The 52140-nt window shown below is 71.9% G+C and carries 46 protein-coding genes and 2 tRNA genes; 21 read left to right on the top strand and 27 right to left on the bottom strand.

Annotated elements, in window-relative coordinates:
- Nucleotides 1-379: 379 nt before the first annotated feature.
- Both ACWDS7_RS09615 and ACWDS7_RS09610 read right to left on the bottom strand, forming a co-directional pair.
- Complete coding sequence (locus ACWDS7_RS09615; RefSeq protein WP_451928886.1) at nt 380-1525, bottom strand: hypothetical protein; 1146 nt, start codon at nt 1523-1525, stop codon at nt 380-382.
- Nucleotides 1525-2013 carry a SigE family RNA polymerase sigma factor gene (locus tag ACWDS7_RS09610; RefSeq protein WP_451928885.1) on the bottom strand — a complete coding sequence of 163 codons (489 nt, stop codon included), beginning with the start codon at nt 2011-2013 and terminating at the stop codon, nt 1525-1527. The genes ACWDS7_RS09615 and ACWDS7_RS09610 overlap by 1 nt, the downstream gene beginning before the upstream one ends.
- Nucleotides 2014-2222: 209 nt before the next feature.
- Here ACWDS7_RS09610 and ACWDS7_RS09605 point away from each other — a divergent pair, with 209 nt between their 5' ends.
- Both ACWDS7_RS09605 and ACWDS7_RS09600 read left to right on the top strand, forming a co-directional pair.
- Nucleotides 2223-3053 (top strand): undecaprenyl-diphosphate phosphatase, encoded by an 831-nt coding sequence (locus ACWDS7_RS09605; protein WP_306860084.1) that lies wholly within the window; start codon nt 2223-2225, stop codon nt 3051-3053.
- Between the two features lie 115 nt (nt 3054-3168).
- Entirely contained in the window at nt 3169-5778 is a 2610-nt protein-coding gene (locus tag ACWDS7_RS09600; protein ID WP_451928884.1) for an ATP-dependent RNA helicase, read from the top strand.
- Between the two features lie 67 nt (nt 5779-5845).
- Here ACWDS7_RS09600 and ACWDS7_RS09595 read toward each other — a convergent pair whose 3' ends face one another.
- A complete protein-coding gene (locus tag ACWDS7_RS09595; RefSeq protein ID WP_451928883.1) occupies nt 5846-6550 on the bottom strand; it encodes a hypothetical protein in 705 nt (234 codons plus the stop codon).
- A gap of 535 nt (nt 6551-7085) precedes the next feature.
- Here ACWDS7_RS09595 and ACWDS7_RS09590 point away from each other — a divergent pair.
- The 5 genes from ACWDS7_RS09590 (at nt 7086) to ACWDS7_RS09570 (ending at nt 10756) form a co-directional block, all read left to right on the top strand.
- Nucleotides 7086-7463 carry an RNHCP domain-containing protein gene (locus ACWDS7_RS09590; RefSeq protein ID WP_306860090.1) on the top strand — a complete coding sequence of 126 codons (378 nt, stop codon included), beginning with the start codon at nt 7086-7088 and terminating at the stop codon, nt 7461-7463.
- Nucleotides 7464-7493: 30 nt separating this feature from the next.
- Nucleotides 7494-7904, top strand: a complete 411-nt coding sequence (locus tag ACWDS7_RS09585) for an RNHCP domain-containing protein (protein ID WP_306860092.1) — start codon at nt 7494-7496, stop codon at nt 7902-7904.
- A 316-nt stretch (nt 7905-8220) separates the two neighbouring features.
- Nucleotides 8221-9072 (top strand): SPFH domain-containing protein, encoded by an 852-nt coding sequence (locus tag ACWDS7_RS09580; protein ID WP_451928882.1) that lies wholly within the window; start codon nt 8221-8223, stop codon nt 9070-9072.
- Nucleotides 9073-9074: 2 nt separating this feature from the next.
- Nucleotides 9075-9302 carry a hypothetical protein gene (locus tag ACWDS7_RS09575; RefSeq protein ID WP_451928881.1) on the top strand — a complete coding sequence of 76 codons (228 nt, stop codon included), beginning with the start codon at nt 9075-9077 and terminating at the stop codon, nt 9300-9302.
- Nucleotides 9303-9349: 47 nt separating this feature from the next.
- Nucleotides 9350-10756, top strand: coding sequence for an amidase (locus ACWDS7_RS09570; RefSeq protein ID WP_451928880.1), 1407 nt, complete (start codon nt 9350-9352; stop codon nt 10754-10756).
- Nucleotides 10757-10792: 36 nt separating this feature from the next.
- On the opposite strand, the gene ACWDS7_RS09565 is transcribed toward ACWDS7_RS09570, so the two are convergent.
- The 3 genes from ACWDS7_RS09565 to deoC all read right to left on the bottom strand — a co-directional run bounded on the left by ACWDS7_RS09565 (nt 10793) and on the right by deoC (nt 14223).
- The gene (locus ACWDS7_RS09565) at nt 10793-11674 is read right to left on the bottom strand and encodes an aldehyde dehydrogenase family protein (RefSeq protein WP_451928879.1); all 882 of its coding nucleotides are present in this window, start codon (nt 11672-11674) and stop codon (nt 10793-10795) included.
- 182 nt (nt 11675-11856) lie between these two features.
- Complete coding sequence (locus tag ACWDS7_RS09560; RefSeq protein ID WP_306860104.1) at nt 11857-13281, bottom strand: aldehyde dehydrogenase family protein; 1425 nt, start codon at nt 13279-13281, stop codon at nt 11857-11859.
- A 3-nt stretch (nt 13282-13284) separates the two neighbouring features.
- Entirely contained in the window at nt 13285-14223 is a 939-nt protein-coding gene (gene deoC, locus ACWDS7_RS09555) for a deoxyribose-phosphate aldolase (protein WP_306860106.1), read from the bottom strand.
- 541 nt (nt 14224-14764) lie between these two features.
- On the opposite strand from deoC, the gene ACWDS7_RS09550 reads away from it, so the two are divergent.
- The 4 genes from ACWDS7_RS09550 to ACWDS7_RS09535 all read left to right on the top strand — a co-directional run bounded on the left by ACWDS7_RS09550 (nt 14765) and on the right by ACWDS7_RS09535 (nt 19323).
- Nucleotides 14765-14926: a hypothetical protein gene (locus ACWDS7_RS09550; protein WP_451928878.1), complete on the top strand. Its 162-nt coding sequence runs from the start codon at nt 14765-14767 to the stop codon at nt 14924-14926.
- 108 nt (nt 14927-15034) lie between these two features.
- Nucleotides 15035-17908: an AAA family ATPase gene (locus tag ACWDS7_RS09545; protein WP_451928877.1), complete on the top strand. Its 2874-nt coding sequence runs from the start codon at nt 15035-15037 to the stop codon at nt 17906-17908.
- A gap of 46 nt (nt 17909-17954) precedes the next feature.
- Nucleotides 17955-18554, top strand: a complete 600-nt coding sequence (locus ACWDS7_RS09540; RefSeq protein ID WP_451928876.1) for a helix-turn-helix domain-containing protein — start codon at nt 17955-17957, stop codon at nt 18552-18554.
- A 196-nt stretch (nt 18555-18750) separates the two neighbouring features.
- Nucleotides 18751-19323, top strand: coding sequence for a hypothetical protein (locus tag ACWDS7_RS09535; RefSeq protein WP_451928875.1), 573 nt, complete (start codon nt 18751-18753; stop codon nt 19321-19323).
- 26 nt (nt 19324-19349) lie between these two features.
- Here ACWDS7_RS09535 and ACWDS7_RS09530 read toward each other — a convergent pair whose 3' ends face one another.
- From ACWDS7_RS09530 to ACWDS7_RS09510, 5 genes are all read right to left on the bottom strand, one after another.
- Entirely contained in the window at nt 19350-21209 is a 1860-nt protein-coding gene (locus ACWDS7_RS09530; protein ID WP_451928874.1) for an ABC transporter ATP-binding protein, read from the bottom strand.
- Nucleotides 21210-21393: 184 nt separating this feature from the next.
- Nucleotides 21394-22206: an ABC transporter permease gene (locus ACWDS7_RS09525; RefSeq protein ID WP_451928873.1), complete on the bottom strand. Its 813-nt coding sequence runs from the start codon at nt 22204-22206 to the stop codon at nt 21394-21396.
- Nucleotides 22203-23165 carry an ABC transporter permease gene (locus ACWDS7_RS09520; protein ID WP_451928872.1) on the bottom strand — a complete coding sequence of 321 codons (963 nt, stop codon included), beginning with the start codon at nt 23163-23165 and terminating at the stop codon, nt 22203-22205. The genes ACWDS7_RS09525 and ACWDS7_RS09520 overlap by 4 nt, the downstream gene beginning before the upstream one ends.
- Entirely contained in the window at nt 23165-25306 is a 2142-nt protein-coding gene (locus tag ACWDS7_RS09515) for a prolyl oligopeptidase family serine peptidase (RefSeq protein WP_451928871.1), read from the bottom strand. The genes ACWDS7_RS09520 and ACWDS7_RS09515 overlap by 1 nt, the downstream gene beginning before the upstream one ends.
- Before the next feature lie 104 nt (nt 25307-25410).
- Entirely contained in the window at nt 25411-27057 is a 1647-nt protein-coding gene (locus ACWDS7_RS09510; protein WP_451928870.1) for an ABC transporter substrate-binding protein, read from the bottom strand.
- Nucleotides 27058-27185: 128 nt separating this feature from the next.
- Here ACWDS7_RS09510 and ACWDS7_RS09505 point away from each other — a divergent pair, with 128 nt between their 5' ends.
- Nucleotides 27186-27422, top strand: coding sequence for a glutaredoxin domain-containing protein (locus ACWDS7_RS09505; RefSeq protein WP_451928869.1), 237 nt, complete (start codon nt 27186-27188; stop codon nt 27420-27422).
- Nucleotides 27423-27513: 91 nt separating this feature from the next.
- Here ACWDS7_RS09505 and ACWDS7_RS09500 read toward each other — a convergent pair whose 3' ends face one another.
- Complete coding sequence (locus ACWDS7_RS09500; protein WP_451928868.1) at nt 27514-28884, bottom strand: MFS transporter; 1371 nt, start codon at nt 28882-28884, stop codon at nt 27514-27516.
- Between the two features lie 38 nt (nt 28885-28922).
- On the bottom strand, nt 28923-29432 hold the full coding sequence (locus ACWDS7_RS09495; protein WP_451928867.1) for a cupin domain-containing protein: 510 nt from the start codon (nt 29430-29432) through the stop codon (nt 28923-28925).
- Nucleotides 29433-29539: 107 nt separating this feature from the next.
- Here ACWDS7_RS09495 and ACWDS7_RS09490 point away from each other — a divergent pair, with 107 nt between their 5' ends.
- The gene (locus ACWDS7_RS09490; RefSeq protein WP_451928866.1) at nt 29540-30436 is read left to right on the top strand and encodes a LysR family transcriptional regulator; all 897 of its coding nucleotides are present in this window, start codon (nt 29540-29542) and stop codon (nt 30434-30436) included.
- 400 nt (nt 30437-30836) lie between these two features.
- Here the strand turns inward: ACWDS7_RS09490 and ACWDS7_RS09485 are convergent, their stop codons facing one another.
- From ACWDS7_RS09485 to ACWDS7_RS09445, 9 genes are all read right to left on the bottom strand, one after another.
- Complete coding sequence (locus ACWDS7_RS09485) at nt 30837-31406, bottom strand: TMEM165/GDT1 family protein (protein ID WP_306860133.1); 570 nt, start codon at nt 31404-31406, stop codon at nt 30837-30839.
- Between the two features lie 274 nt (nt 31407-31680).
- Complete coding sequence (locus ACWDS7_RS09480) at nt 31681-32718, bottom strand: UDP-N-acetylmuramate dehydrogenase (RefSeq protein ID WP_451928865.1); 1038 nt, start codon at nt 32716-32718, stop codon at nt 31681-31683.
- 55 nt (nt 32719-32773) lie between these two features.
- Complete coding sequence (locus ACWDS7_RS09475; protein ID WP_451928864.1) at nt 32774-34024, bottom strand: hypothetical protein; 1251 nt, start codon at nt 34022-34024, stop codon at nt 32774-32776.
- A gap of 179 nt (nt 34025-34203) precedes the next feature.
- Nucleotides 34204-34632 (bottom strand): MaoC family dehydratase, encoded by a 429-nt coding sequence (locus tag ACWDS7_RS09470; RefSeq protein WP_306860139.1) that lies wholly within the window; start codon nt 34630-34632, stop codon nt 34204-34206.
- A 1-nt stretch (nt 34633) separates the two neighbouring features.
- Nucleotides 34634-35080, bottom strand: coding sequence for a MaoC family dehydratase N-terminal domain-containing protein (locus tag ACWDS7_RS09465; protein WP_306860142.1), 447 nt, complete (start codon nt 35078-35080; stop codon nt 34634-34636).
- Between the two features lie 262 nt (nt 35081-35342).
- The gene (gene rpmG / locus ACWDS7_RS09460) at nt 35343-35507 is read right to left on the bottom strand and encodes a 50S ribosomal protein L33 (RefSeq protein ID WP_036325591.1); all 165 of its coding nucleotides are present in this window, start codon (nt 35505-35507) and stop codon (nt 35343-35345) included.
- Nucleotides 35508-35582: 75 nt separating this feature from the next.
- Nucleotides 35583-35656: transfer RNA gene (locus ACWDS7_RS09455), tRNA-Met, on the bottom strand.
- A gap of 202 nt (nt 35657-35858) precedes the next feature.
- A tRNA-Thr gene (locus ACWDS7_RS09450) sits at nt 35859-35931 on the bottom strand.
- 100 nt (nt 35932-36031) lie between these two features.
- The gene (locus ACWDS7_RS09445) at nt 36032-36697 is read right to left on the bottom strand and encodes a hypothetical protein (protein ID WP_451928863.1); all 666 of its coding nucleotides are present in this window, start codon (nt 36695-36697) and stop codon (nt 36032-36034) included.
- Between the two features lie 296 nt (nt 36698-36993).
- Between ACWDS7_RS09445 and ACWDS7_RS09440 the strand changes: the two genes are divergently transcribed.
- Complete coding sequence (locus tag ACWDS7_RS09440; RefSeq protein WP_451928862.1) at nt 36994-37686, top strand: hemerythrin domain-containing protein; 693 nt, start codon at nt 36994-36996, stop codon at nt 37684-37686.
- A 231-nt stretch (nt 37687-37917) separates the two neighbouring features.
- On the opposite strand, the gene ACWDS7_RS09435 is transcribed toward ACWDS7_RS09440, so the two are convergent.
- Entirely contained in the window at nt 37918-41382 is a 3465-nt protein-coding gene (locus ACWDS7_RS09435; RefSeq protein WP_451928861.1) for a BTAD domain-containing putative transcriptional regulator, read from the bottom strand.
- 55 nt (nt 41383-41437) lie between these two features.
- On the opposite strand from ACWDS7_RS09435, the gene ACWDS7_RS09430 reads away from it, so the two are divergent.
- Nucleotides 41438-41749, top strand: coding sequence for a hypothetical protein (locus ACWDS7_RS09430; protein ID WP_451928860.1), 312 nt, complete (start codon nt 41438-41440; stop codon nt 41747-41749).
- A gap of 196 nt (nt 41750-41945) precedes the next feature.
- On the opposite strand, the gene ACWDS7_RS09425 is transcribed toward ACWDS7_RS09430, so the two are convergent.
- Nucleotides 41946-42515: a neutral zinc metallopeptidase gene (locus ACWDS7_RS09425; protein ID WP_451928859.1), complete on the bottom strand. Its 570-nt coding sequence runs from the start codon at nt 42513-42515 to the stop codon at nt 41946-41948.
- A 339-nt stretch (nt 42516-42854) separates the two neighbouring features.
- Nucleotides 42855-43598, bottom strand: coding sequence for a hypothetical protein (locus ACWDS7_RS09420; RefSeq protein WP_451928858.1), 744 nt, complete (start codon nt 43596-43598; stop codon nt 42855-42857).
- 391 nt (nt 43599-43989) lie between these two features.
- Between ACWDS7_RS09420 and ACWDS7_RS09415 the strand changes: the two genes are divergently transcribed.
- On the top strand, nt 43990-44457 hold the full coding sequence (locus ACWDS7_RS09415; protein ID WP_451928857.1) for a hypothetical protein: 468 nt from the start codon (nt 43990-43992) through the stop codon (nt 44455-44457).
- 225 nt (nt 44458-44682) lie between these two features.
- Here ACWDS7_RS09415 and ACWDS7_RS09410 read toward each other — a convergent pair whose 3' ends face one another.
- Nucleotides 44683-45585 carry a hypothetical protein gene (locus ACWDS7_RS09410; protein ID WP_451928856.1) on the bottom strand — a complete coding sequence of 301 codons (903 nt, stop codon included), beginning with the start codon at nt 45583-45585 and terminating at the stop codon, nt 44683-44685.
- A 502-nt stretch (nt 45586-46087) separates the two neighbouring features.
- On the opposite strand from ACWDS7_RS09410, the gene ACWDS7_RS09405 reads away from it, so the two are divergent.
- The 5 genes from ACWDS7_RS09405 (at nt 46088) to ACWDS7_RS09385 (ending at nt 51245) form a co-directional block, all read left to right on the top strand.
- A complete protein-coding gene (locus ACWDS7_RS09405; protein ID WP_451928855.1) occupies nt 46088-46621 on the top strand; it encodes an RICIN domain-containing protein in 534 nt (177 codons plus the stop codon).
- Between the two features lie 831 nt (nt 46622-47452).
- Nucleotides 47453-47839 (top strand): DUF6463 family protein, encoded by a 387-nt coding sequence (locus ACWDS7_RS09400; RefSeq protein WP_451928887.1) that lies wholly within the window; start codon nt 47453-47455, stop codon nt 47837-47839.
- A gap of 621 nt (nt 47840-48460) precedes the next feature.
- Nucleotides 48461-49069 (top strand): hypothetical protein, encoded by a 609-nt coding sequence (locus tag ACWDS7_RS09395; RefSeq protein ID WP_451928854.1) that lies wholly within the window; start codon nt 48461-48463, stop codon nt 49067-49069.
- Nucleotides 49070-49419: 350 nt separating this feature from the next.
- Nucleotides 49420-49998 (top strand): hypothetical protein, encoded by a 579-nt coding sequence (locus ACWDS7_RS09390; protein WP_451928853.1) that lies wholly within the window; start codon nt 49420-49422, stop codon nt 49996-49998.
- A gap of 632 nt (nt 49999-50630) precedes the next feature.
- Nucleotides 50631-51245, top strand: coding sequence for a hypothetical protein (locus tag ACWDS7_RS09385; protein ID WP_451928852.1), 615 nt, complete (start codon nt 50631-50633; stop codon nt 51243-51245).
- A 472-nt stretch (nt 51246-51717) separates the two neighbouring features.
- On the opposite strand, the gene sepF is transcribed toward ACWDS7_RS09385, so the two are convergent.
- Nucleotides 51718-52140: cell division protein SepF (gene sepF, locus ACWDS7_RS09380; RefSeq protein ID WP_451928851.1), on the bottom strand; the 423-nt coding region annotated here is incomplete at its 5' end.

The following is a 52140-nucleotide window of genomic DNA, read 5'->3' as shown; positions in this document are numbered from 1 at the left end:
AACGGCGCCTGGGCCACCGCCGAGGCCGACATCTCCGCCTTCGCCGGACAGAGCGTCCGCATCCTCATCGAAGCCGCCGACGCCTCCACCGCCTCGCTCGTCGAGGCCGGAATCGACGACGTCAAGATCACCCGATAGCGGGAACACGGCCCCGCCTCAGTAAGGCGGGGCCGTACCCCACCCCGGCCGGGGACCCGGTGGGGCGCCTCCGCACCGGGAGCACCGCATGGCCGGCTCACCCCCGGCCGATCGGGGCGGGAGCTCGCATGATCACGGTCCTGCGCCCGCGGGGAGTCAGTCGGTCCTGGGGTCAGACTCCAGCGGGAGACGCTCATCTACGTCATCGCTGTCAGTCCTCGTAGGAGCTCGTAGGAGACTGTCAGTCCTCGTAGGAGAAGGTGACCGTCCCGTCGGAGGACCAGGACCTCCTCACCTTCGACGGAGGGTCGTCCCACTGCTGGACGGCGACCTCCCAGTTCCCCGGCGCGGGCGTGAGCCCACCGAGGATCTCGCGGGCCTTGTCCGCGCCCTTCTCCAGATCCGACAGGAAGTCCGTCCCGGCCGGCACCTGGTCGCGTGGCGCCACCGCGACCGTGACACCGTCAGTGGCCTGGAAGTCCCACCTCGCCGGCTTCGGCCCGCAGGGCTGGGCCACGGCCATCACCTTGTCGCCGACGACGCCCGGCCAGATGAACGCGTACAGGTCCTCGCCCTCGCACCGGACATACACCGAGCCCTGGCCGCTCACCGCCGCCTTCACCCTGAACCTCTTGCCGGTCTCCTTGAAGGAGCGGCTCTCAACCGTGTGGCTGTTGGGCAGGCCGGCCAGGTTCCGCTCTCCCCTCGTCGCCGGCAGCGTGCCGTTGTGCAGGCAGATGTCCGGCGAGCACGACCGGCTGGAGACGCCGCCGTCGTGGATCGCGATCTCCCAGATGCCCGGTCCCGGCTCGGCCAGCGCGAGCACCCGTTCGAAGTCCGCGCCGGAGAGCTCCGACTCCGCCGTGACGTCCGCCGGGACCCGCGAGCTCGGGATGGTGAACACCTCGACCTCGGCGGTGACCCCCTCCCGGGCTCCGTCGAGCCTGCCGAGCACCGACCACTCACGCCCCTGCTCGCTCCCGCACATGCCGTGGTCGACCTGGTCGCCGAGGCGCACGAAGGTCTGGACCGGGCCTGCGCAGTTCACGCGGTAGGAGCTCGTCCCGCTCCTCGGGGTGAAGGAGATCTTCTCCGTCTTCCCCACGTTCGCGAAGCGGACGCCCGCCAGCCGTACTCCCTCCCCCCGCCGCTCGTCCTCCCGGACCGAGGTCGCGATGTCGGGCCCCTGCCCGCCGGGGACCAGCACCGGGGTCAGGACCGCCACGACCGCCAGCGCCGCGGCCAGTGCCCCGGCGGCCGCCCACCTGCGCCGCCGCCGGATCCCCCGGCCCTTCGTGACGATCTCCTCAAGCCGGGCGGCGCCCCCGCGACCGCCCTCGCTGTGCGCCGCGAGCAGTTCCCTCAGGTCGTCCTCGGTGTGGGTCATCACTTGGCTCCCGTCATCGTCTGAATCCCCTGATCGACCCGGAGCCGGGTGAGAGCCCTGCCGAGCTGGCTCTTCACCGCCCCGATGGAGCACCCCAGCACGCCGGCCACCTGGGCGAGGGTCATCTCCTCGAAGTAGTGCAGGACGACCACCGCCCGCTGGCGGCCCGACAGCGCGCCGATCGCCGTCCACAAGGCGTCGCGGTCGCCGACGTCGCTCGTGAAGTCGCCGGCCACCGCCCGGTCCGGCAGGGCCTCGGTGGGGATCTCCCCCCGCCAGCGCCGGCGCCACCAGGAGGCGTGCGTGTTGGCGATGATCCGGTAGACGTACGGATCGGGATCGCCGTCGATCCGCCGCCAGGCGACCCATGCCTTGGCCAGCGCCGTCTGCACCAGGTCCTCGGCGATCGCCCAATCCCTGGTGAGGAGGTACGCCGTTCTTCGCAGCCGTTCGTGACGCTGCGCGACGTACTCCGCGAACTCAGTCATCCCTGCCTCCGCCTCGGTGTTCCGAGGATGACTACCGCCGGGACGGGGGGTTCGGTTGACAAGGAATCAGGAAACTCCGTCGATCTCCATCTCCCGGCGGAGCCGTACCGTCTCGGCCGGGTCCCAGCCGAATGACCGGGTCACACGAGGTCCCGCGCTCCGCTAGCCTCGCGTAAGTTACGCACGCGCTGGGACGGAAGGTACCCAAGTTGATCGGCTGGTTCGAAGCGGTGGTCCTCGGACTCATTCAGGGATTGACGGAGTTTCTGCCGATCTCCTCCAGTGCCCACATCAGAGTCGTGTCGGCGTTCTTCGGCTGGGACGACCCCGGCGCGGCGTTCACCGCGGTGATCCAGCTCGGCACCGAGGCCGCGGTGGTGATCTACTTCCGCAAGGAGATCTGGGAGATCATCTCCACCTGGACCCGGGCCCTGTGGACGCCCGTCCTCCGCAAGCACTACGCCGCCCGGATGGGCTGGTACGTCATCGTCGGCACCCTGCCGATCGTCGTCCTCGGCCTGGCCTTCGAGGACGCCATCGACACCGCCTTCCGCGACCTGCGCCTGATCGGCACGACGCTGATCGTCTTCGGTCTGATCCTCTGGTTCGCCGACCGCACCGCCCGCAACAAGCTCACCCTGGACCGGCACCTCAGCTTCACGCACGCCCTGATCTACGGCGCCGCCCAGTCGCTCGCCCTGATCCCGGGCGTCTCCCGCTCCGGCGGCACGATCAGCGCCGGCCTGCTGCTCGACTACCGCCGCGAGGAGGCCGCCAAATACTCCTTCCTGCTGGCCATCCCGGCCGTGCTGGGCGCGGGCGTGCTGCAGCTGTTCAAGATCGGCGACGACGGCGCCCCCCAGTGGGGCCCGACGATCCTGGCCACTGTGATCTCGTTCATCGTCGGCTACGCGGCGGTGGCGTGGTTCCTGAAATACATCAGCACCCACCGTTTCACCGGGTTCGTGATCTACCGGATCATCCTCGGCATCGTCATCATCGCCCTGGTGAGCTTCGACGTCCTGAACCCCCTGGCCTGAGCCCCGGCACCACCGGGCCCGCACCACGCGGGCCCGGACCCCGGCACCACCGGGCCGCACCACGCGGGCCCGCCCCCGTGCCACGTCCGGCGCCGGGTTCGGGGAGACTGGCCGGGTGCGTTCCGACTGGTCCGGCCTCCCCGTCCGCCACGTCCTGCCCGAGCTGCTCGCCGCCCTGGACGAGCACGGTGCCGCCGTGCTCACCGCGCCTCCCGGCACGGGCAAGACCACGCTCGTCCCGCTCGCGCTGGCCGGACTCCTCGACGGCTCGGCCCCGAAACGGGTGATCGTGGCCGAGCCCCGCCGGATGGCGGTGCGGGCGGCGGCCCGGCGGATGGCGTGGCTGCTGGAGTCGGAGGTGGGCGCACAGGTCGGGTTCACCGTACGCGGCGAGCGCAGGGCGGGCGCGGAGACGGTCGTCGAGGTCGTCACCACCGGGGTCCTCCTCCAGCGGCTCCAGCGCGACGCCGAGCTCGACGGCGTGGACGTGGTGCTGCTGGACGAATGCCACGAACGCCACCTGGACGCCGACACCGCCCTGGCCTTCCTCCTCGACGTCCGCGCCACGCTCCGTCCCGACCTGCGGCTCATCGCCACCTCCGCCACCGCCGACGCCGCGCCCTGGGCCCGGCTGCTCGGCTCCGGCGCGGCCGGCGACCGCCCGGCGACCGTCGCGCCCGGGTCTGACCCGCCGCGGGCCGCGCCGATCGTGCACGCCTCCGGATCCATGCACCCGGTCACACCCGTCTGGGCGCCTCCCACCCGGCCGGTGACGCCCCCGCGCGGCCTGCGGGTGGACCCCGCGTTCCTGTCCCACGTCGCCGACGTCGTACGGCGCGCGCTGGGTGAGCACGGCGGGGACGTGCTGTGCTTCCTGCCCGGGGTCGGCGAGATCGGCAGGGTGGCCGCGATGCTCGGCGGCGTGGAGGTGCTGCAGGTCCACGGCCAGGCCCCGGCGCACGTGCAGGACGCCGTGCTCTCGCCCGGCGGGGAGCGGAGGGTCGTGCTCGCCACCTCGGTCGCCGAGTCGAGCCTGACCGTCCCCGGGGTCCGGATCGTGGTCGACTCCGGCCTCGCCCGCGAACCCCGCACCGACCACGCCCGGGGCCTCGGCTCGCTCACCACCGTCCGCGCGTCCAGGGCCGCCGCCGCCCAGCGCGCCGGCCGGGCCGGGCGCGAGGCCCCCGGGGTCGTGTACCGGTGCTGGTCGCAGGCCGAGCACGACCGGCTCCCCGAGCACGCCCAGCCCGAGATCGCCCTCGCCGACCTGACCGGCTTCGCCCTCCAGGCCGCCTGCTGGGGCGACCCCACGGCCGCCGGACTGGCCCTGCTCGACCCGCCGCCGCCCGCCGCGATGGAGGCGGCGCGGCGGACCCTGCACGCTCTGGGCGCCCTCGACGGCCGGGTCACCGACCGGGGGCGGCGGATGGCCGGCGCCGGGGTCCACCCCCGCCTGGCCCGGGCGCTGATCGACGCCGGCCCCCGGGCCGCCGAGGTGGTGGCGCTGCTGTCCGAGCAGCTCCCCAGGGAGTCGGGCGACGACCTGGTCGCGCTCTGGCGTGCCGCCCGGCGCGGCGGCGACGGCTTCTCCGCCCGCTGGCGCCAGGAGGTGAGACGCCTGTCCCGGGCCGTCCCCCCGCGGGAGCGGCCCGGCCGGGACCCGGGGCCGGAGCGGGCCTCCATCCCGGCGGGGCGGCGGTCGGCGCCGGAGCGGGACGGCGGTCCCGCGGCGGGGCCCGGTGGCGGCGCGGCGGCCGGGGCCGGTGACGACGCCGTGGCCGGGCTGGTGGTGGCGCTGGCCTATCCGGAGCGGGTCGCGCGGCGGCGGGGCGGGTCCTATCTGATGGTCTCCGGGACGGCCGCCGAGCTGCCCCAGGGGTCACGGCTCGGCGCGGCGGAGTGGCTGGCGATCGCGGTCGCGGACCGGCCCGCCGGAGCCGCCTCCGCCCGGATCAGGCAGGCCGTCGTCATCGACGAGGAGATCGCCAGGCTCGCCACCGCGCCCCTCCACCGCTCCGGTGAAGAGGTGGTGTGGCGGGTCCCGCCGGGAGAGCGGCGCGGCGACGTCTCGGCGCGCCGGGTGGAGCGCCTCGGCGCCGTCGAGCTGTCCGCGGACCGGCTCCGCGACGCCGACGTCAGACCCGCCGTCCTGGACGGCCTGCGCACCGAGGGCCTGGCGATCCTGCGCTGGACCCCCGAGGCCGTGGCCCTGCGCGAGCGCCTGGCCTTCTGCCACCGGACGCTCGGCGAGCCGTGGCGCGCGGTGGACGACGACGCCCTGATCGACGGCACCGACCTGTGGCTGGAGCCCGAGCTGTCCCGCGTCCGGCGCCGGGCGGACCTCGAACGCCTCGACGTGGCCTCCGCCCTGCACCGTCTGGTCCCGTGGAGCGCCCGCCTGGCGGATGTGGCGCCCGAGCGGATCGAGGTGCCCAGCGGATCGCGGATCAAGGTCGACTACTCGGGTGAGCGGCCGGTGCTGGCCGCCAAGCTGCAGGAGCTGTTCGGCTGGGACGAGGCTCCGCGCGTCGCCGGGGTCCCCCTGGTCGTCCACCTGCTCTCCCCCGCGGGCCGCCCGGCGGCAGTCACCGCCGACCTGGCCTCCTTCTGGCGCGAGGGCTACCGTGCGGTCCGCGCCGAGCTGCGCGGCCGCTACCCCAGGCACCCCTGGCCTGAGGATCCCCTGTCGGCGGTCGCGACCCGCCGCGCCAACCCCCGCCGCTGAGCCCCGTCACTGAGCCCCGCCGCCGGCCCTCGCCGCTGAGCCCCGCCGCCCGCCGGGCCCGGGGGCCTCAGAGGCTCAGGCGGTCCCTGGTCGGGACGATGTCCTCGAACCGGGAGACCGGCAGGTCCATCGAGTAGATCGCACCGCCGACGGCCGCGGCGAGGGCTCGGGCCGCCCGGTAGACGGTCTCCATGTCGGACCGGTGCGGGTCGTCGACGTCGAGCTCCAGGTCGACCGAGTGGTCCGGCTCGGCCACCGGCCAGTCCGGGGGCGGCCAGTCGTAGGTGACGCGGATGGGGTCGCCCTGCTTGCCGTCGATCTGGCAGAGGCCGAGCTCGTGGTCGTGGCGGACGGTGCGCTCGCCGAGAGACGGGCGCAGCAGCTCGGCCACCCGCTCGCAGCCGAGCGGGGGGCGGTCGCCGATGCGCACCTCGACGTCCACATGGCCGTCGTGCTCCTGCGGCGGGTGCAGCGCACCGCCGAGACGGCTGGCGAGCCCGTTGAGCAGGAGGCAGGCCACGGACCGCAGCCCGTCCCGGGCGATGATCGCCCCGCGCCGGTCGGCGGGGACGCCCGCGAGGACGGCCTGTCGCTCCGTGATCTCGACGCGGCGCACCTTGGTGCCCTTGGCGACGTACCAGTCACCCGACGTCGTGAGGCCGGGATCGTACTGGCGGAGCAGGCTCTCCAGCCTGTCCGGGTCGGCCGGGTGGTGGGTGAGCAGGGCGGGGTGACGGCGCAACTGGCGGGCCGTGCGATCGAGGAACCACATGCTCCGAGTCTGCTGGGCCGTGCTTGGGACTCACTTGCGGGCAGGCGGGGGCGTGACTTGCGGGCCCCAAGCGGAGCGGCGGACATCACAAACGGAGCGGCCCGGCACCCTACGCGGAGCAGCCCCGTACCCTACGCGGAGCGGCCGGACACCCCCACGCGGAGCGGCCCCGCGCTCCCACGCAGAGCGGCCCGGCGCCTCCGTCCGGGCCCGCCGGGGCGGCCGCGGCGGAGCCGGAAAAACCGTTGGCGTCCTGGTGCGCGCCGCTGTTACGGTCTCCGTGACCTCGTCGGTGACTCCCGGGCTCCCGAGCCCTAGAAAGCAGTTGATTTATGTCCCGGCCCGCGCCGAGCGCGCCTCGCCGTACCGCGAAGACCTCCTGCCGCTGATCTTCTCCGGCACCGGACGGACTCCCGGTGCGCCGGCCTGACCGCGTCCGCCTGATCCGCGACGCCCGCCGGCCAGAACTCTTCCGAGGATCGCTCGGCCCTCTCCTGCCGCAACTGTAAAAGTCTTCTGGCAAGGAGTATCCCGGGTGCCTACCGACAAGCCCGATCTCGCCCCCAGTTCCTTTCTGAGGGTCGACACCTTCACCTGCGTCCGGTGCGGCCTGACCGTCACCAAGCTCGCTCCGGACGGCAGCCGCCGCAACCACTGCCCGAGCTGCCTGCACTCCCGGCATGTCCTCGACCGCGTCGAGGGCGGGCCGTCCGACTGCGGGTCACGGATGACCCCGATCTCCATCGCGGTGCTGCGCAACGGGGACTGGATGGTGATCCACCGCTGTGTCCGGTGCGACCAGCTCACCTCGAATCCGATCTGCGGGGACGACAATCAGCTCATCCTCATGCGCATGGCCGTACGTCCGCTGGCGCAGCCGCCGTTCCCGCTCGAAGCCTTCGGCGACCTGTGACACGGCCTGAGACACCGGACGGAAACGATCATGCCACGACGGAAGCCTGAGCGGAGGCGTCCTCAGCGGCGCAAGGACGTGCTGCACGGGCAGGGCGGCGCACCGGGCGACGCGTTCCGGTGCGTCGGCTGCCGGCTCGACGTGCCCCTCGTCGCCCCGGGCACCGCCCACCGCAACCACTGTCCGCACTGCCTGACCAGCCTCCACCTCGACCGGCGGACGCCGGGAGACCGGAGCGCGGACTGCCGCGGGCGCATGGCGCCGCTGAGCCTGTCGGTGAGACAGGACGGGGAGTGGATGGTCATCCACCAGTGCCTGGCCTGCGGCGAGCTCAGCGCCAACCGCATCGCCGGGGACGACAACGTGCTCGTCCTGCTGCGGATGGCCCTGCGGCCACTGTCCGACGCCCGCATCCCGATGCGGGCGCTGCTCGCCCTCTGAGACGCCTCACGTCCTGAGACGTCACGGGAGGCGCGCCGCCTCGCGCCCCGGGGGTGCCCTCCGGGACGCGAGGCGGCTCTCCCCGCAGCCCGGCCCTCACGAGGGCCGGGACCCGGAAGGGGGTCAGGTCATATGCCGCGCGCTCCGAGCGCCTCGCGGGGGCGCGACGGTCCCCCTGGCCCCGCGCCCCCTGCGCCGGCGAATCTCCGCGTGTGTCCGCGAATCTCCGCGCGCGTCCGCGGATCGTACGGCTTGCGTGCGTCCGCCTTCCGTGGGATATCTTAGTGATATCACTCCGATAGCAAAGGTGGACTTCATGGAACGACGTGCTTTCCGGATGAACGGATTCGCCGTTCTGGTCGGGCTCGTGGTCCTCGCGGTCGTCCTGGCCGCGGCCTCGCTGGTGGGCGGCACGCCCCTGCTGGCCGCCGCCGCGATCCTGTGGGGGATCGTCGCGGCCGTCGTGTCCAGCGGCTTCGTGGTGGTCAACCCGAACGAGGCGAAGGTCGTGCAGTTTCTGGGCCGCTACGTCGGGTCGGTGAGCGACGCCGGCTTCCTGTGGGTGCTACCGTTCACCACCAAGCGGCGGATCACACTCCGGGTGCGCAACTTCGAGACGGCCAAGCTCAAGGTGAACGACGCCGACGGCAACCCCGTGGAGATCGCGGCTGTCGTCGTCTACAAGGTGATCGACACCGCCACGGCCGCCTTCTCCGTCGACGACTACGAGGAGTACGTGGCGATCCAGTCCGAGGCGGCCGTCCGGCACCTGGCCACCAGCCACCCCTACGACGCCCACGAGGAGGGCCGCACCAGCCTGCGCGACGGCGCCGAGGTGGCCGCCGAGCTCACCGCCGAGCTGAGCGACCGCACCCACCTGGCCGGGGTGGAGGTGCTGGAGGCCCGGATCACCCACCTCGCCTACGCCCCGGAGATCGCCCAGGCGATGCTGGTCCGCCAGCAGGCCACCCAGGTCGTCGCGGCGCGCACCCAGATCGTCGCGGGCGCGGTGGGCATGGTCCAGCTCGCGCTGACGAGGCTGGCCGAGGAGGGCGTCGTGGAGCTCGACGAGGAGCGTAAGGCCCAGATGGTGTCCAACCTCCTGGTGGTCCTGTGCGGCGACCGGGCGACCCAGCCGGTGGTCAACGCCGGCAGTCTGTATGCCTGAGCATGCCCGAGCGTAAAAAAGTCCTGCTCAGACTCGATCCGGCCGTCTACGAGGCGATCGCCAAGTGGGCGGCCGACGACCTGCGGAGTGTCAACGCCCAGCTCGAATACGCGCTGCGCCTGGCCCTCAAGGCGGCGGGCCGCGAGCTCAGGCGGGCCGAGCCGGGGCAGGCTCAGCAGGGCGCCGCGGAGCGGGATAACAACGACGAGCCGGACAAGTCATCTGATTGAGATGTGAGAAGCTTCCGCTCACGCACTCGCCGGACCACACTCAGTTCATGTCGTGGGTGGGGAAGTCCGCAGTGGAGATGGCGGAGGCCGTGCGACGGGGAGAGGCGACCGCCCCGGCGATCGTCGAGGAGCACCTGCGGATGATCGCCAAGTATGACGGGCGCATCGGGGCCTTCCGCAAGGTCCGCGCCGAGCGGGCGCTCGCCGAGGCGCGGACCGTGCAGGAGCGGGAGGATCTGGCCGGGCTGCCGCTCGCCGGGGTCCCGGTCGCCGTCAAGGACAACATCGCGGTCCGGGGCGAGGCGACGCGGAACGGCTCGGCGGCGACGTCGAACGCCGCCGCGACCGAGGACCACCCGGTGGTGGCCAGGCTCAGGGCGGCCGGGGCGGTGGTCGTGGGCATCACCAACGTGCCGGAGCTGTGCCTGGTGGGGTTCTCCGACAGCGTGTACGGCGTGACGCGCAACCCGTGGGACCTGAAGCGCACGCCGGGCGGGTCGTCGAGCGGGAGCGCGGCCGCCGTGGCCGCGGGGATGGTCCCGCTGGCCCACGGCAACGACGGTCTCGGTTCGCTGCGCATCCCGGCCGCCTGCTGCGGGCTCGTCTCGATCAAGCCGGGCCGGGAGGTGGTCCCGCCGCCCGGGCACGGCTGGGACGGGCTGTCGGAGAACGGCCCGCTGGCCACGACCGTGACCGACCTCGCCCTGGCGCTGGCGGTGATGGCGGGCGACATGTCCCTGGCCACGCCCGGGGAGAGCGAGTCCCTCGAAATCGGCAGCGCCATCGACGACTACCCGGGTGGGCTCACCCCTTCGGAGCCGATGAAGCTGCGGATCGCGGTGGCCCCGGCCCCGCTGCCCCCGGGGTTCACGATGGACGCCGAGTTCCAGGCGGCGGCCGTCGAGGCGGCCGACACGCTCGGCGCCGCCGGGCACACCGTGGTGGAGCACGGCGCCCGGATGCCGGGCTGGTTGGGCTCGGCCACGATCGCCACCTGGCTGGCGTGCGCCGCGGCGGATGCCGAGGGGCTCGACCCGCGCAGGCTGGAGCGCCGCACCAGGTCACTGGCCAGGGCGGGCCGGCTGCTCGCGAGGCTCGGGATGGACGGCTCGGCGGGCCGTGACCGCTGGCGCGCCCACGGGGCCGACCAGTGGTTCGGCAACGCCGACGTGCTCGTCACCCCGACGCTCGCCACCGTCCCCCCGGCCGCCGAGCGCTGGGGCCGCCGCGGGCTGCTGGCCAACATGCGCACCAACCTGACCTACGCCCCGGCCACCGGGGCCTGGAACATGGCCGGCTGGCCCGCCATGACCGTCCCGTACGGCTGGCACTCCACCGGCATGCCCATCGGGGTCCAGCTCGTCGCCGCTCCGGGCGGCGAGGCGCAGCTCCTGGCCCTGGCCATCCAGTTGGAGAGCGCCCACCCCTGGCTCCGCCACGCCCCGCTCGACTGACCGCCGGGGCGGGTCCCGCCCCGGCGGCGTGACGGGTCAGACGCCGGTGGGGTGCCAGACGGTCTTGGTCTCCAGGAAGGCCGTCAGGCGCCTGGTGCCGGGGTCGGCCGACCAGTCGGGCGTGGCGGGACGCAGGACGCGCTTGAGGTTCTCCGCCGCCGCCTCCTCGCACGCGACCGCCAGCTCCGGGTCGGCGACCCCGGTGAGGTCGATGGCGTTGACGTCCATGTGCGCGGCCAGCCAGGGGGCGATCTCCTTGACCGACCCGGTGAGGATGTTGACCACGCCGCCGGGCAGGTCGGAGGTGGCGAGCACCTCGGCCAGGGTGATGGCGGGCAGCGGGGCCCGCTCACCGGCGATCACGACGCAGGTGTTGCCCGTGACGATCACCGGGGCGATCACCGAGACGAGCCCGAGCAGGGGCTCGTCCGGGGCGACCACCGCGACCACGCCGGTCGGCTCCGGCGAGGAGACGTTGAAGTACGGTCCGGCGACCGGGTTGGTGGACCCGGCCACCGCGGCGATCTTGTCGGCCCAGCCGGCGTACCAGACCAGTCGGTCGACGGCCGCGTCCACGACGGCCCCGGCCTTCGCCGTCCCCGCCTCGGCCAGCTCGGCGACGAACTGCGCCCGGCGGCTCTCCAGCATCTCGGCGACGCGGTAGAGGATCTGCCCCCGGTTGTACGGCGTCGCGCCGGACCAGCCGCCGAACGCCTTGCGGGCGGCGGAGACCGCGTCACGGGCGTCCTTGCGGGAGGCCTTGGACGCGTTGGCCAGGAAGGCGCCCTTGGAGGAGGTCACCACGTAGGACCTTCCGCTCTCCGAACGCGGGAACGCCCCGCCGATGTACAGCTTGTATGTCTTGCGCACGGCCAGCCGTACGGGCTCGCGGCCACTCGACCGCTCCGCCTTACTCATCTCCCCGCCCTCTCCATGTGCTCTCCTGCTGTGCCAGCCGGGCCGGTACGAAGATCTGGCCGCAGCGGCTCACCCCGCACCGGTGGGCGAACCAGCCCCGCAGCGTCGGACGGCCGGCGCGGGCGAAGCCGTGGCCACGGGTGCTCTGGGCGCGGCGATCGCGGCGCCTGGCCCTGTGATGGTCACACATCGAGATACGCCTCCAGCCCGTGACGTCCGCCCTCTCTGCCGTATCCGGACTCCTTGTAGCCGCCGAACGGGGAGGTCGGGTCGAACCGGTTGAAGGTGTTGGCCCAGACGACGCCCGCGCGGAGCCGGTCCGCCATCCACAGGATGCGCGAGCCCTTCTCGGTCCACACGCCCGCCGACAGGCCGAACGGGGTGTTGTTCGCCTTCTCGACGGCCTCGGCCGGGGTGCGGAAGGTCAGCACGGACAGGACCGGGCCGAAGACCTCCTCCCGGGCGATCCGGTGCGACTGGGCGACGCCGGTGAAGATCGTCGGCGGGAACCAGAAGCCCTTGTCCGGCAGCGGGCAGACCGGCGACCAGCGCTCGGCGCCCTCCGCCTCGCCGAGGTCCGACAGCTCGCGGATCTTGGCGAGCTGGGCGGCGGAGTTGATCGCGCCGATGTCGGTGTTCTTGTCCAGCGGGTCGCCCAGGCGGAGCGTGCCGAGCCGCCGCTTCAGCGCGTCGAGCAGCTCCTGCGCGATCGACTCCTGGACCAGCAGGCGGGAGCCCGCGCAGCAGACGTGCCCCTGGTTGAAGAAGATCCCGTTGACGATGCCCTCGACGGCCTGGTCGAGCGCGGCGTCGTCGAACACGATGTTGGCGGCCTTGCCACCGAGCTCCAGGGTGACCTTCTTGCCCGACCCCGCGACGGAGCGGGCGATCAGGCGGCCGACCTCGGTGGAGCCGGTGAAGGCGACCTTGTTCACGTCCGGGTGGTTCACCAGGGCCGCGCCGGTCTCGCCCGCGCCGGTCACGATGTTGACCACGCCGGGCGGGAGGTCGGCCTGCCGGCAGATCTCGGCGAACAGCAGCGCGGTCAGCGGGGTGGTCTCGGCCGGCTTGAGGACGACCGTGTTGCCGGCGGCCAGCGCGGGAGCGATCTTCCACGCGAGCATGAGCAGCGGGAAGTTCCACGGGATTACCTGACCGGCGACGCCGAGCGGCCGCGGGTCGGCGCCGTAGCCGGCGTAGGCGAGCTTGTCGGCCCAGCCCGCGTAGTAGAAGAAGTGCGCCGCGACCAGCGGCAGGTCGACGTCGCGGGACTCGCGGATCGGCTTGCCGTTGTCCAGGGTCTCCAGCACGGCCAGCTCGCGCGAACGCTCCTGGATGATGCGGGCGATCCGGAACAGGTATTTCGCCCGCTCGGAGCCGGGCATCGCCGACCAGGTGCCGAACGCCTCGCGGGCGGCCCGGACGGCCCGGTCCACGTCCTGCTCGGAGGCGACGGCCACCTCGGCCAGGACCTCCTCGGACGCGGGGTTGATCGTTTTGAGGGACGTGCCCGTCCCGTCGGCGAACTCGCCGCCGATGAACAGGCCGTAGGACGGCTTGATGTCGACGACGTCGCGGGATTCGGGGGCCGGTGCGTATTCGAACATCGATCAGTCCAGGGTGAAGTAGTCGGGACCCGCGTACCGGCCGGTGGCCATCTTCTGACGCTGCATCAGCAGGTCGTTGAGCAGGGTGGAGGCGCCGAGGCGGAACCAGTCGGGGGTCAGCCAGCCCTCGCCGACGGTCTCGTTGACCAGGACGAGCATCTTGATGGCGTCCTTGGTGGTCCGGATGCCGCCCGCGGGCTTCACCCCGACCTTGCGGCCGGTCGCCGCCAGGAAGTCGCGGACCGCCTCCAGCATGACCAGCGTCACCGGGAGGGTCGCGGCGGGCTGCACCTTGCCCGTGGAGGTCTTGATGAAGTCGCCTCCGGCCAGCATGGCCAGCCAGGAGGCGCGCCGTACGTTGTCGTAGGTCGACAGCTCGCCGGTCTCCAGGATCACCTTCAGGTGCGCGTCGCCGCAGGCGGCCTTGATCGCGGCGATCTCCTCGAAGACCTTCAGGTAGTCGCCGGCGAGGAACGCGCCCCGGTCGATCACCATGTCGATCTCGTCGGCCCCGGCCGCCACCGCGAACGCGGTGTCGGCGACCTTGACGTCCAGGGACGAGCGCCCGCTGGGGAACGCGGTCGCGACGCTGGCCACCTTCACGCCGGAGCCGCCGAGCGCGCCGACGGCCTGGGCGACCAGGTCGGGGTAGACGCAGACGGCCGCCACCTTGGGCACGGCCGGGTCACTCGGGTCGGGACGGACCGCCTTGGCGCACATCGCGCGGACCTTGCCCGGCGTGTCGGCGCCTTCGAGGGTCGTCAGGTCCACCATGCGTATCGCCAGGTCGATGGCCTCCGCCTTGGCCGTCGTCTTGATGGATCGGGTGCCGAGCGTCGCGGCCCGCTGGTCCGCGCCCACCCGGTCGACACCGGGAAGGCCGTGCAGGAAGGCCCGCAGCGTGACGTTGGACGCGGCCACGTCGGCGAGCGGAGCAGTCATAGTTGACACCACTCCAGGATGCCGACTGGTGTGATTAGTTCCAAACTGGACGCTGCCCAGTCCCTCCACTCGTTTTCGTCAACATTCGCCGAGTTCAGCCGTGGGTACGGCGGGGTGCCGCCCCGCCACCGCCATGGGCGCCCGCACCGGGTACGGCCCCGCGGCAGGAAGGGCGCCTGCACTAGGTACGGCCCCGCGACCGGAAGGGCGCCGCACCGGGCACGGCCCGGCCGCCGGAGGGGTGCCGCACCGGGCGTGCGGCACGTCGCGGCACTTCACGGCAGCTCAACGTCACAGCAGCTCAACGTCACAGCAGCTCAACGTCGCGGCATGTCACGGCAGCTCAGAGGCATGCCTAAGGCGGGTGGACCGGTGTCGCGGGATGCCTCTCGGCGCGTCTAAGGCGGTGGACCGGCCCGGCCTAGGTAGTCCCGGGCCGTGGGCCGCGGGTAGATAAGGCATCCGCCCGATGTGGGGGTGGGGGCCTTAGCGCGAATCTTGAGTGTGTAAGGGAATGGCACCACTCAAGGAGGAACCCGAAATGGGTCCCGAGCTTCACTACCAGATGATCATCAACCGCACCGCCGAGCTCCGCGAGGAGGCGGCCAACCACCGCCGCGCCCGCCAGCTCCTGTCCGCCAAGAAGAACCGCTCCGAGGGCGAGCGCCGGCGGAGCCTCTTCAGCAAGACCAGCGCGGCATGACCCCGTCACGAGAGCCCGGCCGTATCCTCCCGTCCGGCCGGGCCTCTCAGGCTCCGTAGCCCTTTCGCTGAACGATAAATGGGGCGATAGTTACACATAAGGCGTGACATGCTGGACGACATGATGGGTCGGGCGGTAAGCCCCGTCTTCGTGGGACGGGAGGAGGAGCTCGCGGGCCTGGCCGAGGCCTTCGAGCAGGCGCGCAACAACGCCGCCGCCGCCGTCCTGCTCGGTGGCGAGGCGGGAGTCGGCAAGACCCGGCTGATCGGATACTTCGCCGGACGGGCCGTGGACGACGGCGCGCACGTGCTCATCGGCGGCTGCGTGGAGCTGTCCACCGAAGGTCTCGCCTATGCGCCGTTCACCGCGGCGATCCGCCAGCTCGTCCGCGAGCAGGGCGCCGAGGAGGTCGCGGCCCTGCTGCCCGACGGCGCGGCGCGTGACCTGGCCCGGCTGCTGCCCGAGTTCGGTGAGCCCAGCGGCGACGTGGAGACCGAGACCGCCCGCGCGCGACTCTTCGAGCAGATCCTCAACCTGCTGGAACGGCTGGCCGAACGCCGCCCGGTGATCCTGGTCATCGAGGACATCCACTGGGCCGACCGCTCCAGCCGCGACCTGATCGCCTTCCTCAGCCGCAACCTGCGCACCGCGCCGGTCCTGATGATCCTCACCTACCGCTCCGACGACCTGCACCGCCAGCACCCGCTCCGGCCGGTGCTCGCCGAGCTCAGCCGGGTGGAGGGGGTCCTCCGGCTGGACCTGCCCCGGCTCACCCAGGACGAGGTGGCCGCCCAGATGGCCGGCATCCTCGGCACGACCCCGGAGTTCGCCCAGGTCGGCAAGGTCTTCCAGCGCAGCGAGGGCATCCCGCTGTTCGTCGAGGCACTGCTCGAGTGCGGCGGCGACTGCTCCTTCCCCGAATCCCTGCACGATCTGATCATCGGCTCCGTCGAGCAGCTCCCCGACGAGACCCAGCGGGTGCTGCGCATCGCCGCCGCCGGCGGGATCCGGGTGGGCCACGCCCTGCTCGCCGCGGTCAGCGGGCTGTCCGACGTGGACCTGGAGGACGCGCTGCGGCCCGCCATCGCGGCCAACGTGCTGCAGGTCGCCGACGGCCGCGCCTACGCCTTCCGGCACGCGCTGATCCGCGAGGCCGTACACGAGGAGCTCCTGCCCGGCGAGCACGTGCGGATGCACGCCCGCTTCGCCGAGGAGATCAGCGGTGACCGCACGCTGGTCCCGCCGGGCCGGGCCGCCATCGAGATCGCCCATCACTGGTACTCCGCCCGCGACGACCTGTGGGCCCTGATCTCCGCCTGGGAGGCCGCCGCCAAGGCCGCCAAGACCTTCGCCTACAACGAGAAGATGCAGCTGCTGGAGCGGGTGCTCACGCTGTGGAGCAAGGTCCCCGACGCCGCCGAGCGGATCGGGGTGGACCACACCACGGTCCTGGAACACGCCTCGGAGGCCGCCCACGCCTGCGGCGAGATCGACCGGGGCACCAGGTTCGTCAAGGCCGCGCTGGAGGAGCTCGACGAGCGGACCGATCCTGCGCGGGTGGCCGAGCTCGTCGTACGGCGGGCGCTGTTCAAGATGGCCAAGCGGAAGGCGGGGGCGCTCGACGACCTCCGCTACGCCGAGCGGCTCGTCCCCGGACCGGTGCTGGAGCGCGCCCACGTGCTGTCCAAGCTGGGCTCGTTCCTGGCCTTCAGCGGCGAGGTGGCCGAGGGGACCGCGCTCACCGAGGAGGCGCTGCGGATCGCCCGCGAGCACGGGGACGAGTGCCTGGAGGCCGACCTGCTGCTCAACCTCTCGCTGGGCCACTCGATCGCGGGACGTCTCGACACCACGATCGCCGTCAACTCCACCGCCCAGGCGATCGGCGAGCGTGTCGGCTCCGGCCGTATCATCCTGCGCGCCCTCGCCAACAACGTGGACGCGCTCAACAACATGGGCCGCTCGGCCGAGGCGGTGGAGCTGGCGCTCGAAGGCGAGCAGCTGGCCAGGAAGTACGGCCGCTACCGCGTCCAGGGCACGTTCATCGTCAACAACCGCGCGGAGGCGCTGGAGGCGCTGGGCCGCTTCGACGAGGCGGCCCAGCTGGCCGACCAGGCGATCGCCATGGACCCGACCCTGCGCACCCGCCACCACCTGCGCCGGATCCGCGCGGACGTGGCGGTCGCGCGGGGCGAGACGGACGTGATCAGGTCCGTCCTGAACGAGGTTGACGCCGCCGCGCCCCTCCAGGAGGAGTTCACCCAGGAGCTGTCGGCCAACGCCCGGCTCAAGATGGGCCTGCACCTGCTGAGCGGCGAACCGCTGGCCGCGCTGGAGGTGGCCGAGGAGGTCGTCCGCACGGCACGGATCATGAGCAAGCCCATGCTGGGCTGGCGGATGCTCGCCCTGCTGTCGGGGGTCTGCGAGACCGTCGAGACGCTCGTGCCCGGACGGGCGGCGGCGCTGCGCGCCCACATCGAGGAGGCCGGGGCCACGATGACCGTGGACAGCCCGGTCGCCGAGGCCTACCGGCTCTGCCTCAACCGCGACCACGACGCCGCGGCCACCGCCTGGGAGCGGCTGGACCGCCCCTTCCCGCGTGCCAAGTCGCTGCTCCACGCGGGGCGGGCCGCGGCCGCCACGGGCGACCGCGAGGGCGCCGCCGTACGGCTGCGCGCGGCCCACCCGATCGCCCTCGCGCTGTCGGCCCGGCCCCTGGCCGCGGAGATCGAGTCCCTGGCCCGCCGGGTCGGGGTGGCGTTGACGCCGGAGGCGGTCCCGGACCCCGACCCGCTGCTGACCCCGCGCGAGCAGGAGGTGCTCCGGCTGGTCGCCCAGGGGCGGTCCAACCGCGACATCGCCGCCGAGCTGTTCATCTCGGCCAAGACGGTGAGCGTCCACGTCTCCAACATCCTGGGCAAGCTCGGCGTCTCCACCCGCGGTGAGGCCGCCGCGGCCGCCCACCGCCTCGCCCTGATCGGCTGACCTGCTGCATCATTGGATCGGTCGGGACCGGCGAGAGGGGACGTGCGTGCACAGCGAGGACGGCATCACCGTCGGCATGGCCCCGCCCCCTTCCGAGGCGGCGGGAGTGCGTGGCGCGATCGCCGCCAACCTGCGCCGCACCCGTCTGGCCCGGGGCCTCAGCGTCCGCGAGCTGGCCGAGCTGACCGGGGTGAGCAAAGCCCTCATCTCCCAGGTCGAGCGGGGCGTCGCCAACCCGACGGTCGAGGTGCTGTCCCGGCTGGCGACCTCCCTTGAGCTGACCTTCGGCGAGCTGACCCGGATCAACCTGGTGGGGCCCGAGGTGATCCGCAGGAGCGAGAGCGTCCCCCTGCCGGTCGGCGACACCGCCGTCCGCACCCTGTTCGCCGCTCCCGACCGGCGCCGCTTCGAGCTGGCCGAGGGCGACATCCCGGCGCGCACCCGCAGCGCGAAGAGCTCGCACGGCCGGGGCTCGGTGGAGCACGCCTACGTCGTCGAGGGCGAGGTGACCGTCGAGACCGAGGAGTGGTCGGTGACCCTCACCGCGGGCGACGCCCTCCGGTTCGCCTCCGAGTCCGACCACGTCTACACCACCGGCGCCGCCCCCTGCCGGGTCCTGACGCTGATCTCCTTCTCCGAGGACTGACACCCCCGTACGCCGCGACGCGACGAGTACGGCGAGCGGCCTGGGCGGGTAAGGCCGGCGTTCTCCGAGGTGACATCCGAGCTGCGGCCATCGTCTCCGCCGCCGAGCGCGCACAGCCGTACTGGCCCTGACCGTCCCGTCGACTGGATCGGGGACATACTCCAGATATGTCGCCGGCGGTCGTTAGGGTGCCCGCGTGATCGCGAATGACGACCCCTCGTATGTCATGTTCTTCAAGGACGCCGCCGGTCCTGTGGACGAGTTCGTGACCAGGATGGGCGGCGGTCCCGACTGGGTCGGGGAGGCGCAGTGGCCTCTCTGCTCCAGGTGGGACAACCCGATGGCGTTCGTCGGGCAGTTCCGGCTGCCGGGTGACGAGCTTCACATGGCCTACCTGTTCATGTGCGGCGACTGCGAGGAGACGTGGGAGCCCGAGGTGGGCAAGAACGCGTTGATCATCCAGCCCGGCCGGGTCCCGTCGTTCATCACGACAATTGTTCCCTCTTGGGGTCCGTCACAGGGCGGCGGGATGCCGGTCGACCTGGAACCTGCCTGTCCTGGCGACCTGGACGGCTATGAGTCCAGGATGTACGGATCACCGGCCTGGCTGCAGAGTGAGGAGTATCCACCGGGTGGTCCCTGGTCGTTCCTCTTCCAGTTGGACTCATGCAGCGAGTGGTGCCCTCTGGACTTCGGTGACGCCGGCGTGGGTTACGGGTTCATCAGCGGCGACGGGCAGGAAGGCCGCTTCCTGTGGCAGTGCGCCTGAGAGGCCGCCGGGAGCCGTCGGGTCCGTCAGGCCAGCCAGCCGCCGGAGCCGTCGGGGACGCTCGCCAGGAGCGCCCGCGTGTAGGGGTGGGCGGGTGCGTCGAGCACCTGTCCCGCCGGGCCGGCCTCCACGCACTCACCGGCCTCCAGCACGTAGAGCCGGTCGGCGATCTGCCGCACCACGGCGAGGTCGTGGGTGATGAACAGCATCGCCATGGACAGCCGCTCCCGCAGCTCGGCCAGGAGGCCGAGGATCTGCGCCTGCACCGAGACGTCCAGCGCCGACACCGGCTCGTCGCAGATCAGCAGGCGGGGCTCGCCCGCCACGGCGCGGGCTATCGCCACCCGCTGCCGCTCGCCTCCGGACAGTCCGGCCGGGCGCATCCCGGCCATGTCCCGGCCCAGGCCGACCGATTCCAGCAGCCGGGCGACATCGCCCGGCGCGGCGGGACGGCCGTCGGCCCGGAGCGCCTCCGCCAGGGCCGCGCCGACGGTCCGGGCGGGATTGAGCGTCGAGTAAGGGTCCTGAAAGATCATCTGAGCCGTGCGGCGGGCCTGGCGCACGGCGCCGCGGCCCATCCGGCCGTAGTCGGAGCAGTCGGCGCCGCCGAGCAGGATCGTGCCGGAGTCCGGGCGCTCCAGCCCGGCCACGCACCGGGCCAGCGTGGTCTTGCCCGACCCCGACTCGCCGACCACGCCGACGACCTCGCCAGGCGCGACCGACAGGCTCACCCCGGCCAGCGCGGGCCGCCGCGCTCCGGCGAACGTCCTGCGCAGGTCACGCACCCGCAGCACCGGATCGGCGGTGACGGGGAGCGGGGGCGCGACACCTGGCTCGGGCGCGGGCGGCGCGGGGAGCTCGGCGGCCCGCAGGCACGCCGACAGCCGCGCGTCCCGTACAGCGGACAGGCCGGCCTCACCCGGTACGGCGGACAGGTCGGCCTCACCCGGTACGGCGCGCATACCGGCGGACGGGCCGGGCTCACCCGGTACGGCGGACGGGCCGGCGGATGCGTAGGGACCGCGCCCTACGGCGCGCAGTGCGGGCGCGCCGGCGCGGCACTCGGCCACCACGAGGGCGCACCGGTCGGCGAAGGCGCACCGGCCGCGCACGGCGTCGTGGGCCGGGACGGAACCGGCGACGGCGGGGATGACGGCGAGCCGCCGGTCCGCGGGCGGCTCGGCCGCCAGCAGGGCCCGGGTGTAGGGGTGGAGCTGTTCCTCCCGTACGGCCGCCGCCCCGCCGACCTCCATGATCCGGCCCGCGTACATCACCATGACCCGGTCGCAGGTGGAGAAGGCCAGGCGCAGGTCGTGGGTGATGAGCACGAACGCCATGTCCCGCTCGCGCTGGACACGCCGGACGAGGGCGAGCACCTCGCGCTGGGTGGTGGCGTCGAGCGCGGTCGTCGGCTCGTCGGCCAGCAGCACCCGGGGCCCGCCGGCGAGCGCGGCGGCCAGCCCGACGCGCTGCCGCATGCCGCCGGAGAGCTGGAAGGGGTAGCGCCCGGCCACGTCGGCGGGCAGGCCGACCTCCGCCAGCAGCCGGGGCACCTCGACCGCCGCGTCGGCCCCGCGCGGCAGTCCGTCGGCGATCTGCCGCCCGGCCCTGCGCAACGGGTTGAGCAGGGTGAACGGGTCCTGCATGAGGAGGGAGACCACGCCACCGCGCTGCCGCGCCCGGGTACGCGGGTCGTCGTCCACCCGCTCACCCGCGATGCGCACCTTCCCGGCGGCCTCCAGCCCGCGGGGCAGCAGGCCGAGTACCGCCCGGACCGTGAGCGACTTGCCCGAGCCGGACTCCCCCACGATCGCGACGGACTCTCCCGGCGCGACCTCGAAGGAGACCTCCGACAGCAGGGTCCGCCCGGTGGCGGGCTGGCGCACGGTAAGCCCCTCGACCGCGATCCCGGCCCCGGACCCTCCGCCGCCCCGGCCCCCGGACTCACCGGGTCCGGACCGCCCGCCCTCCCGGCCCCCGGACCCGGCCGCCCCGGGCCGCCCGCCGCTCCGGACCGCCGGCCCGCCCGCCTGCGACGGCCCGGCTGCCCCGGACTCGCGCTCTCCCATGTCAGCGTGCCCTTCCGCGCCGGTCGACGCGTTCGTACAGCCAGTCGCCCACGATGTTGAGCGCGGCGGCCGTGGCGATGATGGCGAGCCCCGGAGCGATCACCGCCCAGGGGTTGGCGAGGAGCTGGGTGCGGTTGTCCGACAGCGTGCGCCCCCAGTCGGGCGAGCCGGCCGGCACCCCGAGGCCGAGGAAGGACAGCGAGGCCAGCGAGACCAGCGCGTAGGCGAAGTTGAGGAAGGCGTTGGCCAGCGCAACCGGGGCGATGTTCGGCCAGACGTGCCTCGTCATGATCCGCCAGGCGGAGAGGTTCTTCAACCGCGCCGCCTCCACGTAGGGCCGGTGCCGCTGCTCCAGGACGGCCCCACGCACCACGCGCGTGTCGGTGGGCGCGAACAGCACCACCAGCACCGCGATCGCCAGGCCGTATCCGCCGCCCAGGACCCCGGCGACGACGATCGCCACGAGCAGGGCCGGCAGGGAGAACATCAGGTCCGCCCAGCGCATGGCCAGCGCGTCGACCCACCCGCCGAGGTATCCGGCGGGCAGCCCCACGAGGTTGCCGATGAGCATCGATCCCGCGGCGACGCACAGCGCCCCCGGCACGGCGGTGCGGGCCCCGGCGACCAGCAGTTGCAGCACGTCGCGGCCGAGGTCGTCGGTGCCCAGCGGGTGGCCTGGCCCGGGGCCGGCGATGCCCAGCATCAGGTCCTGGCCGGTGGCGTCGGGCACCAGCCAGGGGGCGGACACGGCGGCGACCGCGACCGCGAGGAGGACGGCGAGCGCTGCGGCCACGCTCACCGGTGGACGGGTCACGACGCCCTCCCGCCGAGCCGGACGCGCGGGTCCACGGCCGAGTAGCCGACGTCGACCAGGAGGTTGACGGCGGCGATGAGCAGGGTGAGCAGCAGCGCGAGCGCCTGGACGACCGGCACATCCTTGAAGGTGACCGAGTCGACGAGCAGGGAGCCGAGACCCGGCAGCGCGAAGGTCACCTCCACCAGCACGGTCCCGGCCAGCATGCCGGTCACGATGAGCCCCGCCGCGGTGAGGATCGGCACCAGCGAGTTGCGCAGCGCGTAGCCGAGGACGGCGGCGCCGCCGAGGCCGCGTGCCCGCGCGAAGACCACGTAGTCCTGCTCCAGCTCCCGGATGAGCGCGGCCCGGCTGAAGCGGACGAGCATGCCCACCGCGCCGACGGCCAGCGCGGCGGCGGGCAGCGTGAGGTGCAGGACCTGGTCGGCGAAGCCCTCGCCGGTGCCGTAGACGGGGAACCAGCCCAGCCAGGCCGCGAACACCACCAGGAGCAGGAGCCCGACGGCGAACGGCGGGGCGCTCAGCCCCACCACCCCGGCGGTGACGACGAGCCGGTCGGTGGCACGGCCCCGGCGCAGGGCCCCGACCACACCCAGCGGGATGCCGGCGAGCACCGCCAGCAGCGTGCCGTACCCGGTCAGCGCCAGGGTGAGCGGGAGCCGCTGCCCGAGCATGTCGGCGACCGGCGTCCCGGTCCTGATGGAGGTGCCGAGGTCGCCCCGGACGGCGCCGCCGAGCCAGCTCAGGTACTGCACCGGCAGCGGGTCGTTCAGGTGGTAGCGGGCCTGGATGGCGGCGATCGTCTCCGGCGTGGCGGGACGGGTGCCGAGGAGGGTCTGCTGGACCGACCCCGGGGCGAGGTAGAGCAGGCCGAACACGCCGACCGACAGCAGCGCGACGACCACGGCGGTGCCCGCGAGCCTGCGCAGCAGGAACGCGCCCCAACTCCGCCCCGTCATCACAGCACCCCGTTCCCCGCCAGCCAGGCGACCACGCGCTCCGCCGCGTCCCGGCGGTGCCGCTGCTCGGTCAGCTCGTGGCCCTCCCGAGGGTAGACGACCAGCTCGGTCCGGACGCCGGCCGCGGACCAGGCACGATAGAGCTGCTCGGCCTGGCCGACCGGGGTCGTGCGGTCCTCGGCGCCGTGCAGGATCAGCGTCGGGGTGGTGACCTTCGCGGCGTGGCAGACCGGCGAGCGGGCGGCGAGGAACTCCCTGCCCTCAGGCGTGGCGACGTCGGCCCCCCGGTGGTACAGCGGGTCGTAGCCGCCGGCGAGATTGCTGGCGGTGGCGAAGCTGAGCCAGTCGGCGACCCCCGACATCACCACCGCCGCCCGGAACCGGCCGGTGCGGGTCACCGCCCACGCGCTGAGATAGCCGCCGTAGCTGAGCCCGAGGACGGCCATCCGCCCGGGATCGGCCACGCCCGCCGCGACGAGGTGGTCCACGCCGGCGAGGACGTCGTCCAGATCCTGCTCCCCGACGTGCCCGATGACGCGGCGCGCGTAGTCCTGGCCGCGCCCGCTGCTGCCCCGGGGATTGGGCAGCAGTACGGCGGCGCCCGCGTGCACCAGCGGCAGCGCGAGCTGCCCGGACTCGGCCGGCGCGAAGGCGCTGGACCACAGCCAGGTCGGCCCGCCGTGCGCGATGACGACGAGCGGCGACGGCGCCCGCCGCGCTCCACGCCCGTCCGGTCCGTCCGGACCGGAGCGGTCCGGGTGATCCCGGTGGTCCCGGTGGTACGGATGGTCTGGGTGGTCCGGGCCGGTGGAACCGTCCGTACGGGAGCGGTCCGGGCCGATGGAACCATCCGTACGGGAGTGGTCCGGGCCGGTGGAACCGTCCGGACCGGAGCGGTCCGGGGCGGCCTGGCCGTACGTCTCGGGCCTGCGCCGGGTCAGCAGGAGTCCGTGGACGGCGAGCCCGTCGGGGCCGGTCCACGCCACCTCCTCCTGGTGTACGGCGAGCCCGGCCAGGGCGTCGTTGAGGGCGGTGACCTGCCGCCAGCCGCCCCCCGTCACCTCCGCGACCGCGATCTCCGGGGGCCGTTCCGCCGTCTCCCAGACCGCGGCGGCCAGCGTGCCGGCGCGGTCCACCGACAGCGACGGCTGCCCGTCCCGGCCGCCCAGGGTCCCCCAGGCCGTCCACCGGGTCAGCGTGCGGCCGTCGGCGGTCAGCGTGCCGCCGTGCGTCCCGGTGCCCGACCAGCCGGTGAACCACAGGGTGTGCCCGTCCAGCCAGCCGAGATCGGTGACGTCGTCGACGGCGGCCAGCCTGGTCGTCTCTCCGGTGGCCAGGTCGATGTGGATGATCCGCCCTGAGACGATGGACAGCCCCTCGACCACGACGGCGGCGCGCCCGCCGGGTGCCAGCCGCGGGCGGCTGAGCTGCCAGGAGGTACGCAGGAGGGTCCGGGTCTCACCGGTCTCGGGATCGATGAGGTCGAGCCTGGGCCGGTAGTAGCCGGCGGGTGTCTCGTCGTCCGAGGTGACGGCGAGCGCGACGCCGCCCCGCCAGTCGGCCTCCCACACGGTCACCCCCTTGAGCGGGATCGGCCGCAGGCACGGGTCGCCGACCTCGGCCCAGGCCAGCCGGCGCAGCCGCCCGCCCGGGGTGCGGACGTAGGGGTCGGAGGGGTCGTGGACCCGGAGCCCGAGGTGGCTGCCGTCGCGCTCGCTGCCGGGGTCCGCGGTCCGCACCAGGACGGTCCCGTCGTCGTCCGCGACCAGGTCCTCGATCTCCCCGTCCGCCCCGACGCGCCAGGTGGGGGCGAAATCGTCTCCGGCCCGGACCTCGACGTGGTCGAGGTCCGGCCCCTCTCCGGCGGCGAGCAGCAGCCGCCCGTCCGGCAGCCAGCGCGTCAGCGCGTGCCACCGCCGCGGCGCCTCGGGCACCGGGACCGGCACCCCTCCGGCCGCGAGGTCGAGCACGTGCGCGACGGGCTCCGCGCCCGCGAGCGGCAGGACGCAGGCGACGCGACCCCCCGCCGGGTCCAGTGCCACGCTCTCGGGCACGCGAAGACCGGCCAGCGCCGCGTGCGCCTCCAGCAGCGCCGCCCGCGTCTCCGCCGCCCGGACTTCCGGCGCCTGGGTTTCCGACACCCACGCTGCCGGTACCTGTGCTCCCGGTGCCTGCGCTCGCGAGGGCGCCTGCGCACCCGGCGGCGCCTGGTACGTCTCCGGCGCCGCCGGTGTCTCCGGCCCGGTCATGAGCGGGCGGAGAGCTTGGCGGCCCAGGGGCCGACGAAGAAGTAGGGCCCGAACTCCCCGGTGCCGACGCCCGGGCCGAACGCGGTCGCCGCCTCCCCCCACCACAGTGGCTGGTAGGGGACGTCGGCGGCGGCCTTGACCAGCGCCTCGCCGAGGAGCTTGCCCCGGGCCGCCTCCTCGACGGCCTCCTTGGCCCGGTCGAGCAGGCCGGTCACCTCGGGGTTGTCGTATTCGGCGATGTTGGAGCCGTTCTCGCCGGCGTAGGCGCTGTTGAGGAGCTGCTGGACGTATTCCGACGGGTCGCCCGTCGTCGCGAAGTACCACCCCAGGTAGATGCCGGAGGCGTGCTTGCCGAGCTCGGCGATCCACTGCTCCAGCGGGACCTCCTTGACCTCCAGGGTGATCCCGATGCTCTTGAGGTTCTGCGCGAGGGTGAGCGCGGCCCTGCCGAGCTGCGGCCCGCTGCCGGGATAGGTCAGCACGTCGCTGAAGCCGCCCGGGACCGACGACCGGGCCAGCTCGGCACGTGCCTGGGCGAGGTCGAAGCCGTGCTGCGGGATGCTCTCGTACAGGCTCTTGACCTCGGCCTCGCCGAGCACACCACCCCACTGGGCGGGGTCGGGGACGGTGGCGGCGACCTGGCCGTGGCCGCGCAGGACGCTGCGCACGATGCCCTCCCGGTCGACCGCGTGGGCGACCGCCCGGCGGACGTGGACGTCGTTCCACGGCTTCTTGGCGGTGTTGAAGGCGAGCGTGACCAGGGAGCGGTCGCTGGCCGTCTTCAGCTCGACGCCGGGCACCGCCTTCCACTGGTCGATCTGCTCGGCGGGCACGTTCAGCGCGACGTCGACCGAGCCGCCCCGCATGGCGAGCAGCCGGGTGGACTCCTCGGGGATGAAGTCCAGCCTGATCTGGCGGTACGGCGCCTTGCCGCCCCACCAGGCGTCGTTGCGCTCCAGCGTCACGTGCGAGTCGGGCGCGAACTCGGTCACCTTGTACGGCCCGGTCCCGAGGATCTTCCCGGTGGGGGTGCCGATGTCCTGGCCGGTGGCCTCGATGAACTTCCGGCCCGTCACGAGCAGGGTGCCCGGCGACGGGGTCCAGGCGAAGGACGCGTCGGGCTGCTTCAGCGTGATCGTGACCTCGGCCGGCCCACTGGCCTCGATCTTGTCCACGTTGGCGTAGGCGTAGGCGAAGGCCGAGGTGGAGCCCTTCTTGGCATGGAGGTCGAGGCTGGCCACGACGTCGTCGGCGGCCAGCGGCGTCCCGTCCGCGAAGGTCACGCCACCGCGGATCGTGTAGACGTAGGTCTTCGGGTCCTTACGGCTCCACGACTCGGCGAGGGCCGGCTGGAGGCTGCCGTCCTGGCCGACCCCGACGAGCGCCTCCTGGCAGAGGAGGGCGACGACGTAGTTCATGATGCCCGCCTCCTTGCTCGCGTCCAGCGAGCTGATGGAGGAGGGCAGCGCGACCCTCAGGACGTCGCGGGGGCCCGCCGCCCCTCCGGACGGGCTCCCCTGACCCGCCGGGCCGGTCGAGCCGCAGGCCGTCACGAGGCCCGGGACCGCCGCCAGGCCCCCGACGATGGCGATGGACCTCAGGAGGGAGCGCCGGGTTAGGGCGACGTCGGGGAGATCGGCCACGGGGGACCCACTTTCATGCGGCCAGCCAGGTCACCTAGCTGCTGCGTCTACCATTACTATCCACTTGGCACAGGAGAGTATTCGCTAGGTAGCATTCCGGTCAAACCCACCTGTTGAATGGGGAATTCATGGCCTCCGTCACCGTCTACAGCGCCCCCTGGTGCGGTCACTGCCACCGGCTGAAGGAGGGGCTCACCCGGGCGGACATCCCCTTCACCGAGGTGGACGTCGACCGGACGCCGGGGGCGATCGAGCTCATCACCGAACTCGGCGGCGGCTCCTGGCTGATCCCGACCGTGGTGCTGCCCGACGGCTCGGCCCTGGTCAACCCCAGCGTACGGGAGGTCCAGGGCCGCCTGTCCTGACCGGCCGGCGGGAGTACGGCCGGCCGAGGCGGCCGCCTGCGTCCCCCGGCGCCGACCGGCGAAGGGTCCGGCCGGCGCGGGGAGCGGCCGGTCAGTGCTCCGGCTCTCCCTTCGGGGCGCGCACCGGCGTCAGCGCGAGCACGGCGGCGGCCAGCGGGAAGCACGCGACCACGACGAGCACGCGGGACAGTCCCATCGACGGAGCCAGCGCGCCGGCCACGGCGGAGCCGACGCCGCCCCCGACGAAGAAGGCGAGGTTGAGCAGCCCCATGCCCGCGCCGCGCAGCGGCAGCGGCAGCCTGGCCGACATCTCCCCAGTGAGCACCACCTGGGTGAGGGCGAAGGAGGCCAGGGCGAGCGAGGCGCCGGCGACCAGGGGCCAGGCCCCGCCGCCCGCGACCCCGGCCACGGCCACGATGGCGCCCGTCACGGCGGTGGCGCCGGCCAGCAGCCGCCGGCCGGTGCGGGCGCCGAGACCGCCCGCCACGCGGGACAGCACGGCGCCCACCACCGCGCCGGGCAGCAGCGCGGCGCCGACCGCGAGCACGCTCCAGCCGTGGGACCTGGCCAGGATCTGGGGCACCGCGTACATCATGGCGAACAGGCCGCCGTAGACGCCGACGCCGACGGCCGCCGCGGTCCAGAACCCGGAGTCGCCGGCCACCGGGCGCGGCACGAAACCGTCCGGCCTGCGCCGGACCCGCCATGCGAGGCCCACCGAGGACAGCACCAGCACGGCCGTGAGCGCCGCCGCGACCGCGCCCGGCAGGCTCAGCGTCCGCGCCTGGATCAGCAGCAGCAGTGAGCTGACCGCGGTGGTGAGCAGAGCCGCGCCGGCCACGTCCACCGGCCTGCGCGATCCCGGCCTGGCGGCCAGGGCCAGGCAGAACGGCACGGCCAGGAGCGACAGCGCGGGCAGCACCAGGGTGATCCGCCAGGACAGCCAGGCCGTCACCACCCCGCCGACCAGCGTGGCGCCGGCCGCGAACAGCGCCATGACGCCCCCGTAGGTGGCCAGCACCCTGGCCCGGACGGCCGGATCGGTGGCGGCGAGCAGGGCCAAGGTGCCGGAGGTCATCGCCCCCGACCCGGCGGCGAGCACCAGTCGCCCGGCGATCAGCACGCCCAGGTCCGGGGCGACCAGGCAGCAGACGGCGCCGGCCGCCAGGAGCAGCGAGCCCGCGGTGAGCGCGGCCCGCACCCCCCAGGAGTCGGCCAGCCGCCCGAAGACCGCGGTGCCGACGCCGAGCGCGAGGGCGTGCGCGGTGAGGACCCAGACCACCGCGGCGGGTCCGGCGCGCAGCGCGGTCGCGACACTGGGCAGCGCGACACCCGCCGCGGTGACGCCGAACACCGCGGGGCCGAACAGGGCGCCGAGCCGTACCGCGGTCGAGAACGGCCCGATCGCGGCCGGACCGGCGGCCACGGCGGGCGGCTGCCCGACGGCGGAGGTGGAAGACATCGACGGCGCCTCTTTCATCGAGTGACGGGGGTCCGTTCTCATCGGGTGACGGGGGTCCGTGCGGCCTGCCAGGCCGCGCTGCTCACGGGGTGGACGTCGTGGCGCGCCTGCACGGCCGGCAGGCCGTCGCGGGGCTCCTGCCCACGGGCGACGAGCCCCAGATGCCGGAAGTAGCCGAACCGCTCGACACCGGGTGTCATGACCACCAGCACGTCGGCGGCCGAATCGGGGGCGGCGCCGAACGCGTGCGGCATCCCCGGCGGCACCACCACGAGGTCGCCCCCGGCCACCGTGACCAGCCGGTCGCCGAGGAGGAACTCCATGACCCCGTCGAGCACGTAGAACGCCTCCGAGGACAGCGCGTGGTGGTGCGGGGCGGCTCCGTCGGCGCCGACGCCCAACGTGAGCCGGTTGACGCCGAGCGCGCCCCCGGTGTCACTGGCGTCGACCAGCAGCCGGAACGCGCTGCCCGCCGCCAGCTCCACCACCTCGGCGCTCTCCGCGCGGACGATCACGGCACGGCCCGTGTCCGCGTCGTTCGATGACATGCCCACTCCTTCCAGATGCGTGCCTCCCATTCGAGCGTGGGAACACCTCACGGACCAGAAGCAGTTGTCACCTGCAGAAATCACCGATCGTGATGAATGGAGGAGTCGTGGAGCTCCGGCAGCTGGAGTACTTCCTCGCCGTCGCGGAGGAGGGAGGATTCAGCCGGGCCGCCGAGCGCCTGAACATCGTGCAGTCCGCGGTGAGCCAGCAGATCCGCAGGCTGGAGCGCGAGCTCGGGCTGCCGCTCTTCGACCGCTCCACCCGGCACGTCCAGCTCTCCTCCGCCGGGGAGCGCCTGCTGCCCGAGGCCAGGGCCGTGCTCGCCGCGGCGGACCACACCCGGCAGGTCGCGGCCGAGATCGTGGCGGGCGCCGACGGCATCCTGCGGCTGGGCGCGGTGCACGGCCCGGGGGACCGGCTCTACCGCACCCTGGCCGAGCTGGCCGCCATCGCCCCCGGCCTGCAGGTCCGGCTCAGGAACGCCCCGCTGGCCGACCGGCTGGCCGCCGTGCGCTCCGGCGGGCTGGACGCCGCGCTCGTACGCGCCCTGACCTCGGCCCCCGGCCTGCGGCTGATCCGCGTCTGGAGCGACCCGCTGTACGTCGCCCTGCCCGCCGCCCACCCGCTGGCGGACGAGCCCCTGCTCCGCCTGGAGCAGCTCGCGCACCTGCCGCTGCGGCTGGCCCCCCGGGAGAGGAACCCGCCCTTCCACGATCTGATCACCGGTGCCTGCCGCGCGGCCGGGATCGACCCGCCCCCGGGGCCGCCGTTCACCAGCCTGCAGGAGACTCTGGCCGAGATCGGGACGGGTCCGCCCTCCTGGACGGTCTTCTACGAGGTCTCAGGGCTGCCGCTCGCGCACCACGTGACCTTCCGGCCGCTGGACGGACCGGCCGTCGTCACCTCGCTCGCCATCCGCGACAGGCCGCTCACCGCCGCCCTGCGGCACCTGCTCACCTCGTTCGGAGCCGGCGCGCCGGCCGACGGTGGACACGCGGGGTGAGCGGCCCGGCCGACCGCCGGGAACCACGCCGGATCCGGCGCTCCGCCCGTCGCCGACGCGGCTGAGCTGGACCTGAAATCCTCGCGACACCCGTGGACATGTAGGGGTCGAACCCCGGAACGATCCAGGGAGCACTGATGAGGATGACGCGTGGATGAAGAACTCAGGGTCCGCTTCGAGGACGTGTACCGAGATACCTACGACCAGATTCTCGGGCTACGCCATGAGGCGATGCGCCTCTCCGGAGGAGGCGGCCGACATCGTCGCCGAAACCTACATGATCGCCTGGCGGCGGATGGCCGAACTCCCGCGCGCAGGACCTTCTCCTGCTCGCGGGAGTTCACACGGTGCGGCCGGGCAGGCCCGATCAGGTCCCGGCGCGCGGGGGCGGGGATCCTCGTCAGGCCAGCAGCGGCTCGACCAGCAGGACGACTCCGAAGATCGCGAAGGCGGCGGCGGCGCCGTACCGGATGATCTTCTCGGGCAGGTGCTTGCCGAGCATCCGGCCGACCGCGATGGCCAGCGCGTCGGCGGCGACCATGCCGACCGTCGAGCCGAGCCAGGTGCCGAACCAGCCGTGCTGAGTGGCCAGCGTGATGGTGGCGAGCATGGTCTTGTCGCCGAGCTCGGCGAGGAAGAAGGCGACGGTCACGGCGATGATCGCCGACCGGGTGGTGCGCTGCGCCTTCTGCGACTCCTCGTCGGTCAGCTCGTCCCCGCGCAGGGTCCACACGGCGAAGCCGAGGAACGCGATGCCCGCGATGATCGTGATGGCCGTGGTGGGGATCAGGTCACCGGCCAGCCGGCCCAGGCCGACGCTGACCAGGTGGACGACCGCGGTGGCCAGGGTGATGCCGGCCAGGACCGGCCACGGCTTGAACCGGGTCGCGAACGTCATCGCCATGAGCTGACTCTTGTCGCCCAGCTCGGCGACGAAGATCACCGCGAGACTGATCCAGAACGCTTCCAACGGGATTGCCCTTCCGCGCGCGCGGCCGGGCCGGAAGGGGCACCCGGGAGACGGGCACGCTTCGGCCCGGCAGCATCGGTGTATGCCTGCCAGGCCGAAGGTCTCGTCCGCCTGGATCAGCTCGGATGCCAGGCCCGCGCGACCGGGCGCCCGGGGCGCCAGTATGTCGATCACGCGATTGGGACTACTCCCCTTCGGGTGTTTCCATCTGACCCTAACAGGCGCGGCCGCCCGCGCATTCCCCGGAACGGCCCCTTCCCGCTCCCCGGCCCGGTCAGAGGTGGGTGCCGACCATCACGGGCTCGTTGACGAGGGTGACGCCGAACTTCTCCCGCACCCCGTCCCGGACCTCGCGGGCCAGGTCGAGGAGGTCGGCGGTCGTCGCCGACATCTCTGGATTCGTCATGGCGAGGGTGTGCTTGGTGGAGATGCGCGCCGGGCCGCGACGGTAGCCCTTGGGGAACCCGGCGTTCTCGATCAGCCAGGCCGCCGGGACCTTGACCGCGCCGTCCGGCATGTCCCACCGGGGGTGTCCGGGGGCGCGCAGCTCCAGCTCGGCCGCCTCCGCGGCGGTGAGGACGGGGTTGGTGAAGAAGGAGCCCGCGCTCCGGCTGTCGGGGTCGTCGGCGTCGAGCACCATCCCCTTGCCCCGGCGCAGCTCCAGCACCGCCGCGCGGGCCTCCGCCGGCGGCACCCGCTCACCGAGGGCGACGCCCAGCCTGCCGGCCAGCTCCTTGTAGGCGACCGGGCCGGACAGCTCTCCCCCGGCCAGCTCGTAGGTGACCGCCAGGACGACGTGCCGCCCGGGCTCCTCCTTGAACACGCTGTGCCGGTAGGCGAACCCGCACTCACCGGCGGTCAGGTCGCGCACCTCGCCGTCCTTGCGGTCGTAAACCCGCACCCCGGTGATCGTCTGCGAGACGTCCTGCCCGTAGGCCCCGACATTCTGGATCGGCGTGGAGCCGACCAGCCCCGGGATGCCGGACAGGCACTCGATCCCCGACCGCCCCTCCGCCACCGCGCGGGCGACCAGCCCGTCCCAGTCTTCTCCCGCCTGCACGGTGAAGCGGTCCCCGTCGACCTCGATCCCCCGCGACCCGACACGCACGACCAGCCCGTCGAACCCCTCGTCCGACACGACCAGGTTGCTGCCGCCGCCGAGCACGAGCACCGGCTCACCCGCCCGGTCCGCCCCGGCCACCAGCTCGACGATCTCCTCCGCCGACCCCGCCGCCACGAACGCCCTGGCCGGTCCGCCCAGCCCCAACGTCGTGTACGGCGCCAGCCGTACCCCTGCAACCCGCTCAGTCATGCGCTTCCCCACCACCCGGCCGAAATCCGCGACCAGCCTACGTGGCACGGAGCGGCTAGGTGTCGCGGAGCAGCCTCAGCACGCGGTCGTAGGTCCGGCGGGACTCCCTGTCGCGGTAGTCGGGGTCGACGTCGTGGTAGCCGCGGTGCCGTTCCTGGTGGACCGGCAGGTCCTTGTCGAGGGCGACGAGGGTGCCGGGAAGCGTGAGGGAGAACTCCAGGTCGGCGTTGCGGTAGTAGCGGGCCCCCGCGGGGAAGCCGCCGGCCGCGAGCGCGGCGTCGCGCCTGACCGCGAACAGGTGGCCGAGCAGCCCGCGGACCTCGCCGGGCTCCGCGTCATGCCAGTGGTGACCGTCGGCCCCGGGGTTCACGCCCTTCCAGCCCGCCGCGGCCACGTCGTCGGTCAGCGTCCGGACCAGCGGAGTGATCGCGTCGCCGTCCAGGATCGTGGAGGTCTCCATCACGACGTGCACGTCGGAGGTGTCGAGCTTGAGCAGCTTGGTACGGCTCTCGCCCCACCCGGCCGTGCCTCCCCTCCAGTGCGGGGCCTCGGCCACGTGCCAGGCCTCGACCCGGCGGGGGAACTCCTGGGCCAGCTCGTGCAGGACGGCGCCGGCGCCGTCGACGTCGCCCAGGTCGAGACCGATGATCCTGGCCTCGGTGCGGGCCACCAGGGCACGGACGCACTCGCGCAGGTCATCGGGCCAGCCGTCGACCAGGAGGCCGACGGTCACGGTGGGCGGCGCGGCGGGCTCCGCGTGCTCGGCGGGAGTGATCGACTCGTCGAGGCGCGACACCGACAGGCTCCCGTCCCACAGCAGTTGGGAGGAGACCATCCGCTCGGGGTGGCCCTCATGGTCGTCCCACTCGGGGTGACCCCGGTGCTCGTCGGCGCGGCCGACGAGCTCGGAACCCTCGGGCTTCTGCTCCGGAGCCGCCTCCGCCGCGGCGACCCGCTCGGCGTTCAGGTCGTCGAGCCGCTCGGGCCTGGCCTCCGGGGCCGCGGCCTCGGCGACCCGGCCGGCGTCCATGGAGGCGCTGTCCCGGCCGGCGGGCTCGGAGCCGGCGGGACCGGCCCGTCCGGACCACCGGCCGCCCGCCCCCGTCTCGGGGACGGAGCTCACCGTCGGCCACACCTCGAAGGGGGGTCGGGGGACCAGTTCGAAACCGTCCGCGGTGTCACGGACGAGCCAGCCCTCGGCTTCGATCTTGTCGCGGAGCGCGTCGGCCCCGGCGTGGTCGCCGCCGGCCCGCGCCCTGGCCCGCTGCTCGGCGAGCCCCGTCACGTGAGGTGGTACTTCGCTCATCTCCGGACGCTACCCACGGACCGGGGGAAGAATCAGCCCCCCGGCCCGGGAGCCGGACCAGCCGTACTCGACCTCCGCGGTCGGGGCGGCCGGCTGTACTTCACCCCTGCGGCCAGGACGGCCGGCTGTAGATGACCTCCGTGGTCACGACGGCTACTCGGCCCCCGTGGCCAGGACGGTCAGCCGAGCTGGACCACCGCGCGGGCCTTGGAGAGCACCCGGGAGTCGCCGGACCTGGCGGTCAGCGCGACCACCACGCGCTTGTCCTCCAGCTTCTCCTCGATGACGCCGCTCACCGTGATCACCGCGCCCTGCTCGTCGTCCGGGACGACCACCATGGAGGAGAAGCGCACGCCGTAGTCGACGACCGCGCCCGGGTCGCCGGCCCAGTCGGTGACGAACCTTCCGCCCTGGGCCATGGTGAACATGCCGTGCGCGATGACGTCGGGCAGGCCGACGGTCTTGGCGAAGCGCTCGTTCCAGTGGATGGGGTTGAAGTCGCCGGAGGCTCCGGCGTACATCACCAGGTTGGCGCGGCGGACCGGGTAGTCGACGGGCGGGATCTGCTGGCCCGTCTCGACCTCGTCGTATTTGACAGTCGCTGCCATCTCAGGCCGCCCCTCCACGCTCGACGATGGTGTTGTAGGCCGTGCACACGGGCTCGCCGTCGACGGTGGTGACATCGCTCCTGACGGTGACGAGCTCGTTGCGGCCGACGCTGCGGATGTCGGTCACCGTGGAGACGGTGACGAGCTCGTCACCGGCGTGGATCGGCCGCTGGTATTCGAAGCGCTGCTCGCCGTGGACGACCATGGCGAAGTTCAGGCCGAGCTCGGGGTCCGCCAGGACCGACCCGCCGCTCAGGCTGAACACGATGGGGAAGGTGGGCGGCGCGATCACGTCCGGGTGTCCGGCGGCCTGGGCGGCCTCCCTGTCCCGGTAGACCGGGTTGTTGTCGCCGATCGCCGTCGCGAACTCTTTGATCTTCACGCGGCTGACCTCGTAGGGCGCGGAAGGCGCGGACGCCCGCCCGACGAAATCACGGTTCAGAGCCATCGTGCTCCTTTGCGGATACCGAGCTGGTGAGGCCGACATTAACAGAACAAGATTCCGGAGCGTATTCCCCGGGTCGGCCATCAGGAAACCCTAGCCCGGCCCCGCCCGGCACCGGCTGTCGAGCGCGGTCAACACCCATGCGGAAAAGCTGTGCAGATACGACAGACCGGCGCCCTCCAGGAGGAGGACGCCGGTCTGCGTTGAGTATGAGTGCTACTGAAGTAGCCATCTCCCGTCGAGGACCGGGAGGCTTCGCAGAGACTTAGCGGGTCTCGCGGTGCGCCCTGTGCGTCTTGCAGTTGGGGCAGTACTTCTTCAGCTCAAGCCGATCCGGGTCGTTGCGCCGGTTCTTCCGCGTGATGTAGTTGCGGTGCTTGCACTCCTGGCAGGCCAGCGTGATCTTCGGCCTAACGTCGGTGGCAGCCACTTGGGAGTGCCTTTCTACGTTCGGGACTAGGACAACCCAGCCCAGCTCCCCTTGTGAGGGGACCCGGGAGGGTAGTAGCGGAGGCCGGACTTGAACCGGCGACACAACGATTATGAGCCGTTTGCTCTGCCTGGCTGAGCTACTCCGCCTTGGGCCGGCGAAATCGACCGACCCCCGCAAGGATACCCGACGCGCAGAGTGCCTGCGTACTTGTGCAGGTCAGGGCCATCGCTCCTGAGTTTCCCCAGTATGCCCGTCTGCTCGCCGGGAGCCTTGAGTGTTGTCCGGGTGGCCCTCAGGTCCACCCAAGCCGAAAGCCCTAACCGGATGGTTAGGGCTTTTAGGCTGTTGAGCCCCTTTACGGAATCGAACCGTAGACCTTCTCCTTACCATGGAGACGCTCTGCCGACTGAGCTAAAGGGGCCTGTCTGCTTCGCTCTCGCGCTGCGGACAGGTGTAACCATACACGCCCCGGGAGCGCGATGCGAAATCAATCGCGGCCCCGGGATCGCACCGCTCACTCGTCAGCGCCGCCGGGGACCGCGCTCGGCCCAACCGCCCTGCTCAGCGCGGCCGGAGTGCTCCGCCCGACCGGCCTGCTCGGCCCGACGGGAGTGCTCCGCCCGACGGGATTGCTCGGCCCGGCTGCCCTGCTCCGCCCGACGGGATTGCTCGGCCCGGCCCCCCTGCTCCGCCCGGCCGGCCTGCTCGGCCTGGTCGGTCCGCTCGGTCCGGTCGGCCTGCTTGGTCCGGCCCGCCTGCTCAGGCGTGGGCAGTTCCCCGATCAGCGCGCCGATGTGGTCCTCGGGCTCGGGGAAGTCGCCGGAGACGCCGAAGTGGGCGAAGTATCTCTTCCCCTTCATCCGCTGCACGCTGCCCAGCAGGACCGTCGCGGTGTACGGCTCGGTCTCGCAGTCCGGCAGGCACCAGGTCCCGGTCAGCTTGCCGGTGCCGAGCGCCGCCTGCGGCCCCCACTTGCTCCAGGTGACCTCGCTGATGGAGCTGTTCTCGGAGAGGACCAGGTCCGTCGGCCGCTGGTCGGCCCGCCCCTCCTCGGCCCCGTGGAGGTTGAACACGTAGACCGGCTCAGGGCCCCTGGGCCCGGTCCCGGCGACGGCCGCCCCGGATCCCGCGGTCGCGACGACCGTCCCGAGCACGGCGACCACTGCGGCGATGGCGCTGCTGCGCATGCCTTCCCCCCGTATCTGCGCTGTGTCTGCGCTGTGTCTGCGCTTCCTGTGCACTTGTCCCTGCGCGTCGGCAGGGCGGGGGGAGGACCTTCCGGCCAGCGGGGTGACGATCATCCGCCGGGCCGCCCTCCGAATCGTACGGCGGAGGCCGCCGAACCTGCGGGCAGGCGGCTCCGAATACTTTCCGTGGCGCGCTTGGGACATGCGGTGAGAGCGGGCGGCGCGGGACCGCTGTCCGGCAGACCCGGTCATCCGATAAGAAATCACCAAGTAAGTCATAAGCGGGCCGTCACACCATGGCCGGGCAGCAAGCCGTACCGACCGAGGAGACACCCGCGATGGCCCCCAAGACCCCCGAACTGCTGGGCTTCCAGATCACCCACCGAGCCATGCGCGGCGACGTCCGCCGGCTGGCCCGGCTGGCCACGGATCTGGCCGATGGCCGGCAGTCCGCCACCCGGGCCCGCGCCGCCGCCATCGCCGGATTCGTCACGGCGCTGTGCCATGGCATCCACCATCACCACACGATGGAGGACCAGGTGCTCTGGCCCGTCATCGAGCGGGCCGCCGGCGCCGAGGTGGACCTGCGCGACCTGAGCGACGACCACTCCGAGCTGGACCCCCTGCTGGCCGAGATCAACGGCCAGGTGACCGCGTTCGCCTCCGGCGGGGACGCCCGCGCGCTCGCCGTCTCGCTCACCCGGCTCGCCGACATGCTCGACGAGCACATCGAGGAAGAGGAGCGGCTGCTCTTCCCGATCATCACGAAGTACGTGTCCGTGGCCGACTGGAAGCGGGTCGAGGACGCCGTCCGCAAGGGCGGGAACATCAGGGTCGACCTGCCGAGGATCGAGCAGTACGCCAGGCCGGCGGAGCTCGCCAGGCTCCGCAGGCTGGCCGGCCCCGTGCTGACGGTGCTGCTCTCCCTGCTGCGCGGCGGCCACCGGCGCCGCCAACTGCTCGTCTTCGGCCCTCTCGCCGAGGTCTGAGCCGCGCCCCGGCCCGGTCCAGGGCACCGTACGGCGGGCGCGCACCGGGCGCCAGGCAGCAGGCAGCAGGGGCAACAGGCGTGGGACGCCGGAGACTAGCCACTGAGCTCCGGACACCGGACACCGGACACCGGACATCGGGCGTGGGACACCGGAGACTGAGCGCCGGACATCGGGGGTGGGACGCCGGCTGGTCACGGCCGGTGCCCAGCCGCTCCCGACGGGGCCGGGCTATCGTCCGGGCTCCGGGCACCGGTCCCCGAGTGCGGCAGCGGCCGCGGCGCGGGCCTGGGCCGCCCTGCGGGCCCAGTGCGAGGAGCCGGCCTGCTCGGCGACGCGCTCCGCCGCCGCGTAGTGGGCCGACCCGTCCCGGCCGAGCGACTCGGCGAGATCTCCCAGAACGTGCGCGACGGGCCCGATGGTGACCGACCCGGAGGAGAGACCGGCCAGCTCGCCGTCCCACGGCAGGAGCTCCCGGTAGCACCGCTCGCTCACCTCGCGGTCGCCCAGGGCGACCGCGTTCTCCGCGCGCAGCGCCATCCGTATCAGCCAGTAGTAGTCCTTCCGCGCCGCCCAGCCGGGCTCCCAGAACGTCCGGGCCTCCTCGTGCCTGCCCTCGGCGATCAGAGCCCGGACCAGCAGTTCGGAGACGTCATCCGGGATGAACCCGTACATGGCCATCATCTCCGGGATGTCCTGCGGCAGGCCGCCCACCAGCCGGGACAGGAACCGGCCCACCATGCCGATGCCGGTGGCGTTGGCGCCCCCGGTGGCGGCCATCCGCTCGGCCACCGTCGAATAGGAACGCTCCGCCCGCTCGAACTCGCCCCTGATCAGCAGGACCAGCGTGTCCAGCATCGACAGCACGCTCAGTGCCAGGCCGAGCTGGCCGCTGGTGGAGTGCTCCAGGGCCCGGTCCGCGTGATGGCGCGCGGCGGGGAGGTCGTTGCGGCCGAGGCTCACCATGTAGAGGGCGTGGTGGCCCTGCATCCGGTAGCCGGGCAGCCCGGCACGCTCGCCCAGTTCCACCAGCTCCCGGCCCACCGCCTCCAGCTCGTCACGCCGGTGCGGCGTCAGCAGGACGAAGTAGCGGGCGTTGAGCGCGAGGCAGACCAGTTCGGTACGGCCCAGCCTCCGGGCCAGTCGCAGCGCCTCGGCGCTGGACGACTCGCACACCTCGTCGTCGTGCCCCTCCAGCTCGAAGGTGAGCGTGGCCAGCAGCCGGCAACGGGCCTCGTCGCCGTCCTCGCCCCCCGTGTCCCCCGTCAGCGCCTCCCGGACCGCCGCGACGAACGCCTCGTCGATCCGGCGGTCCGGCTGGATCGACCAGGTCACCGGGGCCTCGTAGGCGGTCAGCGCGCGGATGAGCCCCGTCCCGAGCCGCCGCGCCACCGCGATCGCCCGCTCCCGGTTCTCCCTGGCGGCCATCACGTTGCCCTCGTGAGCCTGCACGCCCACCAGTCGGCAGAGCAGGTCGAACCGGCGGTGGTCGTCGGCCACGAGATCGAGCGCTCCCTGATAGAGGCCCGCCGCCTCCCGGTAGGCGTGCAGGGCCGCCGCCCGCTCCGCCGCCGCCACCGCGTACGGCACCGCCCGTCCCGCGGTGCTCGTGGTGGCCGCCGCGAGCGCGTGGTGTCCCAGGGCTGAGACGTCCCCGGGCCTGAGGCGCTCCAGCGCGCCGAGGACCCGGCCGTGCAGCCGGGTACGGCGGATGCCGGGAGTGTCCTCGTAGAGGGTCTCCCGCACGAGCACGTGGGCGAAGCGGACCCGGCCCGGCGCGGGCTCGGTCAGCAGCCCGGTCAGCACGCCCGCCTCCAGTCCGTCCAGCACCGCGTCCTCGTCGGCGCCGTCCATCGCGAGCAGCACGTCCACGTCGACGTCCCGGCCGACGATCGCCGCGTCCCTCAGCGTGGTCCGGGCCGTGGCGGGCAGCCGGGCGACCCTGCGCCGGATCAGGTCGCGCACGCCGGGCGGCAGCGCCCGGGCCGCCGGGGTCCCGTCGGTGGCGATCAGCCGCGCGGTCTCGCACACGAAGAGCGGGTTGCCGCCGGTCCGCTCCGCCACGGTGCGCGCGGTCACCGGGTCGACCTCCCGCCCCGAGCGCTCCCGCAGCAGCTGGGCCACCCCGTCGTCGCTGAGCCCGTGCAGGTCGAGGCGGTGGGTGTGCCGCCCGGTGAGGGCCGCCCAGGTCGCGCCGAGATGGTCGGCGGCCTCGGCGGGACGGTAGGTGGCAACGATCATGATCTCCGCCGCCGCGAGCCGTACCGCCAGATGGCGTAGCAGCCGCAGCGTCTCCTCGTCGGCGCGGTGCACGTCCTCCAGCACGACCAGCAGGCGCGTATCGGCCCCGGCGACCTGCGCCAGGTAGTCCTCCACCGCTCTGGCCAGCAGGAACCGCCCGGTGGCCGGGGTGTCGTCGGCCAGCAGGGGCGCCAGCCGTACCGCCACGTCGTCGGCCGGCGGCCGCTCGGCGGCCAGCCCGCGCAGGACCTCGCTCCACGCCCACGCGGGCGGCGCGCCGCCGTCCGTCTCCGGGCACCGGCCCGCGGCGGTCAGCCATCCCTGGCCCGCCAGGCTCTCCGCGAACGCCCCGGCCAGCGTGCTCTTGCCGGCTCCCGCGTCCCCGCCCAGCCACACCGTGCGCAGCCCCGCCGCCCCGGCGACGGCATGGAGCGCGGCCAGCTCCGCCGTACGGCCGATCAGCCCGCCTTCCTCGGACGTCGTCCAGGTTAGGACCCGCCCGTCGCCCTTCTGGGGGCCCCGCGGCACGGCCCGCGCCGGCCCTTGACGTACGGCCGGCGTCGGCCCAGTCGCCGTGGCCTGCCCGGTGATCCCCCCGGGCACCGGGGTCGCGGCCCGCCCGGGGACCCGGGCGGCGGCCAGGGGACCGGAGAGCACCGGCGCTTCCCGGACCGAGGAGCCGGAGACCACCGGCGCTTCCCGGCGCAGGGAGCCCGCGTGGGCCAGGATGTCCGCCTCCAGCCCGCGCAGCGCCGGCCCGGGGTCCACCCCGAGCTCACCGGCCAGGGTCTCGCGGGCCTTCCTGATCGCGGCCAGCGCGTCCGCCTGCCGCCCGGCCCGGTAGTAGGCCAGGGCGAGCAGACGCACAGCGTTCTCCCTGAGCGGGTGTGCGCGGACGTGCTGCTCAAGCTCGATCTCCGCGTTGCGTCCGAGCACCAGCCGGGCCTCCGCCCGGCACTCCACGGCGACCAGCCGCAGCTCCTCCAGGCGCGCCGTCTCCGGCTCCGCCCACTCGTCGTCGGCGAACTCCGCGTAGGCCGGGCCCTGCCACAGCGCGAGCGCCCGGTCGGCCAGGTCGAGCGCCCGCGTCCCGTCGCCCGAGGCGAGCGCCGCCGTGGCGGAGTCGACCAGACCGGGGAACACCCAGGCGTCCACCTTGCCGGGCTCCAGCCGGAGGCGGTAGCCCGGAGCGGCGCTGACCAGCACGGTGGCGGGCGTCCGGGGCGGCCGGTCGGGTTCGAGCGCCCGCCGCAGGTTGGACACGTACACCTGGAGGGCGGCCAGCGCCTTGGGCGGGGGCTGCCCCCGCCACAGGTCATCGATGAAACGATCGGTGGAGACCACATGTCCGCCCGCGGCGACCAGCCTGGCCACCACGGCCCGCTGCCGGGAGGTGCCCAGATCCACCGCACGACCGTTGATCTCCGCCTGGAGCGGACCGAGAACACGCAACATAACAGGGGCAGAGTATGCGTCCCTGATCGCCATTTGATTGACATCGAGGAGCACAATGCTGCAAGACCGGCGCAAGGAGACGATCCGGGCGCTCGACGAGAGTGACCGGCCCCACTGGTACTGGCACGGGGTGGACGACGACGGCCATGTGTGGCTGTTCGAGACCGTCATAGACGACGGCGGGGAGTATTGGCCCGTCAGGCATGCCGAGCTGGGATCGGACGGCCTCGCCCGCCGGTATTCGTGGAGTCACATCGAGGACGAGCACGGCTTCCTGGCCGAAGGCCCGATCTATCCGGACGACTTCGGCCTGAACCGGCTGACGGCGGAGGAGTTCACCACGCTGTGGAACGCGCTCAGCCGGTGAGGGCGCCCTCCTCCAACCGGTGAAGGCGCCCTCCTCGGAGTTGTCCGTACGGCCTCCCCCATACCGCTGAACACCGTGATGTCTCGCACGGGGCGCTCCCTTGCTCGTGAGCCGTGGGATCAGCCAGGCGAGCGGCATGCTGCCGGTGGGCGCGGCGCCGGCTCGCTGCCGGTGCGGGCCGCCCCGGCGGAGCGGGTCAGGACACCATGGACGGCGTGGCGGCCCATGTGTCGCAGGCGGCCGGGGAGACCGCGCGGTAGCCGCGATCGAACCAGCGGACCCGGTTGGCGCCGGTGCCGTGGGTGCGGTAGTCGCCGATGTCACCGCTGGCGCGGAGCGCACCGGACAGCGCCTCCCAGTCCTGCTCGGTACGTGGCAGAGACCGCCGCACGCTGCCCAGGAACACGCCGGACAGGCAGTCCGCCTGGAGCTCGTAGCGGCGGCCGAGCTCGGCCCGGTGGGCCCGGTCGGAGCGGGCGCGGGCCTCGTAGTCGTCCCTGATGCCGGTGAGGCTCTGCAGGTGGTGGCCGTATTCATGGGCCGCCACCTTGAGGGGATACAGATCGGTCCGGCCCTCGATCCAGCTACCGGTGAGCGGGAACACCAGCGTGGCCCGTTCCGTGCAGTAGAAGGCCGCCGCGTTGGCGGGCCAGCGCACTCCGCACACGCGCTGGGCGGGTTCTTCGTAGAAGCGGACCGTGGGCTCGCGGAACCTCAGCCCGGCGCGGGCGAAGTGAGCGGACCACAGTCCGTTTAGGCATTTCATGGACGCCGTCAGATACTCGCGCGTCCGAGGCATGCCTCCGTCGATGAGCGGCGGCTCCGGACACGATGTGGCCGCCAGCCTGCCGATCTTCAGCAACGGGTTCTTGGGCGGAGCGGCCTGCGCCACTCCGGACGGCAGGACGGCAAGGCACACGGCCACCAGGAGGGCCCATCGCGTGAGGACAGCCAGACGCCGGAGAGATCGCCGGGGGCCGGCGCCGGACAGGAGGGAGTGCATGATCGGACAGCTTAGGACTTCTGACGCGCCGGGCTGAGACCACCGGCGCGTCCGGCGGGACCACTGGCGCATCCGGCGGGTGGGGTCAACCGGTGAGTGGGGTCAACCGGCGAGGAGCGCCACGGCGTCTGGAGTGAGGCGGCCGAAGGACCCGTCGGGACGCACGAGGTTGCGGCAGCCGTCAAGCTCGGCGTACGCCTCTCTGGAGCCGGTGTCCAGCACCGCGAACCGGGTGTGGTCGCTCGGGCAGTCGGTGGCCGGCGCGCTGTCCAGAGCGGCGAGCAGGGTGCGCAGGCTGCGGCCCTTGAGGATGCGCATGGATTCGAACCTTCCCTCGATCGTGCCTCTGACCTTGTCCACGGTGCGGTAGACGCACACGCGCAGTCCCTTCGGCGCGGGATTCCACATCTGCCGCGCCTGCCGCGGTTGAGGCGGATCCGTCCGCAGCCGGGAGACGGTGAGGATCACGTCCATGTACTTGTCGCCGCAACCGGCCCGGAAGGTCTTTTCGCTCTCGATCCTCCGGACGGGCGTCGCTTTCTCGACCCGGTACGGCAGACGGCCAATGACGTCCAAGGCGGAACGGAACGGCCCCCCGCACACAGCGGTCGGCAGGTCCGGCAGCACCGCCCTGCCCGACGCGTCCACCACGACGAAGTAGTCGACCAGGAACTCCACCGTCAGGCAGTTCTGGCCGAATATCGATCTCTCGGACGGGCGACGCAGCTCGGCCGTCAGCTCGTCGGCCGCCGGACCATCGGCATGTTCCTCGATCACGACCGCCCAGCGGCCCTTGCCGGGCAGGTAGCGGGACTCCCAGCGGCAGCGGATGACCTGGACCGGCACAAAGTCATCGGGAAGCGTCTGGCGTGGCAGGGACAGATCGGGCTGTGGGCCCTTCGGGCAGGAAGCGCCGGCGACATGATCCAGACGTGTGGTCCGGTCTTCCGCGGGGTCGCATCCGGTGAGAACCATCACGGCAATCATGACGAGAGCCACGCGGACAAGGTTCACCTCTGGACCCTATTCGGGATGTGTCGTCCGTACTCTCCGATCCGCCGAGAAATACGATCAAGGACGAGACGCCCTGAGCATGTGTGATGGGATCCCTGCTGCCTGGAACGGTGATGGAGGCGGCCTCGCCGGGGAAGCTCCACGGACCGAAGAATGTCTATCCTGTGACACGTGACATAGGCCGACGTCGGATGGTGCCGTGCAGAACGCTCCCGCTGCTCCCATGGAAGCACCGCTGGAAGCACCGCCCACCAGGCGGTCTTTCTGGCGCGGCGCGAAGGGAGGCTGTCTGGCGGTGGCGCTCCTGCCGGTGATCGGGCTGTTCCTTCTCGTCAAGGTCCCCATGTGGGCCAACGATGCGAAGCTCGACAGTTTGATCAAAAGGTTCGAGAGCTACCCCTTACCACCGAAGACGTATTGGGCGGGCAATGACGCGGAGGGCTCCATCGCGCTGCGCGGCAACGGCAACCACTGCGACTACCGCGCCCGGTTCATGCTGAGTACGGAGTTGTCCGTCGACGAGCTCACGGACTACTACGACCGGGCGGACATCGCGGGTGTCGAGACCGGCCGGCCGAACGTCACGGTGTGGACCCGGCGACCGTCGAAGCGCGCGGCCTACAGCAGCCGGACGGTGATCGTGGAACTGAACGACGGCACCGGCGCGGGCTTGGACCTCCGCTGCCACTGACCTGCTCGGGCTGTCCGACCGGGTTGAGCCGGCCCTGGCTCGCCCGCACCACTCCACCGCTTGTGCGGATGACTCGCCGAGAGCTCTCTCGACCCGGTCGGGCAGAGGACGGCACCCGGCTCAGCACCCTCCTCTCCCGCCCTCCTCCCACGCCTTTCCACACCCTCCTCCCACGCCTTTCCAGGCCGCGGACGTGGCGGTCGGCCACAGGCGGACGCTGAGCGGTCATCCCCTGGGAGCTGAGTGGTCATCGCCTGGGAACTGGGCGATCACCCCCTGAAGGGTGCGACGGCGTAGCAGGAGTCCGACAGCGGCAGCGAGAGTGATGAGGAGACCGGTCGACACGAGCGCTCGCCCGTCGGGGCCGGACTCACCGCCGCCTCCGGTCGCGGCTCCCCCTGTCGGCGTCTTGAATATCCTGCCGTTTTCCTCCCCTTGGGCCGGCTCCGGGCTCGAGGTCACCGGTACGGAATCGGATGACTGATCATCCGCAGTCGCCGTGACGGCATGGGTCGCCTGTGGGTCCGGGGTCACCTGTACGGCATCGGTTGGCCGGCCGTCCGCGGAGGCGACGGTGAGGGGGTAGGTCGTCAGGGCCGCGCTGTTCTGCACCTCGCACTGGATCGACGGCCCCTTGGGCCCGGTCCCGAAGTTGATGGCGGCCGGCTTCACCGTCGCGGTGCCCGCGTCGGAGGATTCGGTCTTCAGCGGGACCACGGTCGTCGGCAGGGGAACGACCCGGCCCACGCCGAGGGTGGCGAGCTCGCCCACTCCGGTGGCGGAGGTCAACCCGGCGAGCCCGCTGATGGACGCGTACGCGTACAGCTTGGTGCCGTCGGCCAGTCCCGCGGTGGGCGCCCTCAGCGCGGTGGTGTCGTCGACGTAGGTTCCGCGCCAGCCGATGGTCATCGGCTGGCCCGTCGTAGCGTCGGCCGGCACCGTCAGCTCGACCTTGACCTTGATGTCTTGTTTCTCGGCCACGCCGGTTGTGGTGCATCGGTAATCGACGATGTCGGTGCCGACGACCGCACTCTGCCGCAGCCCGGAGACGACGGCATGCACCGGTTGGCAGAACAGGATCAGGCCGCCGACCAGGGCGGCGCCCGAGAGAATCAAGGGGATGCGCAAAACGACTCCTGTTGCGACAGACGGGGCACAGGAGAGACGGGGCGTAAAGGCGTCCGGTTGACACCATTGAGCCATTTCTGTCCCGCTGGCGCCGAATGAAGCGTTCCAGGATTAACGGAGACCGGTGTGCGCCACTCCGGCGTGGGACGGCCCCGGAAAATTCGAGTCCCTGACATCCTGCCCGCAAAGCCGTATGCCGATCTTTCCCGTCCCGCCTGGGGCGCACCTGAACAGGCGATCGGGACACGCCCCGGAGCCCTTGTACCGAACGGCGCGATGGCCGTCCGACGGGTACGGACCGAATCCGCCAAGGCGTAGACGCTGGAGTTGAAGCCACCTGGCCGCGGAATCGTCCAGTCCAGACCCGACAGCCGTCACAGCTCCGCCTCCCTGACTGGTGTCCCATTCCGCCACGCGGAGGACATGTGCGGAGAGTAATTGATCAATGACTGTCAGTCATGACATGGTGCTTGAGTCTTGATCAACTCTCTTGGGAGGCACCATGCTTGCTCGCCGTCTGCTAGCCGTCGCCGTCATCTCCGCTGCGGTGGGCACACTCACCACCCTGCCCGCCGTGGCCGCTGCGCACCGGTCCGCCGACCGTACCCCCCTGGTCGGGACCCCAATGTGCGTCGACGTCAGCAACAATCGCGGCAACGGCACCCTGATGTACCAATGGCAGTGCGACAGCAACAACGCCAACCAGAAGTTCGTCATCGAGGGCGGCCTCATCAAGGTGGAGGACACCATCGGCAAGAGCCAGGTGATGTGTCTGGACTCCTCCAACGGCCGGGCCAACGGCACCCGGGTCTACCAGTGGCAGTGCCTGGGTAACGCCAACCAGCTCTGGGTCGTCCAGAGAGGCCTGATCATCCTCAGGTCCACCCTCTACTCAGGCAACCGCCTGTGCCTGGACGCCACCAACGGCCGCGGCAACGGCACCCAGGTGTATCTGTGGCAGTGCGACCCCAGCAACACCAACCAGAAGTTCGTCATCGAAGACGGCCAGATCGTGATCAAGGACACCTTGTCCTGATCTCTGGCCACGCCCGGCACCTTCCCGATGTACTGCAGGACATCAGCGGCAGGCAGGACAGTGACCCGATTCCCCCGCGGGCCGGGGCCGAGGAACTTCCCTGCGGACCGGGGCCGAGGAACGGAGTCCCGGACCGCCGATCGCCCCACCCCGTGTGATGGCCGGCCACAGCATGGCGGTCGGCGTGTGGCACCTGTGCGGCGGCGGCGCGTCCCTGGTCCGGCGGATGCGGCTTGGTACGGCGGATGCTGTGTACGGCGGATGCTGTGTACGGCGCGCGGCCCTGACTCCCGCCGCCGTTCGCCTGAGTCCCGCCGCCGTTCGGGACCGGCCCCAGGCCGCATGCCCGGACGGCGGCGGGCGGCGGGCCGTCACCTTGATCTTCATAAGAACAGAAGGCCGGCGACGCTGAGCAGAGGGTTCTCCCTCAGGCGTGCGGCGGCCGAGGCCCCACATGGGCCGGAGCAATCCCCGGGAGGTATGGATGTTGTACGGCTCCCCTCCTCGGCGGACAGCAGTCGAAGCTCAGCCAGAAAGGCGCCGATACGGGCCCCAGAAGAGGGGATCCCGGGATCTCACAACTCGATTGTTCCTGGTGAGAGCTCAGCCACGGACTAACGCCTCCATGATCAGCACCTTCTGATCCGCAGGTCCCCGAACGATCTACATTGCCGTTCGGGGTCGGTCGACCACGGCTGCGACCGTAGGCGCCGCACCTGTGCCACTCCCCGGAACGAGGGAGCGGCATCCCCCCTGCGGGTGAGGGCACCGGACCGCGACCCAGAGAAGCTGGCAACCATGAGCTCCACACACGCGGCCCACGCATCCGCATTGTCCGCGCCCCCGAGTCGGCTCACCATCTGGGCCGGCCGAACCATGATCCTGATCGCCGTGGCGCACACCGCCGTGTTCGCCCGCCTAGCCCCCTGGTCCAGCTGGCTCGCCGGGGACCTCCGCAACCGTGCCGCGGACAGCGACTCGGTGGCAACGTTCTGGGCGCTGCCCGGTGGATTCGTCGTGGTGCTGGTGCTGCTGGGGCTACTGGTGGCGCGGGCAGGGCGGCAGGGACAACGCGTTCCCGGGTACGTCGGCTGGGTGATCCTCGCCTGGGCAGCGCTGGCCGTCAGCCTGATCGGACCGAGCGGTTTCCTTCTCGCAGTCATCCCTGCCGGGCTGCTCATTGCGGCGAACATCACCGCCGGACGACCCCGCCCCTAACGGCTCCCGCTGATCGCAAAGACGCATGCCGATCTTGCTCAACTTGCAAAGACGCAGCTCAGCACGTAGCTCGCATTCCCCCTGGCTCCCCGCATTCCCCCTGCTTCCCCTGCCCATCGGGCACGCAACGGCCCATCCCATCGGACACGCAACGGGCACGTCAGCCGCGGCGTTCGGTGGGCCGGGCTGAGGAACGGAGCCCCGGATCTTCGATCGCCCCAGCCGCCCACTGTGGCCGGCCACAGACTGGCGATCGTGAGGGCGTTCATCTGCGCGGAGCGTCATACGCACCAAACCGCATCAGCAGCTTTGGTCCTGCCCGTCCCGATCGGTTCCAGGTGGACCGACGCATCCGGCCCACCCACCTTGGAAAGGCATTGAACAGCGCTGGATTGCAACTGGAGCTGCAACTGGGCGGGCTCCTCCGACCTTCTGTTCACAAGGTCCACAAACGGTCTTCACCGGCGTTCACAGCCGTTCGCCGCCTCGTACAGCGGCGACTCCACCGTTCAATGCCGTCCGCAGCAGCCCGTCACCGTACACGCGGGTGGCTCCCAAAAGGGGCTTCCGCTTGAGTCCGCAGGACTTCTGGTCCCACACCGTGATCGATACTCTGACCCCATGGGCGACGGCGGACCATCCCTGCAACTGACGGACGTCACGACCACGTTGGACACGGCACTTACGGCCCTGAGAGCCGCAGACGCCGACCTCGATTATCGGGTGGGCGGCACCAGTGCTGCTCTCCTGCAGGGTGTCCATCTCCCGGCCGGAGACATCGACGTCCTGATGGCCCGACGAGAGGATATGGACACGTTTGCCACCGCCCTCTCAACGTTCCCTTGCCTTTACCCGGCATCCTGGATCTCGGAGGCTATGCAGTACTTCGCCAGGTACGAGATCAACGGAGTGAAGATAGAGATCAGCACCGTCGAGCGGCAAGTCGACTCGGACGGGATGGAATGCGTCGGCCCTGGCCCATGGCGGCACTACGCCGTGGTCACGTGCGGCTCTCATCGCGTCCCGGTGGTCCGCCTGGAGCTCCGGTTGGCCACGGAGGTCCTACGGGATCGACCTGATCGCTATGAACCCCTCCTCGACCACATGGGCATCCACGGATTCGATTCTGATCTTCTACAGACGGCGATGAATGCTCACCGCCTTCCAGCGGAACGCCAGCGACTGGTCCGAGATCGCCTTGCGTACTCCTCCGCCAAGCTCGACCCCTGAACCTGCGGATCACAGAAGTCGGTTCGACCAAAGGTCAGAGGCTCTGGCCTGCGGTCGCGGTGTCCGTAGACGTCCGCCGAGTTCCGCCGTCGTTCGTCCTTTTGGCTGTACTCGTAGCTGTACGACCAAGGCACTGGCTTAGGAATGGCTACGGATCTGCCTCTCTGAGCTGGACGAACAGGGGTGCAGCAGGGCAGGCCAGGTGACCGCGAGTATCCACCAGTCCCCGGTGATCGCCATTCAATCTGGCACGCAGCTGGCACGGACGGCTCCGAGAATGATCCCTTAGAATCGCAGGCCCGTTCTTGATACCGGGAGCCTCCGGCCTGCCCAGAAAGGCTGATCGTCCCGTGTTCGATGAGATCATCGCCCGTTACGACGAGATGCTGGAACGCCTCTGTCTCGACACCTTCGCGTACACAGTGACGATCCCCGACTCCGGCGTCCTCACGATCGAGGATGCCATGCGTCGTCTCGGAGCCGCCCCCGCCGCGGTTCGAGGTCTCGGGGAGCCGCACGACAGTAATCGCCTTTCCCTCTACCAGGTCGGCAGCGGCGTGGTCACCCTGGACTGGTACCCGGTCGAGCGCCAGGAGATTACCGATCGGCTCGCCGGCGATGGATTCCGGCACTGGTATCTGTGCTTCGACATCGAAGGCAACACCATCATGTACGCCCGCTATGGAGAGGCTGAGGGGTACCTCGAACATCCCGAGCCGGGATACATACCCTTCACGCCCTGGACAGATCGTTTCGGTCCCCTGAGCCCCTACACCGAGCTCCTCGTAAGTGGCTACGACAGCGAGGAGACGGAGGCGCAGGTGGACATCATCGCGGCATGCCTGGCTGTGATCGAGATGGAGAGCGGCGTATGCCTGGGCGAAGAACTGATGGACGGGCCTCATTCAGTAGTGTCGATCTCCGTGTAGAACCGTCCGGCCTGATGCTCCGGCGGCACGAGGGATCAGCGCGCTGTCTCGGTCTGGACCTTCACCACAACCACCAGGGAGTCATCGGAATGGTCCACGGTGACCTCAACCGCGCGGTCCTGATCGAACACAGACGCTCGAGTCGGAAACGTGTCCCTGACCTGGACCTTCACTCTTGGGCGGGTGAAGGGAATCGAACCTGCGCCATCAGCTTGGAAAGTCTCTAGCGAGGTTGGGTGCTGAGCTGGGAAACGCTGACCTGCGGGGGAGGGTTTTGACTGCTCGTGATTCCCCGCGAGTCCCCTTTGATCGCTGTCCTGACGGGCACGCAACGGGCATGCGATGGATAAGGGAACGCTTGCGCCTTCCGTCGCTCGGGTGCTCGGTGGGCCGGGGCTGAGGAACGAAGCTCCGGACCGTCGATCGCCCCCGGCCATGTACGGAGATCGTCAGGGCTGCGGGGGACGAGCGTAGGTTGTCAACTTAGGAGCTGCCTAGATCACGGCGGCAGGTTCGGGGAAGCGCGTGGGGCGCACCTGGCGTTCGCAGATATCAACGCGAGCTGTAACAGTCGGGCGCCGATAAGATCACGGACCTATGGGGTAAAGCCGATGCTTCTTACCCTACGAACTATGGGGCGATGGCTGAAGATCACACTGGCAGTCGTAGTCATCATGGGCGCCACGGCCTGCACGCCGCCCATAGCCGGGTCGACCGGGGTCAGCGTCGATACGGCAGGCCATCCGATCATTGTTTTGGCGTGGTGCGATGGCGCCACACCAGAGAATGTGATCGTTTCCCACGACGAACCGTATTCCGGTGTATTGGGGGCCGACGCCTTGGGCGATCATTCGAATCTTCCGAGTATCACCGCATCCACTCACTCGGTCGAGGATGCGGAGTTCAGTGCGCCAGGCCTGGACGGACAGAGTGCATCGGTACGCCTTGACGCCCCGGCCGACGGTTGGACAGCGGAACCGAAACCGCTTGTCCTAAAGCCGGGGATCACCTATAACGCATTCGGCGGCAAGGGGAGAGGCAACAGCAGGGTCAACACCTCCTGGGTCAGCTTCACGGCCGAGAGCGTGGCAAGACTCAAGCCGGGCCAAGTTCTTGTTCAGGGCGTGAAGGAGACTCCCCTGAAGACCCCAGTCAACGGGGTCGACACAGAGTTCATCTCGATAGACACGGTGATCTCCCAGGAGGAGTTTGACCGCGAGGGACAAGACCCGACCAACTGCCAATGATGGGGCCAACGGTCCTAATGATCAGGAGGCGGCGGTGCGTTGCTCGGGTCGGTGAGTGCATCGGTTGCGGCGGGTGCGCAGTGCGGCTACGGCCCGGGGCGCCGCCGGCCGGGACCGGCGCCCACGCCGCACGCCCGGACGGCGGGCGGCAGAGGCGCCAGTCTCGGCCGGTGGCGGGACTGCGGGCCGCCCGCCGTACTCACCCCACACCGCACCCACACGAACACGCCGACCGTGATGCCACGCCGCCGCACAGATGCAGTCCTACGATCACCACGTCGTGGCCGGTCGCTGTACGTGCTCGGGGGCGATCGGAGGTCCAGAGCTTCGTTCCTCAGCCCCGGCCCACCGGAATGCCATGGCAGCCGAGAATGCGTGCTTGACTGTGACCCCTCGTAGGGGCGACGAGGATCATGATGGGGGCACTGATTGCGATCGTCTTCGTGCGGCCCACACCCTCACCAGCCCAGGATCAGGACAATTCCGATGCGGTCGCTTCGACCTTCATCGCGGCTGCATTCGACTTGGCCAGCCCCGAGGGAAGCAGTAGGAAGACCTTGGGACTCAGGCGCTCCATGTCGCCACGCCGCCCGCAGATGAGACCCGCAGCGAAGTCCACGAACTGCTTTGCCTCGTCGTCCGCCACCGCCGTGAGATCCATTACGACCGGAATGCCCTCGCGAAAGTAGTGCCCCACATACAGCGCTTCGCTGTAGTCGCGTGGCTGCAACCTTTTGACGACGCCCGTTATGGTGCCCGGCTTGGCCAGTACCGAGGGCATCAGCAGGAAGACCTTGGGACTCAGACGCTCCATGTCACCACGCCGCCCGCAGATGAGACCCGCAGCGAAGTCCACGAACTGTACTGCCTCCTCGTCCGCCACCGCCGTGAGATC

This window comes from Streptosporangium sp. NPDC003464 (assembly GCF_053588315.1).
Note: the sequence above shows the minus strand (reverse complement) of the source record. Positions and strands in the feature narration are given on the sequence as shown.

Coding starts and splice junctions, on each gene's coding strand:
- ACWDS7_RS09615 (WP_451928886.1), bottom strand. CDS start 1,525: ATGACCCACACCGAGGACGACCTGAGGGAACTGCTCGCGGCGCACAGC.
- ACWDS7_RS09610 (WP_451928885.1), bottom strand. CDS start 2,013: ATGACTGAGTTCGCGGAGTACGTCGCGCAGCGTCACGAACGGCTGCGA.
- ACWDS7_RS09595 (WP_451928883.1), bottom strand. CDS start 6,550: ATGTGGTTCCTCGATCGCACGGCCCGCCAGTTGCGCCGTCACCCCGCC.
- ACWDS7_RS09585 (WP_306860092.1), top strand. CDS start 7,494: ATGCCACGACGGAAGCCTGAGCGGAGGCGTCCTCAGCGGCGCAAGGAC.
- ACWDS7_RS09580 (WP_451928882.1), top strand. CDS start 8,221: ATGGAACGACGTGCTTTCCGGATGAACGGATTCGCCGTTCTGGTCGGG.
- ACWDS7_RS09575 (WP_451928881.1), top strand. CDS start 9,075: ATGCCCGAGCGTAAAAAAGTCCTGCTCAGACTCGATCCGGCCGTCTAC.
- ACWDS7_RS09570 (WP_451928880.1), top strand. CDS start 9,350: ATGTCGTGGGTGGGGAAGTCCGCAGTGGAGATGGCGGAGGCCGTGCGA.
- ACWDS7_RS09565 (WP_451928879.1), bottom strand. CDS start 11,674: ATGAGTAAGGCGGAGCGGTCGAGTGGCCGCGAGCCCGTACGGCTGGCC.
- ACWDS7_RS09560 (WP_306860104.1), bottom strand. CDS start 13,281: ATGTTCGAATACGCACCGGCCCCCGAATCCCGCGACGTCGTCGACATC.
- deoC (WP_306860106.1), bottom strand. CDS start 14,223: ATGACTGCTCCGCTCGCCGACGTGGCCGCGTCCAACGTCACGCTGCGG.
- ACWDS7_RS09550 (WP_451928878.1), top strand. CDS start 14,765: ATGGGTCCCGAGCTTCACTACCAGATGATCATCAACCGCACCGCCGAG.
- ACWDS7_RS09545 (WP_451928877.1), top strand. CDS start 15,035: ATGCTGGACGACATGATGGGTCGGGCGGTAAGCCCCGTCTTCGTGGGA.
- ACWDS7_RS09520 (WP_451928872.1), bottom strand. CDS start 23,165: ATGACGGGGCGGAGTTGGGGCGCGTTCCTGCTGCGCAGGCTCGCGGGC.
- ACWDS7_RS09505 (WP_451928869.1), top strand. CDS start 27,186: ATGGCCTCCGTCACCGTCTACAGCGCCCCCTGGTGCGGTCACTGCCAC.
- ACWDS7_RS09500 (WP_451928868.1), bottom strand. CDS start 28,884: ATGTCTTCCACCTCCGCCGTCGGGCAGCCGCCCGCCGTGGCCGCCGGT.
- ACWDS7_RS09495 (WP_451928867.1), bottom strand. CDS start 29,432: ATGTCATCGAACGACGCGGACACGGGCCGTGCCGTGATCGTCCGCGCG.
- ACWDS7_RS09480 (WP_451928865.1), bottom strand. CDS start 32,718: ATGACTGAGCGGGTTGCAGGGGTACGGCTGGCGCCGTACACGACGTTG.
- ACWDS7_RS09475 (WP_451928864.1), bottom strand. CDS start 34,024: ATGAGCGAAGTACCACCTCACGTGACGGGGCTCGCCGAGCAGCGGGCC.
- ACWDS7_RS09470 (WP_306860139.1), bottom strand. CDS start 34,632: ATGGCAGCGACTGTCAAATACGACGAGGTCGAGACGGGCCAGCAGATC.
- ACWDS7_RS09465 (WP_306860142.1), bottom strand. CDS start 35,080: ATGGCTCTGAACCGTGATTTCGTCGGGCGGGCGTCCGCGCCTTCCGCG.
- ACWDS7_RS09445 (WP_451928863.1), bottom strand. CDS start 36,697: ATGCGCAGCAGCGCCATCGCCGCAGTGGTCGCCGTGCTCGGGACGGTC.
- ACWDS7_RS09440 (WP_451928862.1), top strand. CDS start 36,994: ATGGCCGGGCAGCAAGCCGTACCGACCGAGGAGACACCCGCGATGGCC.
- ACWDS7_RS09435 (WP_451928861.1), bottom strand. CDS start 41,382: ATGTTGCGTGTTCTCGGTCCGCTCCAGGCGGAGATCAACGGTCGTGCG.
- ACWDS7_RS09430 (WP_451928860.1), top strand. CDS start 41,438: ATGCTGCAAGACCGGCGCAAGGAGACGATCCGGGCGCTCGACGAGAGT.
- ACWDS7_RS09425 (WP_451928859.1), bottom strand. CDS start 42,515: ATGAAATGCCTAAACGGACTGTGGTCCGCTCACTTCGCCCGCGCCGGG.
- ACWDS7_RS09415 (WP_451928857.1), top strand. CDS start 43,990: ATGGAAGCACCGCTGGAAGCACCGCCCACCAGGCGGTCTTTCTGGCGC.
- ACWDS7_RS09405 (WP_451928855.1), top strand. CDS start 46,088: ATGCTTGCTCGCCGTCTGCTAGCCGTCGCCGTCATCTCCGCTGCGGTG.
- ACWDS7_RS09395 (WP_451928854.1), top strand. CDS start 48,461: ATGGGCGACGGCGGACCATCCCTGCAACTGACGGACGTCACGACCACG.
- ACWDS7_RS09385 (WP_451928852.1), top strand. CDS start 50,631: ATGGGGCGATGGCTGAAGATCACACTGGCAGTCGTAGTCATCATGGGC.